Below are 57,671 nucleotides of genomic sequence, written 5' to 3'. Positions count from 1 at the left end.
CTTCCGCTTTCGAATACAAATGCTTTCTTTTAAAGGGGGCAAAGGTACCACTATTCCGGTAGTGCCCGCGTCTCCGGAAAGGCAGCATATGGTTCACGTCGAGCGGGAAACTGTCGTACTTCCTGTAGCGCTCCAGGTATCTGCCGGCATCGACAGGCTGCTCTTCCGGTATGACTTTCTTCGCCGGGAAGGAAAGATCACGGTATTGTCTTTAAGCGCATCGCAGAGATCATTTTTGTGTGTTTGCATTGTTCCTGGAATCAGAGAACAAAGCTCGTCTGATCAGTGACCGGAACCTTTACAAATGTTGAGAAAAACAGGAAGCTTTCCTCCGGGAACAACGCATTGTCGTCCGGTCTTTTCCCGAGCTGTTCGGTGTGGCGCTATGGCTGCAAACAATAAGCATATCCCGGATGCAGCATGCTTAGCTTCGCTGTTGCCGGAGACGGCTTCTCCGGGGCGGCGAATAGCCGGAAAGTCTTGTGCTACCTGTTTTCCGGGAGATTAGCTGTCTGCCGGACTGCTGTTGTGTTTTTTTGCTTTTCGACCGGAACCGGCCCAACCTTTACCCTTTCATAAAAGTCTTCTATAGCATTCCTTCGATATAGTACTGATGACCATTTCATCTGTCTCATTAACGGACATCATGCAATAGAAAGTTCTTTTTTCACTGGGGGCCGGTCCGGTTGCAGAACACCGCAACCGGACCTAAATTTCCGGCCCCGGAAGCGGAACAACGGAAGCAGGCGCTAGCAAAGGACATTGAGAGAAAACAGCAATCACAAAGGCGTACAATAAATCGGAAACAGTAGCTGAGCAGTAGTCCCGGGTGCCGGTTCTGGCACCTGTAAAGAAGATTAAAGACATTAAGACCGGATATTTATGGCAACAGAAATGGCGATGTACAGCATGTATCATGCTGACACATCAGGCCGTCACCTGCCCGCAGAGGGCAGCCGGCTGATCGATTTTAAAACACCCTGCACTCCGGGCATTGTCGGCATTGCCGGCCCCGGACAAACCGTATGGAAGCAGTTTGCCGCTGATAACAGCAGCAGCCGGTGCTTTACGATCTTCTTCATGCAGGGCAATAACCCGCTCTTTATTCCTCCTGTAGATATGCCCGGAGGATACCATGGCCATCTCTTCACCGATAAGCCCCGGTACAAGATCGTACCCGGAGCCGTACAGACCCAGCCGCTGGTATATGCCAGCCTTGAACGTCCCGAAGCGGTCTTCCGGCTGCTTAACGAACAGTATGGCGTAGTGCCCCAGGTCCAGTATTATGGTAACAGCTATGCATCGCTGCAGCTTGCCGGAACGCCGGAGCTGGAGTATGTTTATTATTACCTGGGCAAAATGCAGGCGGAGCAGGCTAAAGAAGAGCATGTCGCCTTGCTGGTACAGGACCTTGTGCGCATATTGCTCGATACGCTTAGCGGCCAGAGTCGCAGCAAGCCCCTGGATAAGCGGATGGTCCGTAATCATTCCGGTACTATCGAACGGGCGAAGAGCTACATTTTCGAACATTTCACAGAGGACATTTCCCTGGCCGACCTTTCCCGGCACTGTTACGCCAGCCCTTTTCATTTCAGCAGGATATTCAAGCAGTTCAGCGCCTGCGCGCCGCACCAGTATATCCAGGCGCTACGGCTAAAGCATGCGGAGCTGCTGCTGCGCACTACCGACCTGCCGATCGCGGAGATCAGCGTGCTTAGCGGCTTTCGCCGGACGGATTATTTTTCAGCGGCATTCAAGAAGCGGTATAAGACGGCGCCTTCAGGTTTTAAAAGGCTTCCTGTTTTCGCATAAGCATGGCGTAGCTTACTCTGCCGGGGCAGCAGCCAGGGGCAGGGTAAACTGGAAAACAGAGCCTTTGCCGGGTATGCTTGATACCGTAAGATGGCCGTGGTGGCGGTCGATAATTTCCTTGCTCAGGTACAGGCCCAGTCCCAGGCCCGGAATATCGTTGGTCCCTTCCGCCCGGTAAAAACGCGTAAAGATCTTCTTCTGCTGGTCTTCGTTCAGGCCGATGCCTTCGTCCCTTACGGCAAGAGCAGCCCGGCCCTCGCTGTCCTGCAGGCTTACATAAATCTTGTCGGCATGAGGTGAGTATTTGATCGCATTGGTGACCAGGTTGATGATCACCTGCTCGATACGCTGCCGGTCGGCATTGATCCAGACCGCATCGCCTTTGTCGTCATAGACAATGCGATGGCTCTGGACAGTATGGTGAAAGGTATCGAGGTTGTCGCGAAGCAATTGCCTCAGATCGAAGGTTTCGCAATGGAACCGTAGCTTACCGGCTTCTATTTTGGAAACATCCAGCAGGTCGGTGATCAGCACGTTCAGCTTCTCTACCTGGTTAATAAGCTTGTCGATGAAAAGCTTGCTTATTCCTTCCTGGTTGCTTCTGTTCAGGATCTGCAGGTAGCCTTTGATTGAAGTAAGGGGCGTTTTGAGCTCGTGGCTCGCCAGCGCAATGAATTCATCTTTTTTAGCGCTCACGCTTTTCAGTTCTTCGAAAAGCCGGGAGTTGTCGAGCGCGGCCGCAGCCTGTGAGGCAATGCTGCTGACAATATCTTCATGCTCTTCGCTGAAAATACCGGGTTGTGGATGGCCAAGGAATAAGCCACCGATCACTTCGCCGGATACCGAAACCACGGGTACGGCCAGGTAGCTGACAACAGGTAAATGTCCTTCAGGCTTTCCGAAATACGGAGGGTTGTGGCCGTAACGCGAGTCCTGGGTAATGTCGTCGGATCGCACGATACCTTCCCCGCTAAAGGTCGGATGAAATACCTCGGTGTTCCGGGGCATACCCAGCTTTTCAAAATCAGAACGGTTAGCGCCCGAAAGCGTATAAAGCATAAAAGACTCGCCTTGCTCGTTGACGGTATTGTAAAAGAACGCGCCGTAGGCAGCGCCGGTAATGTGGGTGGTGGCGTCGGTCACCCTCTGAAGCACGGCCTGTACATCCAGCTTTTCCGATATTGTACGCCCGATATCATAAAGCAGCTCCAGCCTGCGGGCCGTTTGTTCGATCATCTTCGTAGCATGCAGTCGCTCCGATACATCCCTGGCGATCTTGGAAGCCCCCGTGATCTTTCCCGAAGGATCTTTAATAGGAGATATGGTAAGCGAGATGGGAATCTCATAACCTTCTTTATGCAGGCGCATCGTCTGGAAGTGGTCGATCCTTTTACCGGCCCTGATGCTGCTGATGATCCGTTCTTCCTCATCCTGCAGCGCTTCGGGAATCAAAATGCTGATATGTTTGCCCAGCACTTCTTCCTCCCGGTAACCGAAGATCTTCTGGGCGCCCTTATTCCAGCTCATGATCATGCCGTTCAGGTCTTTACTGATGATCGCATCGTCGGAAGATTCAACAATAGCGGATAGCATGGCCTGCTTTTCTTCGCCGCTCTTTTGCCCGCTGACATCGATCAATGTAAAGCTGGCTGTCGCCTCTTCGTGTTCCGCTCCGGCAATGAGGGCGGGATAGACCTGAAGATGGCGGATCCGGCCATCCCTGCCCTTCACAATCAGCTCGGCAGGTCCCGGTTCCGGTTCTTTTAAGGCTTTCATGACCGGGCTGTTTTCGGGTGGCATCGTTTGCCCGCCGGGATAGAACAATTGCCAGGCATGGTGCCAGGTATCTTTCCCGGTACGCGGCTCATCTCCCCAAAGCCTGGCGGCAGCCTCATTATAAAAGGTCAGGATCCCCTTTTTATTACAGGTAAATATCGGTACAGGCAGGCCTTTCACCAGTTTGCCAAAATGGATATCGTTCTTTTCGGAAGCAGAAGCAGGACCGGAAGCAGTGTTAAAGCGCATAATTTAAGTTCGGTATCAGTTACAACAGCGGCAGATGGCATGCGCCATTTAAGCCGTTAAGGTATAACAATAATACCGGCAGCGATGTTCGGCAGTATAAAATCGCTGCAGAGCAGAAGGTAATACCGGTGGCTACCAGGGCCAGTAGCTGCAGATCAGGATCGCGGTAACAATACCCACCAGGTCGGCAAGCAGCATGGAGCCGATCGCGTAGCGGGTATTCTTAACCCCTACGGCGCCGAAATAAACGGCAATCACATAAAAAGTCGTGTCTGAGCTTCCCTGGAACACGCAGCTCAGCCGGCCGGCGAAGGAATCGGCGCCGAATACTTTCATTGTGTCCACCATCATACCCCGGGCGCCGCTGCCGCTCAGCGGCTTGATCAGGGCGGTGGGCAAAGCATCTACGATATCGATATTCAGGTGCAGCGCAGTAAATATATATTTCAGCCCACCGGTAACCAGGTCGAATACACCGCTGGTCCGCAGCATACTGATGGCCACCAGCATACCTACCAGGTAGGGAATGATCTTTACTGAAGTTTCAAAGCCGCCTTTGGCCCCTTCGACAAAGGCATCAAACACATTGATCTTTTTATACAGGGCTCCGAAGACGATCAGCAGGAAAATAAGCAGGATAAGACCATTGCTCAGTACGGCGGAAAAACCTTCCATCTGCTCCCGGTCCAGCCGGCTCAGGTACCAGATAAGGGCGGCAATAAGTGCCGAGATGCCACCGATCCATCCGATGATCACCGGCTGGAAGAGATTGATCTTCTGGCGCAACGCTACGATCGTCATCGCGGCCAGCGTGGCAACAAAGGTCGCGATCATGCAAGGCAGGAAGATATCGGTGGGGTTGGCCGCGCTCAGCCTGGCTCTTAAGGCTATGATGGAAACCGGTATCAGCGTAAGCCCTGCGGCATGCAGACAAAGGAACATGATCTGTGCATCGGTTGCCTTGCTCTTGTCGGGATTGAGCTCCTGCAGGCTTTCCATGGCTTTAATGCCGAAAGGAGTAGCGGCATTGTCCAGCCCCAGCAGGTTGGCCGAAAAGTTCAGCATCATATGTCCCATAGCAGGATGTCCTTTGGGAATGCCGGGAAAAAGCCGCGAGAAAAAAGGGCCTATGATACGTGACAGCAGCCGGATGCCACCTGCATTTTCGGCAATACGCATAAAGCCCATAAATAAGGCCATAATGCCAATGAGGCCGATACAGATCTCGACTGCTGATTTACAGGTGGCCAGGATACCATCGGCCGTTTGCTCCTTATAGGTAATATAGCTGCCGTTGTCCAGCTGCCGGATACGCACTTCGCCTTGTTTGTATTCCTGTTTACCATCAAGCTGCTGCAGCACCGTCCGGGGCACATGAGCACTGTCGTAAACCCGGGTCATCGTAGTATCGCCTGCCTTGCCGGTCACCATTTTGCTGTAGATCTGCTGGTGGTCGGACGAAAAGAACAGCTGTGCCGATGCTGCCAGCACGGCAAGGATAATGAACGCGCTCCATATTCTGCTTAAGGCCATAGTCGGGGATGCGGATAAACCGTGGCGAATTTAATCAAATCTTTATGCTTTTCTGCGCTTCCTCAAAGCCCCCTGCAATACGGCTTGCCGAAAGCAGCTATATTTGTGGCAAACAGGACAGGTCTATGGAACCGGATTATCGCTTTATCAGGATACGGGCCGGAGCTTCAGCAAAGCGGAAGAGAGCCGGATGTTCGGCAAGCCTTGCTTTAAAACAGGAGGGAAAGCCTTTATCTGCTTTTACCAGAAAAGCATGGTGTTCAAGCTGCCGCTTGCGGCACATCAGAAAGCAATGGCGCTGGACGGGGCCGTGCTGTTCGACCCTTCGGGAAAAGGCCGTGCAATGAAGGAATGGGTACAGCTGTCCTACGATCATCATCAATACTGGCCGGAGCTGGCGCAGGCGGCCTTCGATTATGCCGGTGGCAGCGCTTAACCCCGAGTCTGTTTGCCCTTTCGGTTCAGGAAAGTATAGCTTATGATTTACCTTTATCCAGGGTAAAGCCAAAAGAAGAGCCCACGCCTACTTTGCTGCGTACGGTAATAGTCTGGCCATGGGCTTCTATGATGTGCTTGACGATGGCCAGGCCCAGGCCTGTACCGCCGATCTCCCGGCTACGGCTGCGGTCGGCGCGGTAAAAACGCTCGAAGATGCGGGAAAGGTGGTGCTCGGCGATACCCGGCCCGTCGTCGGAAACTTCGATATAAATACGTCCGCCATCCATCTGGTAAAAGCCTGTCGTGATTGTTCCGCCTTCATTACCGTATTTCAGCGCATTCTCCACGAGGTTCACCACCACCTGCTTTACTTTCTGCTTATCGGCATATACGGTGATCGCGGCTTCAGTGCCTTTTTTTACCTGCATATCGATGCCACGGTCCCGTGCTTTCAGCATCATTTCCTCATACACATCCTTTACCAGCTCCTGGATCACGAAAGATTCCTGCACGATCGGTATTTTGCCCGATTCCAGCTTGCTGATCTGGTCGAGGTCATCGGCCAGCTGCACCAGGCGCTGTATCCCTTTCGTCGCATTGCTGAGGAATTTCCGGTTCACTGCCGGGTCGTCGATGGCGCCGTTCAATAAGGTATGCACATAGCCTTGTACGGTAAAGATAGGCGTGCGCAGCTCGTGAGCAAGGTTCATCAGGAACTCTTTACGGAATTGCTCGTTCTTCTGCAGTATCTCGATCTCATCTCTTTTTTCGATCGCCCAGCGTTCCACATCCTTCCGCACTTCATCGATGGACTTTTGCGGCAGGATATTCTGGTAAAAGAATTCTTCCCTTTTGGTCGCCTTGGTCTGGTAGATGAATTTATAGATCAGCTTTATTTTACGGTAAATAAAATACTGCAGGGTATAAAAATAAATGGTGTAGGCTACGATAAACGTAAGGGCGAAAGCAATGAGATCGATATACCAGGGCTGCCTTAAGAAGAGGGTGAACAACGTAATAAAAATGGCCAGTATCAACGCGGTGAAAAACGACAGGATCGCCGGCGAAGTATTTTTGGATTGTATTACGGGCAAGGCATTTCGGTTTGGAACAAAAGTAGCTGTAAATTAGGATTATTTTTAGAAGTTGGCATTAAATTTTTGTGTTCAAAATGTTTGTGGCATTATCTTTGTGTATAATTCATTTTCATTCTCTTCCATGTCCGCTTTCAGTCAGAATCCCCGTCCCTGGATCATCCGTGGCGTGTTCGTCGTGTTGGCTGTAATCCTTATAGCCCGGTTGTTCACACTTCAGATCCTGGACGATAAATACAGAGTAATGGCGGAGGGTCAGGCGATCTTTCGTAAGGTAGTCTACCCTGCCCGGGGCGCTATTGTTGACCGTAAAGGCAAGGCCCTGCTGATCAACAATGTCACTTATGATCTGGCCTTTATTCCCAATAAGATCAAAAACCTGGATACGGCACAATTCTGCGCGGTAATGGGTACCGACAAGGCTACTTTCCTGAAGACCATGAAAAAGCTGACGCTCCGCAACGGTTATCAGCGGCAGAGTATTTATGAAGCGGGTCTTTCCCAGGAAAAAAATGCCCGGCTCCAGGAAAACCTCTACCTGTTCGAAGGCTTCGAGCTGCTGGAACGTTCTACCCGTACCTATCCCCTGGGTATCGGCGCTCATATCTTCGGCTATCTGAACGAGGTAAGCGAAAATATGCTTACAAATTCCCGCTATGCATCCTATCGCCAGGGGGACTATGTAGGCCAGAGCGGCCTTGAAAGCCGCTATGAAGAAGTGTTGCGGGGCCAGCGTGGCGTGGAGTACATGGTACGCGATGTGCTGAACCGTCCCAGGGATTCGTATAAGAACGGAAGCCTGGATACGCCTTCAGTAGCAGGCAGGAGCCTGGAATTGTACCTGGATGCCGATCTGCAGGCTTATGGAGAAAAGCTGATGGCCGGCAAGATCGGCAGCGCAATCGCTATCGATCCCAGGACAGGTGGTATCCTCGCCCTGGTTTCTGCACCTTCCTATGATCCCAACCTGTTGTCCGGTTCCACCTTTGCCAAAGGCTATACCGAGCTGAGCAGGAGCTATACCCGTCCCTTATTTAACCGGGCCATTCTGGCGCAGTACCCGCCCGGCTCTACCTTTAAGCCTTTAACCGCGCTGATCGGCCTCGATGTGGGCGTGATCACTCCGTCTTTCGGCTATCCCTGCGGTGGCGGCTATTATGCCTGCGGCCGGCGCATCGGTTGCACCCACTCCGGCGGCGGCCATGCGGCCAACCTGCGCCTGGCGATGGCCAATTCCTGCAACGCCTATTTCTGCGATGTATTCCGCAAGACCGTCGATGCCAAGAAATGGGCCGGCGGAACGCACGAAGGCCTGCAGCGCTGGCACGACTATCTTTCGGCGATGGGGCTGGGCCATCCCCTGGGTATCGATATTCCCGGCGAAAAACCCGGCGGCATTCCCGATTCTTCCTACTTCAACCAGAAATATCATGGCAGCTGGAACTCCTGTACCATGGTGTTTGTGGGTATGGGCCAGGGCGAGGTGGACATGACACCGCTGCAGATGGCCAATGCCATGTGCCTCATCGCCAACCGGGGCTATTATTATATTCCCCACTTCGTGAAAAGCATTGGCGGCAATCCCCGCGACACGGTATTGAAGGACTACCTGGTGAAGCATACGCCCACGCATATTTCCGACAGCGCTTTTGAATCGGTGATCATGGGTATGGAAGATGTGGTGAGCCATGGTACCGGACGGGTAGCCATATTGCCCGGAGTTGAGGTTTGCGGCAAAACGGGAACCGTGGAAAACTACTGGATACTCAACGGGCAGAAGACCAAGCTCGATAACCATTCGGTATTCGTTTGCTTCGCACCGAAGAACGATCCAAAGATCGCTATCGCCGTGGTCGTGCAGAATTCGGGCTACGGGGCCACCTGGGCAGGGCCCATAGCCAGCCTGATGATGGAGAAATACCTGAAGGACTCGATCACGGCCCCAGCCCGCATCGCCCTGCAGGAAAAGATGTTCAAAGCGAATACCGTAAAAAGCTATATCCGTGTGATCGACTCCCTGCAACGGCAAAAAGACCTGCTTCGCGATATGCTGCGCACCGCCGACAAACGCACCCGGGATAGTGTGAAAAAGCAAAGGGATACGATGCTGGTACGGCAGATCATGAAAGACTATTACGACCTGAGTGCCAAACGCGGGCCGGGAACGGACGGCACCATCCGTTTTCAGAACTAGCAAATTTCCTTAAAACGAACGAACAACATGAGCTTAGGCCGCAAACCCCTGACTGCCCGCATTGACTGGCCGGTAATTTATCTCTACCTGGCCCTGGTGGCCATCGGCATAGCCGCCGTATATTCCGTTGAGTATACCAATTTCAGCGATCCCTTTTTTAATATGAGCAAGAGCCATATGAAGCAGATCACCTGGCTTTGTATTTCGCTTGTAGTGGGTATGATCATTGTGCTTACCGACAGTAAGTTCTTTCTTGCTGTTGCTTACCTTTCTTATCTTGTCGGCATATTGCTGCTGCTGGCTACGTTTGCGCTGGGCTCCGAGGTAAAAGGCTCGCACAGCTTTATCAAATTCGGATCGTTCAGCTTTCAGCCCGGTGAGCTATGCAAGATCTTTACAGCACTGGCGCTGGCACGTTTCCTGTCGACGCCCGAAACCAATTTCAAAACACTTAAAGACCGTCTTATTGCCACCGCCATAGTGCTGCTGCCCTGCGCGATCATCATCAAGCAGAATGAAACCGGCCTTGCCCTGGTGTATTTCTCTTTCTTCCTGGCTATGTACCGGGAGGGCCTGCCCAATGCGATCCTGCTGATCGGGTTTTCAGTAGCGGGCCTGCTCATCGGAACCTTGCTGATCGAGCGCCTGCCGCTGTTCATTATCATTACGGCAATACCCCTGCTCATCACCTGGTTGCTGCGCCGCCAGCTGAAACGTAACCGCATCCTCATCGTTGTGATCGCCGGCGCCTGGCTCATTGCCGTGCTGTTCAGCCAGGTCGTGGTGCCTTATGTGTTTAAAAACGTTTTCCAGGGATACCAGACCGAACGTATCTATTCGATGTTGGGCCAGGATGTGCCCCAGGAATACCAGAAGCCCGGCGTTACGCCCAAGAAGGACGCCGACTACAATGTACGGCAATCCAAGATCGCCATCGGCAGCGGTGGCCTGCTGGGCAAAGGCTTTGGTAACGGTACACAGACCAAGTATTCTTTCGTGCCCGAGCAGAACACCGATTTCGTCTTCTGCGGTATCGGCGAGCAGTTCGGCTTTGTGGGCAGTTCGGTATTGGTGCTGCTTTATGTGACCCTGCTGCTGCGCATCGTCTATATCGCCGAGCGGCAACGATCGATGTTCAGCAGGGTCTATGCCTACTGCGTGGCGTCGATCCTCTTCTTCCACCTGGCCATCAACCTCAGCATGACCATGGGGCTGGCGCCGGTAATCGGGATCACCTTGCCCATGCTGAGCTATGGCGGTACCTCGTTGCTTTCTTTCAGCATCCTGCTGTTTATCCTGCTAAGGCTTGATGCCGACCGCCAGGTGCTGATACGGTAAGCGCAAGTAGTGCTTTCAATACTTTTTTAGCGGTATCCTCCCCGGGGATACAGGGGAAATAAAAGGCCAGATATACCGGCAAGGTGTCATGGCTGTTCTGATGGCCCACGGCGGCGCGTTCGTTTTATTCTCTTAACAACTAAATGGCCGGACGGGTGTTAAGAGGAAAGATATGAGCCGGCAGATCTTCCATAAAACCGTAGCTGTTGATGGCGTCGATATTTTTTACCGCGAAGCCGGTGATCCCGGTCATCCGGCATTACTGCTGCTGCACGGCTTTCCCAGCTCTTCCTATATGTTTAAGGGTCTGATGACTGCCCTCTCCGACCGGTATCATCTTGTTGCGCCCGACTATCCCGGATTCGGCTTCAGCGCCTTTCCCGGTAAAAGTAGCTTCGCGTATAGCTTTAAAAATATATCAGCATACATCGGCCGGTTTACTGAAATAATAGGACTAAATGCTTTTACCATCTACCTGCATGATTACGGCTGCCCTATAGGCTTGCATCTATGCATCAACCATCCCCTGAAAATTGAAGCAGTCATTGTCCAGAACGGCAATGCCTACCGGGAAGGCATCGGCCCGCAGTGGGAGGATACGCTGGACTATTGGGCCCATCCGACCGAGGCGAAAAAGAAGAAAGTTGCCGCATTCCTGAGCAAAGAGGGTGTAGAGGCGCAATACACCGCAGGTGTGGCAGAGCAGCTGCTTTCGCGCATCGGTCCAGAAGCCTGGCTGCTCGACTGGGAGCGCATGCGCCGGCCCGGCAATATCGAAATGCAGTTTGCGCTGAACTACGACTACCGGCACAACCTCGACATGTTCCCGGTGTTCCAGCAGTACTTTTGCCAATACCAGCCACCTGCCCTGGTAATATGGGGTCGGTACGATCCCTTTTTCAGCGTAGCTGAAGCGTCCTGCTACCAAAGGGATTTACCCCACGCACAGGTACACATTCTTGAAGGCGCGCACATGTTATTGGAAACGCATTTTGACGAGGTGTTGACACTTATACAGCAGTTCCTCCTGACGGAGGTAATATAGCATCATCCTGCTATCAGCTGTTCTTTTCTTTGGGCTCCCGCAGGCCGGAAAGGTGCCGCGTTCCAACCTTGCTCTATACTTTGTCGTCCGGCCATCGTGCTGTATGGCATAAATCCATTACATTTGAAATGAGTTAAAGTACCGTCATTTTCAAAAGATATTCCTATGGGCAAAGTAGCAGAGATCAAAACCAAAGAGAACGATGCCAGCGTCGAGGCCTTTATTGCCGGCCTGCCCGAGGAACAGAAGCGCCAGGACTGCTATACGTTGCTGAAGCTGATGGAAAAGGCAACGAAAGAAAAGCCCAGGATGTGGGGCGCCTCCCTGATCGGCTTCGGTAACCTGAGGTACAAAAGCCCTACCTCCGGCCGCGAGGTGGATTGGTTCAGGATAGGCTTCTCACCGCGGAAGGCTAACCTTTCCCTATACCTTACCATGGATATCAAAGCACATGCAGAGGTGCTGCAAAAGCTGGGTAAGCACAAAACCGGTGCAGGCTGTCTCTACATCACCAAGCTGGCCGATGTGGATATGAAGGTGCTTGAAGGTATGATCAAAGCAGCGGCGCAGAAGAAGATAAGCTGATAACCTTTGCTGTTTCCTGCCCGCGATAGTACAGAATAGTAAAGCAATAGCCCCGGCACTGCGCCGGGGCTATCTCTATAAATGGCTAAACCGCTTACCTATTGCTTTACCGTTTTCAGGCTCTGGCGCAGGCTGGTCGTCTGGTTGAGTATATCCAGGAAGTAAACGCCTGGCTTCAGCGGACCGGCAATTTCCTGCAGGCCGGCGTTGAGCTCATTCAAGGTTCCGGACCTGTTATAAAGCACTCTGCCGCTGATATCCGTTACATACAAGATATAAGTATGGTTAAGATTACCTTTCAGCTGCAGGGTGCTGGTAAAGGGGTTGGGATTGGCGCTCACCGTTTCTATAACCGGTCCGCCGGTAACCGGAACTTCATGCCGGAAAGTGGTAGCCAGCCAGGGTACCAGCTTGAAGCGCATTTCATATCCTGATGGTGAAGCAAACATGGGATAGACCGCAAACAAATTGTTGTTCATATCATTCTGCTTGGAGAAGCACAGCGTCGGCGTACCGCTGTAATTGGTCGTATTGGCGACCACTTTATAGGCATTGGGCGGTGTGATATAAGAACCGTTGATCCGGCGCTCTACAGCCACATAGCCCGGCTGGGGTGTGGCGGTGAAATTGGTATACCATCCGTAATGGATGCTCTGCGCGTCGGCGCTGTAAGCGATGGTAGGGGTTTGCCCTTTAATATTCCCCGAGAGGTTCATCAGTACCGGCGCGCTGGCATTGTATTTGCTGATGCTCATAATGTCCCCGTTGGTTGCGGCATAGACATAAGACCATACATCGGAGCCCGGCGGATTGTCGTCGGGCGAATCAATATGCATCCAGTTAGAAGCGACAGGATTATGATTGAGCTGGTTGCCCAGGGCGGGATAGATACCCGTCTGTACATAATCGGTTGCTATAGACACAGTGCCTACCAGCAGGTCGTTGAACAGGCCGTGGATCACGCGGATATTGCCTGAAGCCGGGTCAACATAGGCAACGCGCACCTTCAGGTCGCCGTAATGGCTAAAGGCTACATCAGGAATAACGCCGTTGGAAGCAATTTGCAGCGTGCTGCCTGCCTGTAGAAAACCACCGCCCGTATTGAATACCTTAACGAAAATATCATTATTGCCGTCTTGCCAGGTAACTGCGGCGCCATACAGCTTGTGCACGTCGAGGCTGATGCGGGAGTAGATGGCGTTCGTGGTCAGCGGGTATGAAGCATACAGCGAAATCGTTCCGCCGGCGACATTCCAGGTCCAGAAGTCTACAAAATGTCCCGTATTGACCTTGTAATAGCTGGCCACAATAAACACTGTACTGTTTACTGTGATGAGCCCGACCTCGAGATCGCTTACGTCGGTATAAGGCTGGTAGCCCTGGCTGATCAGCACATCTGCAGTGGTATTTCTCCTGAAGGCAAAGCCTCCGGCGATCGGCTGTGTGCAGCTCCAGGAATACACATAGAGGTTATCGCCGTTAAGATTGCCGTAGGAATTGCAGGAAGTGTGGAAAGTACGGCTGACAGCGTTCATCGGCCCGGTGGGATAGGTAACCTCGGGAAAGGAGAACGATGGCGGGATAAAGGTTTGCGCCTGCGTGGCGAAGGTGCCCAGTAAAGCACAGCAGAGGCTCATAATGGTTTTTTTCATAGTTTATCTGTTTAATTGATTGGTGAATCGAACAGGATCTTTCCAAGGAAGAGATTGGAAAAGGGTTTGGTTTCATAAAGCAAAGTAAATATAGTTAATTTAATCTATAATTACAATATGACTGGAAAAATTTTCGGTACGAAGGCGCCGCGCGCTGCCAGGTTCAGAATCGTACATGGCGCGTTTACAGCTGGCCGGGGCATTAGCCGTAAACACGCCATGGCCACTAGCATGGCTGCCGGAAGAGTATTGCGTCTGAAGCTCAGATTTTCCCTTGTACCTGTTTCAAACGTATCCCTTTTGCGTCATACCGGAACAGCAAACCAGCGATAAGGTACAGACCTGCAAAGAAGCCGCCCACACCGAATATTTCTGCTACGGAGCTGCCGGGATACCGGTGCGCACCAACCAGGAAGGCAATGATAGCGAAACCTACCAGCCCGCCGGATGCGGCGTACATGGTACGTTCCATACCCTCCGCTTTAAGGCGGGAAAGAACACAGCCCGCAATGACCGCCAGCGCCACACCGGCATACATCAGGTTGGCGGCATTGGGTCCGCTGCCGATAAGACCTACTGCCAGGTTAGCCAAGATCATCAGGAAAGTCGTACACAAAGCCAGGCCGGCAGCGATACGGTACAGGATATTGGGGCCTTTTTGTATCAGGAATACCAATGCCAGTCCTGTTGTAAAGACCAGCACGCCCATTGCCAGGAAGTCGGCCGGGCGCCAGTTTACTTCCGCAGTAAATTGCATAGCGATCAAAGGCATCATTAATACGAGGCCGGTGGCCAGGGCTGCGGCCAGGACCGACCGGTATTCTTTCCCTTGCTTTTTCATGTTTATCGGTTTTAGTGAAGTAATGTTTGTTTATGCAAAAGTACTTTGTATTTCAAAGTAAACAAAAAAAATTACAGCTACTTTTAGATCAAGCGGAAAATCTGGGGGATTACAGGAAGTGTATGGGATGAGGTTATGAGGACATCAATTATTGCGAAAGGACAAGACAGCGTGGTCCGGTCACCAACCGCCTATACTCAAACCTTCCCGATCCCATAGGACCGGCAAGATTTGCAGATGATCCTATATCTATCCGCGTTACAGGGCTCCGTAGGAGCCGAACGTTTGTAGCATCTATGAACAAACATAAATTGCTCCGCAGGAGCAAAACCAGAGCAGCTAAGAAGAATATACATCCAACCGCCGGTCAGGTCGCTATGCGTCCCGACCCAGGTCATGCAGCTGCGGTACAAGCTGACCCATAAGTGGTGGCGTGTTCCATCCTTTGGGTTCTGAAGCGACACCCCGGATTTTCACCAGGACACACCTATATTGTATTCCCAACTTTTTACGCTTGATCCTAATTTCCAGCATGTTTTACCGGCCAAGGTAGCCGCAAAACAAAACGGCTGCCCCGGTGAACAGGGCAGCCATGTATACAACAATATAGTTCTTATTTTTTGTTCTTATTTTTTATCCTGGCGGGCAGCAACGGTGAGCTCGTAGTTGGAAGCATCGGATCCTTTCCAGTGCACTTCGCGGCCTTCCACCACACCTTTACCGGAACGCTTACCACCGGCAATAGCTTTATCTACATAGCGAATGATCTTGTTGTAATCGGTTTTGTCGGGAGAATCAGGAGGGCTGACAAATTCAGCTGTCGTTTCCCCTGGACCTTTACAGCTCATTTCGGTGTTGCCTTCAGCGTCGGTACGCTGATCGATCTTATCGAAGCCCTTTGCGCCTCCGTTCTTTTTGGTCAGGTGAAAATAGCCTTCGGCCTGTGCGGCAAATGAGCAGCCAAACAGCGCAATGGCCAACATAATTTTTTTCATAGATGATTTCCTTTAGGATGAAGATTTCAGAACCGAAGATAAACATTTACAAAACATCATGTTTCAGGCGCCGGCACCTGCTGGGTACCGTGAAAAACTACGGCGTGAAACAAATCGCCGGGATCGCTGTTGTATCTTTAGGCAACCTTATTCTTAAATTAATCCCAATAAAACTATTAGCCTATGCAAAAGATCATCCCTCATTTATGGTTCGATAAAGAAGCCAGGGAAGCTGCTGCATTGTACACCTCCGTATTTCCCGATTCGGAAGCCATCCACACTACCCTGCTGCGCAATACACCTTCGGGCGATTGCGACCTGGTAAGCTTCCGGCTGTGGCACCAGGAGTTTATGGCCATCAGCGCCGGACCTTTGTTCCCGATGAATCCATCGGTATCTTTTATCGTCAATTATGATCCGCTGCTGTTCCGCAGCTCCGCCCACCCGGAGCAGACTGCCCGCGAAAGCCTCGACCGGGCCTGGGAAAAATTGATGGAAGGCGGCAAAGCGCTGATGCCGCTGGATACCTATCCCTTCAGCAAGCATTATGGCTGGCTGCAGGACCGCTACGGCGTATCCTGGCAATTGATGCTGACCGATCCTTCAGGCGAGCCGCGGCCGCCCATTGTGCCCTCGCTTATGTTTACCGGCGCCAAAGTCGGCAAGGCCGAAGAAGCCCTGCAATTCTATACCTCCGTGTTCCGTCATGCGAAGCAGGGTAATATCCATCGCTACCCTGCAGGCATGCCACCCGACAAGGAAGGTACAGTCATGTATGCCGACTGCAAGTTGGAAGATAAATGGTTTGCGCTTATGGACAGTGCTCACGAACATGGTTTCGATTTTAACGAATCGATTTCCTTTATGATCACCTGCGCCGATCAGGAAGAGGTCGATTACTACTGGGAAAAGCTCTCTGCCGTGCCCGAAGCCGAGCAATGCGGCTGGATCAAAGATAAGTTCGGCCTTTCCTGGCAGATCACCTCCGCCGAAATGGAGACCCTGATGCGCGAAGGCACACAAGAGCAGATCGACCGTATCACACAGGCCTTCCTGCCCATGAAGAAGCTCGACATCGCACAGATCAAGGCCGCCGCAGGCAAGGGTTAAGACCTATCGCTCGCAGCGGGAGCACATGTGCTGATCATTCATCTTATCTATATATGCTTGCAAGCAGCGCCGCACACCCTGAGCATATCTGATCTTCTTTATTGCTCACGAAGGCCTAACATTAATAAAATCTGCCAATGACGCAAACTAATTATTGTTCCCAAACCAGTTGAAGGTTGTGTCATTGGCAGAATAATCATCCCCGAGTGTGGTACAAATACTTGTTCGTTCAAAAATTATTTTTAGATTTGCCTAAAATATAATTATCCCTTTGAATCATCCGGACAAATCGCTGCAGGATGTACATGGCAGTGTGGAAGTAGCACAAAACGGCTCCAGATGGCGCAGGCTGCTTTCGTTCTTTGGTCCCGCTTATCTGATCAGCGTGGGGTATATGGACCCCGGCAACTGGGCTACCGATATCGCGGGCGGCAGCCAGTTTGGTTATACTCTTATCTGGGTGCTGCTGATGAGTAATGTTATGGCGCTGCTGCTGCAGAGCCTCAGCGCGCGTCTCGGTATCGTATGGGGCAAGGACCTGGCGCAATGCAATCGCGAGACCTACCCCCGCGGCATGAACTTTATTCTTTACCTGCTGGCCGAGATCGCCATCGCTGCCTGCGATCTGGCAGAAGTGCTGGGCATGGCCATAGGCCTGCAACTGCTGTTTGGCCTGGACCTTATCTGGGGTGTGCTCATCAGCCTGCTCGATACTTTCCTGCTGCTGTGGCTGCAAAGGCTGGGCATGCGCAAGATGGAAATGTTCATCATCAGCATGATTGCCATTATCGGCATGTGCTTCCTGGTGGAAATGATCTTCGCCCGGCCCGATATCAAAGGCATTGCCTCCGGTTTTGTGCCGAAGATACCTAATCAGGCTGCTTTGTACATTGCGATCGGCATTATCGGCGCTACGGTGATGCCGCACAACCTGTACCTGCATTCGGCCCTGGTACAGACGCGCAAGATCAAAAGAGACGATGAATCCCTGCGCAAAGCGATCAGGTATAATTTCTGGGACAGTGCCATCGCGCTCAACCTGGCATTATTTGTGAATGCGGCGATCCTGATCCTGGCAGCCGCCGTATTCCATAAAGGCGGCCGCACCGACGTGGCAGAGCTGAAAGACGCGCACGAGCTTCTCGCCCCTATGCTGGGCTCCGAATGGGCGCCCCGCCTCTTCGCTGTTGCATTGATCGCTGCAGGGCAAAGTAGCACCGTAACTGGTACCCTAGCCGGGCAGATCGTCATGGAAGGCTACCTGAGGCTACGTATCAGCCCTACCCTGCGCCGCATGATCACCCGCCTGCTGGCCATCATACCTGCTGTCCTGGTGATCCTCATTTCCGGTGAAGAGCAAGTAGGGCAGCTGCTGATCTTCAGCCAGGTGCTGCTGAGCATGCAGCTGGCCTTTGCCGTGATCCCCCTGATCCATTTTGTGAGCGACCGGCGCAGAATGGGTAAATTTGCCATTAACCTGGGTGTCCGTACGGTATCCTGGATCGTGGCCGCAGTGATTGCCGTGCTTAACTTCAAGCTGGTCTATGATGAGGTCCGTTCCTGGATCCACGATAGCGGAAGCCTGCTGGCGGATATCCTCATCGTTGCCGGCTATATCGGCATGATGGTGCTGCTGGCCCTTACCCTGATCTATCCCCTTGTCTTGCGTCGCCGCAAGCATGCCATGGACGTACACACCCAGGTAAAACCGATAACGGATATGCCGGTACCCGATTTTAAAACCATTGCGCTGGCCCTGGATTATTCGCCTACCGATAACCAGGTGATCCGCTATGCGCTGAAGATGGCGGAGGCCGGCACCCGTTTTTTCCTGATCCATATTACCGAAAGCGCCTCCAGCACCATGATGGGACGCGAGGCCGACGACCTCGAGACCCGTCGCGACAAAGCCCGCATGGAGCTCTACCAGAAGGTGATCCACGATGCAGGCTATAGCTCCGATTATGTGCTGGGCCATAAAAAGAGGACCAGGGAGATCGCGCGTATTTGTGCGGAGCAGCAAGCAGACCTGCTGATCCTCGGCAGTCATGGGCACAGGGGCTTAAAAGACTTTATTTTCGGGGAAACCGTCAATAAGGTAAGACACCTGGTGAAAATACCGGTGCTCGTGGCTCAATAAATGCTGCCGTTCGTCGCGTATGCATTTCATGCGGAAGCTATTCACTTGAATCGCTTGTTCACTCCCTGCTTTTTCGCAGCCAAAGGGCTGCATCCGGGACAGTAAGTCGATATGCAGACAGACCCTACCAGCCTTAGGATAAATAGGGTTAGTGAGCCCCGGACTTCAGGTAATGTTTACCATCCCTGACATAGGCATCATAGTCGGATTGCACCTGCCGCGCATAGTCCTGAGCATAGTCCAGTACTTTCCCCGACCATTTCTTATGGTTTCCGGCAAACGCGATCAGCTCATCCGCGATCGAAGAACCTTGCCGGCCGCCGCTTCTCAGCTGGCCTGAGGCGGTAAGCTGCGCCATCGTACCGATGAGCGCTTCCAGTTCATCCAGCCGGCCTTTGCAGCGGTTAAGGTCCATGCGGTCCTGCGTGGGTTGCAGCGCTTTCAATACAAAATCGGTTTTGTCAAAACGCAGGACATGCAGCATTTTCGGAGTGACCTGCTGTATCCGGTCCTGAAGCGTGGTCACGCGGTAGGCCTGTGTAAGCCATGCCGGCTGCGCTACCGGTGTATAAGGCTGCAGCGAGGAGTGTCCCACCTGCTTCAGGTCCAGAAGGTGCTGCTTGCCGCCTGCTTTCAGCAACAGGATATACCGCCGAACGCCAAGACTGCCGGTACCGGCAATACGGGCAGCGACATCCTGCACTTTTACCTCCCGGTTGGGTAAGTGGGCACAAAACCATGCTTCCACTTTTGCGGCGACGACCTGCTTCTGCTGATCCGGTACTGCATAGACCTTTTTCTGATCGATCAGTACGCGGTCGCCCTTTACTTTGCTTTTAATAAAATCGGGCTCCTTACGTTGCTGTACCTGGGCCAGGAACTCCTTTAGCAGGCCGGTCGCCGTTTCCTTCTCGATAATGACCGGTTTTCCCTTTTTTAAGGTATCAAGATAGACATCCATAGCATAGCGGGCCAGCATGTCGGCCTTCTTCGGGGTATAGCCTACACTTCCGGCCCCTACATGTATGCTGGTGAGGAAGCGGGCGAGCTCCCAGCTGGCCGGTGCTTTCAGGGCTTCGTCAAAGTCGTTAAGGTCGAAATAGACGACATTATTATTGCCTTTGTAGCTGCCGAAGTTTTCAAGATGAAGGTCACCGCAGATCCAGGTATGCGTTTTGTCTTTCCAGCCGATATTACGGGAGAGGTCTTCGTAAAACAGGTGGCAGGTACCCCGGAAAAAGCGGAAAGGGCTTTCCATCATGGCCTGGTATTTCAGGCGCACAAATTCAGGGAGCCGGTCGCTGTTGAACTGCAGGATGCGTTTGAGTACGGAGGCCATAGTCGGAGTCATTAAAGAATGAGACGATAAATGACTCCCGGAAAGTTACGAAGCAATGAGCAAAAAAGATGATTTCTTCTCTTTTAGCTGTGCATGCTTTTATTTTCAAAGGCACAGCAAACCGGTATGCTGTCTAAGCTGAAAGCGGCCTTCGCCGTTCAGGTCGCTGTCGCATCCCCGACCGGCACTCATCTAAGTCTCACAACGGAGTAGTGTCGCAACGTTTTTTAATGTTCATGCTCGTTGCGATCGTCGTGCCGCTGCAAGCATTTTCATCTTAGTGCCTCAGGACCTGGCAGGAAAATAACTTCGGTCAGTCCTTGCGCGAATTGCAACAAAATCACGTGCATTATTTTTGTTCTCATTCCTCTGCGTCTTGTTGAGCAGCAGAACAAATAATGGATCAAGGAAACAAAGGCGATCGGGATTCTTCGCTCCGCAAGCTGTGCAAGCTTGGTTCAGGACGACAGTGTGGAACTTACAGACGAAGCAACGCCAGGCATAAACACACCATTGTCATACAGAGGTCTCCGAAGGAACCGAAGTATCTCTTTTTTTTCACAGAGGTGCCAGGTACAAAATAAATCTTGCTGCGCGCCCTGGTAAGCAAACATACTTTATTCCGGCGTAATGAGCTCCGTAACCCGGTACGAATATTCGAAGGTAAAGGAATCGGCCCCTACCTGCTCCACGTCAAAGGTCCATTCTTTGCCGGGCTGGCAGCGTTTCATCTCTTCCTTGAACGCGCAGATCACATCCATGATCTGCTGAGCCTGGTGATCGTTGATCGCAGTGCCCTTGTCGGAAAGGTGTCGTTTGATCTGATCGGTGTTCATTGCGGCTTTTCTTTTTATACAAACAGCCCGCTGAATTGTTGCCGCTTTCACCCGCCGGTTGGCATTCGCCGATATTTTTCCCACCTTTGCCCGCTGACGTACACTTTAATGATGAACCATGAAGCTATAGCTGTTTACGCCCGATTGAGGGATCAATACACCGGAGAGCACCAGGCGATCAGCCGCAGGCACCGTAACCTGGGCCTGATCCGCCTGCTGGTGGTCTTGCTCGTGCTTTGGTGCTTTTACACTTATTTCAGCGGCAGCAACCCGCTCTGGCTGGTACCGGGCTTGCTTGCGCTGGGCATATTCGTCTACCTTGTCCGGCTGCACCGCGCAATGGGACTGCAAAAGATAAGGCTGGCCACACTATTGCAGATCAACAAGGAGGAGCTGGCCTACCTGGAAGAAGGCGCGCTGCCTTTTACAGACGGGCAGACTTACCGCGATGAGCATCATGCTTATACTGCCGATCTGGATATTTTCGGACATCGTTCCCTCTACCAGCACCTTAACCGAACGGCTACCCAAATGGGGCAGGACCGCCTGGCTAAAGACCTGAAGGTAATGCTGCCGGAAGCGCTCATCAGGGACAGGCAGCAGGCAGTTGCCGAACTGGGTCCTTTGCTGGCGCAGCGCCAGGAGATCTATACGGCCGGCCGTATGGCCCACGACAGCCGGGAACGCTATGAGGGATTGCTGCAATGGACGGAAAGGGAAGAGCCGCCGGTCAATAAGCTGCTGCTGGTATCGGCCTATATCGTTCCTGCGGCATTGATTGTTGTATTGCTGCTTTATGCAGTTTTCCGGTTACCTCTTTACAGTGATATCGCTTTGCGCCTGTTCCCCGTCAACCTGTTCCTTTTTGCTTTATGTGCCGGGAGGATAAAGAAGGCCATTGCCGGAACGGAGCAGGTCAATGAGACCCTGAGCGCTTATGCCGCGATCTTCAGGCAGATCGAAAGCGCAGGCTGGCAAAGTCCCTACCTGAAACAGCTTCAGGAAAAACTGAAAGAAAAAGGTGTTGTCGCCAGCATGCAGCTGCAGCGGCTGGCCGCAATCTATAAAGGCATGGAAACGGTGCAGAACCCTTTTGCAGCAGTCATCACCAATGGGCTGTATCTTTATCATGTGCACCTGCTGCAGCGGCTGAGCCGATGGAAGAAAGCCTATGCCGGGCTGATCCCCCTTTGGCTGGAAGTGATCGGTGAGGTGGAGACCGGCAATAGCCTGGCCAACCTTTATTACAACAATCCTTCCTTTTGTTTCCCTGCGCTGAACCGGGAGGAGCAGATCTCGTTCCGCGCCTTAGGCCATCCGCTCATCCGCGAAGAGCGCCGGATATGCAATGACATTGCTTTTGACGAGCATCGCTTCGTGATCCTGACGGGTTCCAATATGTCGGGCAAAAGCACCTTCCTCCGTACCCTGGGCGTTAATATGGTGCTGGCAGGTATGGGCTCGCCTATATGTGCGCAGGCAGCGACGATCCAGCCGTTGCCGGTATTGGTATCCATGCGCCAGAGCGATTCCCTCGCCGATAGCGAGTCCTATTTCTTCGCCGAGGTGAAACGCCTGCGCGCGATCATGGACCGCCTGGAGCAGGAAGCCTGTTTCGTGCTGCTGGATGAGATCCTGCGTGGTACCAATTCGGATGATAAACGCAGCGGCACCATAGGTGTGATCCGGAAGATCATCGCGAAAAAGGCTATTGGCGCAATTGCGACGCACGACCTGGAGGTATGCCTTACTACAGCGGAATATCCGGCTGCGCTATGCAATAAGTGTTTTGAGGTCGAGATCATTGATAACGAATTGGTCTTCGATTATACCTTACGCGAAGGTATTTGTAAAAATAAAAGCGCTACTTTTTTGATGCAGAAGATGAAGATCATCGGGTAACGGATCTTTTTGTTTTTTGACAGATCGAAAAAAAATATTTGCTTATGGATCCCAAAGCAGCAAAGGGTTTAAAACGGCCCATTCAAACTATGCCGGAGGCAGTGAGCAAGGTACTGAAAGCGGCTGCGCTGATGGAGGCTTATAAAGCACGCCCTGCTTACCAGCAGAACGACTATCTCGGGTGGATTGCCAGGGCAAAGCTGGAGGCGACCAGAGAAAAGCGGCTCCGCCAGATGCTGGACGAGCTGCGCCAAGGTAATGTCTATATGAAGATGCGTTGGGACCCGGCTAGCAGCCGTAAACGCTGAGCCGGTTTTTCTCATTTTAATTTTCAATCCGCAGCCCTGCGGATTCCGTTTGTTGCCGGAATGGCGATTCATTTCCGCATTTGTCCGATATTTCTTTTCTTTGCTACCCTTTTTAGCAGAGTAGATTTATTGTTCCCAAAATGGTATTTAAGAATATAGATGAGGATCTGAAACCCTTATTGCAGCGTATTGCAGCCCGTAATGTACAGCGCAGCATGGTTCCCGGCGAGGATTATATACCCGTAACCGGTAAAATACTGGACGAAGAAGATATTTTGTATGGCGTGGATGCGACCCTTGATGGCTGGCTGACCACCGGCCGCTATGCGATCCAGTTTGAACGGGAATTTGCACGGTATTTCGGCAGCCGTTTTTCCCTCCTCGTCAATTCCGGCTCTTCAGCCAACCTGGTGGCTTTTTACGCGCTGACCTCCCCCAAGCTGGGCGAACGAGCCTTAAAGCCGGGCGATGAAGTCATTACCGTGGCAGCCGGTTTCCCTACTACCGTTAACCCTATGGTGCAGTTCGGCTGCATTCCCGTGTTTGTCGATGTAGATATCCCTACCTATAACATCAAGGCCGAAGCAATAGAGGCGGCCATCTCACCCAAAACAAAGGCGATCATGCTGGCGCATACGCTGGGCAATCCTTTTAACCTGGACATCGTGGTGGCGATAGCCCGCAAGTATCATCTCTGGGTGATCGAGGATGACTGCGACTCGCTGGGCGCTACTTACCGGGGACAAAAGACCGGCAGCTTCGGCGACCTGGCTACAGTGTCCTTTTACCCCGCCCATCATATTACGATGGGTGAAGGAGGCTCGGTGCTGGTCAACAATGCTTCGCTCAAAAAGATAGCGGAGAGCTTCCGCGACTGGGGCAGGGATTGCTGGTGCGAACCCGGTAAAGACAATACGTGTGGCAAGCGCTTCGATCAATGCCTGGGCGGACTGCCCTGCGGCTACGATCATAAATACACTTATTCCCATATCGGCTTCAACCTTAAGGTAACTGATATGCAGGCTGCTATCGGCCTCAGCCAGTTGCGCAAAGCGGATACCTTCGTCGCGCGCCGCCGGGAGAACTATCGCATGCTGTACCAAAAGCTGAAACCCTTTGAAGAGCATTTTATCCTACCCGAAGCCACGCCTGAAAGCGAACCCAGCTGGTTCGGCTTCATGCTGACGGTGAGAGACGGCAGCTCGGTCAACCGGAATGCCCTGGTTCGCTTCCTGGAAGATAACAAAGTGGGCACGCGACTGCTGTTTGCCGGTAACCTGACCCGCCAGCCGGCTTACCTGGATATCGAAAAACGCATTGCAGGCGCGCTGACCAATACGGATAAGATCATGAATGACAGCTTCTGGCTGGGCGTATGGCCCGGGCTGAAAGAGGAACATTATGACTACATTATATCGGTGATCGATCGCTACCTGAAGTTGTAGCATTGTAAGCAGATAAGCTGCCGGCCGGTCCTCACCGGCCGGCTTTTTTTGTATTAGCTTTAGCGATACTTTATTCGGGGAAACAATTACCTTAGCAAGGAAAACCTACCAAATGAAACCCATACCCAGCTTATACGAATGGGCCGGTGGCATGCCGGTATTCGAACAGCTTACCGACCGCTTCTATGCCAAGGTGCTACAGGATGCCTTACTGGAGCCTGTCTTCCGGCATATGTCACCGGAGCATCAGCTGCATGTCGCGCATTTCATCGCCGAAGTCTTTGGCGGTCCCAAAGAATACAGCGCAGAAGGCGGAAGCCATTTCAGGATGATCCAGCGGCACTTGTCCCGTCACCTGACCGAGCAGCAGCGGCAACGTTGGGTGAGCCTGCTGATGGAAACAGCCGACGAGCTAAAGCTGCCCGACGACCCGGAGTTCCGCTCTGCCTTCGTGGCTTATATCGAATGGGGTACGCGCATTGCCGTGCTTAACTCCAACGCCGACGACGTATTCCTTAATCCTGACGAACCTATGCCCGAATGGGGCTGGGGCGTGCCCGGCGGACCCTATCAGCCCGGATAAGCGCCTTTTTTTATCTTTGCTTCATATTCCCCCACCTATCCATCGCTATGAAAAACAAATACCGCTGGCTGCTGCTGCTGTTCCTGTCCGCATGCAATGGCTTCGATTCGCTGGTACCTTTCTCTGAACCGCAGCCGGCAGGCAAAAGGGCCATGGACGCGATCCCCCGAAAGCTGCAGGGGAAATACTTCAGCGAGCGGCAGCAAGCCTTTTTATGGATCGGCGAACATTCGGCTGCGCTGGTTATGGATTATGATGTAGTCACCACCCGGAAGGAGCTGGATACTGCTTACCGGCTGTCGGGCGACAGTCTTTTCAATTCTCTGGGAGAGCCGCCCCGGAAGGTTGCCGTGCAGGGCGATACAATCCGCTGGCATGAACATGAAACAGACTCCGTCTTTGATATCGCGAGAGGAGATGTATTGAAAAAAGATAAAGGATACTATTTCCTGAACCGGCGCCTGGCGGCCAACAGCTGGACCGTTACCCGCCTTTCGCTGAGCCACGGCAAGCTGCTGGTGGCGAATGTGGACGACCCGGCGTCGCTGGCCCGCCTGGAGACCCTGGCCGAAAAGCCCACCGATACGGTTCACCCGGTATATACGATCAGCCGGAAGCAGTTCCGCAACCTGCAGCAGGAAGGCGGCTTCAGGACGGTGGACAGTTTTTTCAAAACAAAACCCTGATCTATTCAGCTATGTCGAACACTCAACAACAACGTGTATATGCAGGGCTCGGCGCCGCTGTCGCCTGGTTTGCGCTGATCCTGCAATTTGTTTTGCTGATGCAGAACCGTAAGACTTCAGCAGGGGAAGCGATTGTCCGTTACTTCAGCTACTTTACGGTGCTCTCCAATATCCTGGTCGCGTTGTGCTATACTTTCTTTGTTGCAGGAATAAAGGGGTTCTTTGCCAAAGTAGGAACGCAAACGGCGATAGTGGTATATATCGTCATCGTAGGCCTGGTGTACAATACCGTTCTGCGCTTTCAGTGGCTGCCAAGCGGACTTGCCCGTATATCCGACGAGCTGTTTCACAGCGTTACTCCGGTGCTCTTTGTACTGTATTGGCTGCTCTATGTCGATAAGCGATCACTGCAATGGCGGGATATCCCCGCCTGGCTGTTGTTTCCCCTGGCCTATCTTGGTTATACGCTTCTTCATGGCAGCCTGACGGCTTTCTACCCCTACCCTTTCCTCGACGTGGGCCAGCTGGGTTATCCTTCGGCTCTGCTCAATTGTCTGTGGGTCACGATAGCCTTTATCCTGTTCTCCCTTTTATTTGTGGGGCTGGCCAAAGCCTGGCGCAAAAGACCGCCTGTAGCGGTTTGACCGCCTGTTTTGTTCCCTCCTGTACGATAAAGCGGGCCATTTAAACCGCAAGTATCGGGTTGCCCGCCCCGGCAAGCGGCAGTACTTTTGTACTACAAAATGCAACTATCATGAGCACACAGGAAATGATCAATTACGAGCGTATTGCGGAAGCGATACAGTATATCTCCGGGCACTTCAGGGAGCAGCCTGATCTGGACGAGATTGCGGAGCAGGTGCATATGAGCCCCTTTCATTTTCAAAGGATGTTCCGGGAGTGGGCCGGGGTCAGTCCGAAGAAGTTCCAGCAGTTCTTAAGCCTCGATTATGCCAAATCCATCATTAAAGACCCGCAGAACAACCTGGCCGATACAGCCATGGAAACCGGCCTGTCCGGCCCGGGCCGCCTGCACGATCTTTTCGTACAGCTGGAAGGAATGACGCCCGGGGAGTATAAGCATGGCGGCGCTGCGCTAACGATCAACTATAGCTTCGCCGAAAGCCCTTTTGGCAATATGATTGTGGCCTCTACGTCCAAAGGCATCTGCTATATGGCTTTTTCGGATGATGAGGTCCTGGCTTTGCAGGAGCTGAAACAACAATTTCCGCAGGCAACCTACCGCCAGATGACCGATCTGCACCAGCAGCAGGCGCTGTATATCTTTACCCAGGACTGGAGCCGCTTGCACGAGATCCGCCTGCACCTTAAGGGCACGCCCTTCCAGCTGAAAGTATGGGAAACCCTGCTGAAGATCCCTATGGGACAAGCTTCGAGCTATGGCCAGATCGCGCAGGCCATCGACAAGCCGGCAGCTTCGCGCGCGGTGGGTACAGCCGTAGGCGATAATCCCGTTGCCTTTCTCATCCCCTGCCATCGCGTGCTCCGCGCTTCCGGCAATATAGGCAGCTACCATTGGGGCAGTACCCGCAAAGCGGCCATGCTGGGCTGGGAAGCGGCTAAGATCTATGGCGGGACCGCCGAATAAACAAGACAACTACGTATTTTATGGAATCCATAATCAGGGCGCTCGACCAGACCGACTGGCATGCGCTGGCCGAAGGCATGCATGCAAAGGGTTATGCGCTGCTGCCGCAGCTGCTCGACAAAAACACCTGCCGGCAGCTGATAGCCGGATATGACCATGCTGATCTGTATCGCAAGATGATTGTGATGGAACGGTACCGCTTCGGGCTGGGTGAGTACAAATATTTTCGTTACCCGCTGCCGCCTTTGCTGCAGGCGATCCGGGAAAGGGTTTACCCGCAGCTCGCTCCTGTGGCTAATGCCTGGATGGCGGCGCTGAATAGCGATACCCGCTATCCGGAGACCCTGGAGGCCCTGCACCAGCGCTGCAGGGAACAGGGGCAGTCCCTGCCGGCCGTACTGATCCTTAAATATGGTGCAGGCGGGCACAATACGCTGCATCAGGATCTTTACGGCGATGTTTTCTTCCCGATACAGATGGTGCTCTTTCTCGATGCGCCGGGCAGCGACTATACCGGCGGCGAGTTTGTGCTGACCGAGCAGGTCCCCCGTGCGCAATCTAAAGCCATCGTATTACAGCCGCAGCAGGGCGATGCGCTGTTCTTCACCACCAGCTTCCGGCCGGTAAAGGGATCGCGGGGCTATTACCGGGCCAATATGAAGCATGGCGTAAGCGCCGTACACCAGGGCCGGCGACATACCCTGGGCATTATCTTTCATGATGCGGGGAGTTAGAGATTAGATGTTAGATATAAGAGCCAGGATGTAGGCAATTTTCCTGATACTTGATACTTGGTGCTTGGAATTTGATACTTGATACTTGATACCTGGTTCTTCATAGAGTTGTGAAATCATTTTAAAAGCTATATTTTGTCCGGTTAAAGTTCAGACCCTCCGACAACAGCTTTATCTTATGCCTGGAAACATCAGCCGGTTCTTGTTCCTTGCAGGTCTTTGGTATATGGCTCTGTCGCCTTTCCGGGCATCCTTTGCCCAGCAGATGAACTTTGTGAATGTAACCGGCAAGCTCGGACTGCCGGCGACCGAATGCTACAATGTTTTCCAGGATCGTAAGGGATATATATGGATCAGCACCGAGGCCGGGTTATGCCGTTACAATGGCAGCAGTCTCCAGGTTTTTGGTAAGAGCAATGGCCTGCCGGAACGAGGTATCTATGCTTATACGGAGGACAGGCACGGCGTACTCTGGCTGGTCACCTGCCGGAACAGGATATTGATGTATCAGGATGGTCAGCTTACAGAAGCGGCCGTCAGCAAACAGTACCAGAAGGTGTATCCCAGATCACTGACGTATAGTATCCAGGAATATGATGAAGGCCGGCTGATCCTGCAGAACTATAGCAATACCTATATCGTCGATGTGGCGAAGCAATCGCTGCAAAGAATATACAGGAAGGGAAAGCAGCATCAGTTCTTCTTTGAAAAACAAGAGGACCGGCTGATCCCTGTGAATGCTGATTATAGTTATAACCGAGAGCTGCGTCTTTCCGGCCTGGAGATGATTTTCATGAATGGCCGGAGAGCGGATACTACGAAAGTGTTCCTGAATCCTCCCGCTTACCGTCCCAATAAATTTCTTAGCTGCAGGAGCGGCGGTTACTTCTTCTGCTCGTTCGGAGAACGGCTCTTTCGCTTCTCCGCCGGGCTGGAAGTTCATATGATGCCGCAAAAAAGCAGCATCATCAGCTTATATCGCGATAAAAGCAACGGCATATGGGTAGGTATGAAGGAGAGTGGTGTCAATTATTATCCTTCGGGGAACGAGCCGGGGAAATACATCTCTCTGCTGAACGGCTTTTCTGTAAGCGGTATCTGTGAAGACCGGGAGGGCAATGTATGGCTGACTACGCTGGAGAAGGGGCTCTGGGTCTGCAAGAACAAGCGGCTGCTCAGCTTTGCAGGTATGAAAGGCCTGGACAGGCCGGCGAACATGCTCAAGACAGTTAACGGGGCCGTGCTCGCCAGCATAGACTATGGTACCGTGCGGGTCTTGAGCGGCTTTACCGAACGATCCTTTGATCTTCCTTTCAACCCATCGGATAAGATTGATGATATGATTAGCTCAGGAAAAGATCAGCTGCTTGTGTTGAAGGGGGCACTAACCTATATCAACGCCCGGTTTCAAAAATCGGGCCGGCCGGGAATTCAGATACCGTATATCGGCAACAGGGGCAAGCTCGTCCAGACTGACTCTTCGGAGTACTACCTGCTGGGCTTTTCCACCTTGCACAAGATACACCATGGCAAAGCCCGGCTCTTGTTTACTCTGCCGGATAAGGGAGGTGATCTGTGCCTGATCAGCAGGGACAGCCTGCTGCTGGGCTGCCGGAAGGGACTTTTCAGCTTTACACGGAACGACACCACACTCCATAAAATACCGGGTGTGGACAAGACCGTTACGCGCATCGTTAAAGCTTCGGATGGTGCCGTCTGGGTAGCGACCAAAGAAGAAGGACTGTATCAATTCGTTCAGAATAAGCTCAAGCCGATAGGCCGGGAGCTTGGCCTGAAGACGGATATTTTTTTCGATATCGCCGAAGACCGCCACGGAAACATATGGCTGGGCTCCAATGCCGGCATGATCCGGTTAGCGCTTCCGTTAAATAAACAGGCTGTAAAATACTTTAACACAACCAACGGCCTGCCGGCTAACGAGGTATTCAGGCTGGCTGCCGATAGCCAGTACATCTATGTTTCGACGGTTGAAGGTATCAGCAGGATGCCGCTTTCCGATACCGGTAATATTTACCCGCCGCCTGTTTACCTGAGTGCTTTTAAAGTGAATGGAAAGGACCTGGGAAAGCCTGCAGGCAAAAGAACGCTGGCTTACAACGAGAATAATATTGAGCTCAATTTCGATGTGCTTTCGTTTGACCTGGAAAGCCAGGCCGGGCTATGGTACCGGATCAACAAAGGTGCTTTTGTGACGCAGAAAGGCAATATCCTTAAGCTCGACAACCTGGAACAGGGCGACTACCGGCTTGAGGTTTATGGTGTAACGGCCGACGGCACAAAAAGTGCGCGTCCTGTGATCCTAAGCTTTATTGTTGCACCCGCTTTCTGGAAAACCTGGTGGTTCCTGCTGGCGGTTTCCTTGCTGCTGTCGACCCTGATCTATGTTCTGCTGGAAAAGAGAATAGCGCAGATCAAAAGGAAGGCCGAAGAAAAAAGCAAGCTGAGCAGGCTCATCAGCAGCTATAAGCTGTTTGCCCTGCAAGCCCAGATGAACCCTCATTTCATTTTCAATTCGATCAACAGCATTCAATACTTCATCCTGAAACAAAAAGAGCAGGATGCTTACCAATATTTGTCCCGGTTCAGCCGGCTTATCCGCAAGGTGCTTGAACATTCGGATAAGCTAAGCATTTCCCTCGGCCAGGAGATCAGCACCCTGAAAGACTATATAACGCTGGAGCAGTACCGTTTTGAAAATAAGTTCGACTATGAGCTCTACATCGACGCTGACATTAATACAGAGGAAGTTTCGCTGCCTCCCATGCTGATACAGCCTTATGTGGAAAATGCGATATGGCATGGCTTGCTAAGCTTACCTAAGGGCAGCAAAGGAAAATTGTGGCTTAGCTTCCTGCTGGAAGGCGCGTTGCTCAGGATCGTAATCCGCGACAACGGTATCGGGAGAGAGAAGGCTGCACAGAAAAAGAATCATACGCATACGCCTGTTGCCATGGAGCTGACGGCAAAACGCTTGCAGATCGTGCACCAGATATGGGGCGATGCTACTATCAGGGTCAATATTACCGATCTGTATGATGAAGCGCAAAGCCCGGCTGGTACCCAGGTTGAACTCTTCCTGCCCCTGAATATACAATTGCCGGAGGAGGAGATAGACGTTGGATACTAGATACTAGATGTAGATATAAGAGCCAGGATATAAGCAATTGTTAGTATCAAGCATATTGGGTACCTGGTTCTTAATACTTGATTCCTGATACTTTAACACCATGCTCTATCATCCTGATCTCGGTGCTACGGCTTATACACGCAGCAGGCAGCTGAAGCTGCTGATCGATGAGGGCAGCGTCCGTTTGGCGGGCAACCGGAAGCTGCACATTTATGGAACGCTATCCTGCGGCAGCGGAAAGCGGATGAAGCCCGGTAACAGGGTTTTCTTCCGGGATGATAAGGAAGCATTGGCTGCCGGCTACCGGCCCTGTGGACATTGTATGAAGGTCGCTTATGAGCAATGGAAACGACGGAAAGTCTAAGCCGGCTTTTCAGCAGGTTCGGCAAGGCTGCGCCAGAGGTAGAAGACCAGGTAGCTCTCCCAGCCGCTGAAGGCACGGAACAGGCGATCGGTGCCGGCGGTGTCTTTACGGTCGCGGATCAGCTGGTGGTTGACGAGCGCCTGCAGCAGGCCGACATCGCCGTAAGGTATGGCTTCCGGCACCCGAAGCGATTTCATCAAGGCATAATTGGCCGTCCAGATGCCGATGCCGCGCAAGGCCGTGAGCGCTTGTTGCTGCGCGGCAAATGAGGACAATTGCTCCAGGATGTTTTTGCTCATCGCACCTGCTGCAAACACTTTTGCCAACCCGGTAAGGTAGCTGGCTTTCATACCGGAAAATTGCATCGCCTTCAGCTCGTCGGGGGATACATTCGCCAACGTTTCCGGACCAGGAAAAATATAATAGTCCTGCTTTTGATAAGAGACCGCTGTGCCGTAAGCCTCGGTGAGCCTTCGTTTGAGGCGGTAAGCAAAGCTCAGGTTGATCTGCTGGCCGATGATGCTCCAGCAAAGGGCTTCAAACAGGTCGGGAATGCCCAGCAGCCGCAAGCCGGAATAGCGGCGGCGCATATAGGCCAGCTTCTTCTCTTTTTGCAGCAAGGTATAAAACGGTTTCAGGTCGCGGTCCAGGTCGAACCAGTCTTTGATGAACAGCGTTATAGCTTGTTCTATACTTGCGGTGCGCTTTCGGTTCAGCAGGCTTATTTCCAGGCCCGCATCAGTACCGGCAATACGGAACACTATTGCCTTGCCATCGATCTCAAGCGCTTTCCACACCGCGCCGTCGGTAAACCGATGCAGGCAGTCGTCGTAGCCCCGATCAAGATACCAGCGGCATTCGGTAAAGCTGAATAAAGAAGGTACGGGGATCAGGAAGGTGTCAGGCTTGCTCATGCGTGCAAAATTAGCGATCCAACCGTCTGTGCCCACCTGAAACTTGCGCTTTAATCCTTAAATTGCAAAAAAGCAGCCGCATAATGGCTGCAATCCGTATTACCATCGAAAAAAGATAGCATGGCCATTGGCTGGACACCCAAGCATACAGAAACGATACCTTTAGCCGGCCTTAGCCGGGAACATTTCCTTGCGCTGGCGTTGGAAACCGCACAGCGCCTGCACTGGCGTATCGATCATATCAGCGCCGCAGGCTTTATAGGATATACCAATCAGGGCATGTTTGCCTGGGATGCAGACGTAAAGCTGGTTATAGGAGAAGACAGCGCTACGCTGACCAGCGCCTCAGCCAATAATGAATTTTTCGATCTCGGCAGGAACAAGAAGATGGCCCGGAAGTACCTCAAAGCATTCGGGGAGATCGAACACCAATATTCGGTTGCCGAGCTGGATGAAAAGTATGTCGGCTACCAGGCGGCTTTCCCATCTCCGGAAGAAGACGCCCTATTGCTGCCGCCGCCTACGGCGAGGGAAAACTGGAACCTTTTCGTCAGCTTCTTCATTCCCCGTAAGGACTATTTCATCACACCGCTGCTGCTCGATCTCAACATGCTCATTTTCGTGCTCATGGCCTGTACCGGCATGAATATTATCAGCCCGGACAGCGATGTCCTGCTGCGTTGGGGTGCCAACTTCAAGCCCCTTACACTGGACGGACAATGGTGGCGGCTCATCAGCAATTGCTTCGTGCATATCGGCATTCTGCACTTGCTGCTCAATATGTACGCGCTGGCTTATATCGGTCTGCTGCTGGAGCCTTACCTGGGTAAGATAAAATTCCTGTTCGTTTACTTGCTGGCCGGTCTGGGCGCCAGCATGGTCAGCTTGTGGTGGCACGACCTTACGGTAAGCGCAGGCGCTTCAGGGGCGATCTTCGGCTTATATGGCGTTTTCATCGCCTTGCTCACCACCAGACTGGTGGCTAAAGAAACACGTATGCCGCTCCTGGCAAGCATCATGGTCTTTGTACTCTACAATCTCTTTAATGGGCTTAAGGGCGGTATCGATAATGCGGCGCATATCGGCGGGCTCATCACCGGTATTGTGCTGGGCTACCTGCTGTATCCTGTTTTAAGGCGGCCGGCAAGTACCGTGGCTAACGCGGTCGTTCTGGCGCTGGGTATCGCCCTGGTCGCCGGCAGTTCGGCTTTTGTTTATCTCCGTTTGCCTAATGATACGGGCACGTTCGATACTGCTATGAATACCTTCGGCGCGCTGGAAGAAGAGGCGCTCAGCATTTATCAATTACCGGATACAATGCCTACCGATTCGCTGCTGAGCGCCGTGCAGCATAAGGGTATCGATAACTGGAAGAAGAGCCAGGCGCTGATGGACCAACTGCAGCGGCTGCAGCTGCCCGATGTGCTCCAAAAGCGGGTCGCTGCCCTATCGGACTACAGCGATCTCCGGCTGCGTTCCTGCGAATTGCTGTACCAAAGCCTTCAGAAAAATACCGATCAGTATAATGCAGAGATAGAAGACTGCAACCGTAAGATCGAGGCGCTTATCGAAACCTTAAAAAAGGAAAAGTAATCGCTTCCTTCTCCTGCAATTTGCATCGTTATATTTGTAGCCAAACGGTTACGTAATTTCTGTATCTTTGGATCATGAGAAGAGATGTATTCCAGGCTATCGCCGATCCGAACCGGAGGGCGATCATAGACCTGCTGGCCCGGCAAAGCCTTACGCTGAACGAGGTATCCGATCATTTCGCGATCAGTCGTCCCGCGGTATCCCGGCATGTAAAGATATTGACCGAATGTGGCCTGGTCGTCATCCGGCAGCAGGGCCGCGAGCGGTATTGCACGGCAGATTTCAGCAAGCTGGGCCAGGTTTCTGATTGGATAGCGCAATACCAAGCCTTTTGGTCGGGCAAGCTGGATGCGCTGGGCCGTTTCCTGGAACAGAACGACGAAGCGGCAAGCCCGAAGAAAACCAGGCGGAAATAGGCAGGAAGGATATGAGATGGCTAACCTTTAAATACAAAAGCTATGAAAGCCAGACTGAATTGCATTACGATCCCGGTCGATGCCCTGGACCGTGCGCAACGTTTTTATGAAATGATCTTTGGCGAAAAGGCGTCCGAAACTTCCGGCGACCTGGTACTCTTCAGCATCGACAAATACATGAGCCTCGTATTGACCACCCGCAGCGACTTTGCCGGCTATGCAGATATTACGGGGCAGAAAAATGCGGCGCCGGGTACTGCCGAATGCATCATGAGCCTTTTCCTGGAAGACAAGGCGGCCGTAGACCGTCTTTTGGAAACCGCCCTGGCAGCCGGGGGTACTACTGCAGGGTCTGCATCGACTTATGGCTGGGGCTATGCCGGCTATTTCCGCGATCCCGACGGGCACCAGTGGGAATGTCTTTTTAATGAAGAAGTATGGCGCGATATGCAGCGGGGCTGATTGCCAATTATCCTTAAATTTGTAGGCATACGCCCCTAAGGCGTTTTCCTGTCCTTGAAAAGAAAGCCCATTTACGTAGAGATCGAAATGGAGTCCAGCCTGGAACGGCTCTGGCAATACACGCAAACGCCCGAGATCCATTCCCGCTGGGATCTTCGTTTTACCCGTATCGAATACCTGCCCAGGACCAGCGCGGAAGAACCGCAGCATTTTTTGTACGAAACGAAGATCGGCTTCGGCCTTAACGTTTCGGGCAAAGGCATGACCAGCGGCAGCCACAGCAAGGAAAGCGGTGAAAGCACTTCTGCATTAAAGTTCTGGTCCGATGAAAAAATCTCGCTTATCCGTACCGGTTCGGGCTACTGGAAATACATCCCGCACAGCGAAGGGGTCACTTTTCTTACCTGGTACGATTATGAAACACGGCAAGGCGTTATTGGCCGGCTCATCGATCGTTATCTTTTCCGCCCGATGATCGGCTGGGCTACAGCCTGGAGCTTCGATTCCCTGCGGCTGTGGCTTGACCGGGATATCGCACCTGGTGCGGCCCGCAGAGCTTACCTGGTGTTCCTGCTGGCCAACTTTACCATTGCCCTTTCCTGGCTATATCATGGCATCGTGCCCAAGCTGCTCTATATGGAGACCGGCGAGCTGGCAATGATGAAAGCTTCGGGCTTGCTGCCCGGCATGGAAACTGCGGCGGTATATGCCGTCGGTATCGGCGAGATCATCTTCGGCCTGCTCTTTCTCTTCATGGGGCGTAACCGGATGCTTCATTACCTGAACCTGGCCGGCCTGCTGGCGCTGGGCTGCGCCGCCTTCTTTGCCAAAGCGGGAATATACAAGGCGCCGTTCAACCCGGCCACCACAAGCTTCGGCATTATGGCGCTATCGCTGGCCGTACTGGCATTGCGCCCGCTCCTGCCCGATGCCGGCCGCTGCCTTCGTCAACCTCAAAAGAAAAAGCATGTCGATCTATAAGCAATATCTGGGTAAAGATTTCGACCGTCTGCACCCGATGATGCAGCAACGCTTCGGCATCAGCAGCGACAAGCCGGTGTACATGCTGGGCACCGGCGTGATGGAGCGTGTCCGCAACGCCGGCTGGCATACCCTACCCTTCCTGTACCTGGGCACCTTCCGCAATATCATGTTTCCCGAAACGGGTACGAACATACCGTTCACTATTGAGAATTATGCGTACCGCGATACCTTCGGCCGCGAGACGGTGAGCTGGAACCGTAAGTTCCATTTCGGAAAAAAGATCCGGCGCTTCGATGCAACAATGATCTATAACGAGGCGGAGCATCATTATCGATTATCTGGGCAGCAAGCAGCACCTGGCGGTCGATATTGACATCAGGGTAAACGAGGACCGCAGCATTACCATCCGCTCCGGTAACCAGCGGTTCTACGAAGGGCGCATTGCTTTCCGTTATCCTGATATGTTCTCGGGGAATGCCGAAGTGCAGGAGTCTTACGACGAGGCGCTGGACCGCTTCAACATACAGGTCACCGTCAGGAACAGGACCTTTGGTACCTTGTTCGGCTATAAAGGCCATTTCAAAGCGGCGTTCCGGCCATTGACCGGCGAGGTTCCTGCCGATGCCCGCCCTGCAAGGGAAGAGCTACGGCAATAGATCGTTTTGCTTGTCCTTTCGACAAGTTCAGGAACCGATAGAGGGTTGTTTTGCTAAGCCTGCCGAAGCAACCAGAATTCATTATTATATTCGTAAATCGAAGGCCCATGACCAGATCATCAACACCTTTTCAGCTGAGCCCTTTGCAAAGGCGTATAGAGATCGCCAGGCCCTGGCTCCTGCTGGCCGCATACGTGCTTTGCGCTTCTATGAAGCTCTGGTGGCTGGCCATTCCCCTGGCGCTGATTACCTGCCTGGCCGGCTTTGTACAGATGCATGATACCATTCATAATGCCCTGGGTGTTTCCAGGCGTACCAATGACCTACTGCTGAGCCTGAGCGGGCTGCTCCTGCTGAAGAGCGGCCATGCGCTCAAGGTCACGCACCTGAGGCATCACGGGCAATGTCTCAGCGATAACGATCCTGAAGGTGCACCGGCACGCTGGACCTTGAAGCAAGTCTTCCTCAACGGACCTTATCATATATTCGCTTTAAGGATCGCATCGTTGAAGATGGCGCCGAATACGCGCAGGATACAGCTGCTGGAGTCGGCCGTTACTTTGCTGCTGCTGGCCGGGTTTATCTTGCTTTATGTTTTTACCGGTTCCCTGGCAGGCCTGGTATACTGGGGCGTGGCCTTTGTGCTCAGCTGCCTCATGCCGCTATGGGCCTCCTATATCCCGCACAAGATGGCAGCGCGGCATCCTGCCCGTATGGCGGGTGTACGCATGGCCCGTATCTGGACACCTATCGTTTCCTCATTTGCCTTCCATCATCTGCATCATACCTTTCCCAAAGTGCCCACCGCGCTGTTGCCCGAAGCGGCAAAGCTGCATCCCGAGCTGGATGACGAGGACCACCACCATCATCACTGATACACGTTGCTTTTACAAAACGGCAACATAGTAGAATTGGAATTCAAGGGGATTTGCGCTAATCTTGCAACATGAGTCAATCTTACTGGCGGCGCTGGTACTGGGCTGTGCTGCTGTGGCTGCTGGTGCTGATCTTATTGTTCACCTGGTTTACCCTTGCCTGGTCATGAGTAGTCTGGACTGGGTCATTATGCTCAGCACACTGTTGCTGACCATCGTCTTTGGCGTATGGAAAGGCCGCGGGCAGATCAGCTCCGATACCTATCTCCGTGCAGGCCGGCAAATGCCCTGGCATGTCGTGCTGCTGGGGATCATGGCTACCCAGGCCAGCGCGATCACTTTCCTTTCAGGGCCGGGTCAGGCGTATGGCGACGGCATGCGCTTTGTGCAGTACTACTTCGGCCTGCCGCTGGCCATGATCGTGATCAGCATGGTCTTTGTGCCCATCTTCCAGCGGCTCAATGTCTTTACCGCCTACGAATACCTGGATAAGCGTTTCGACCGTCAGACCCGCTTGTTTACCGGCGTGCTGTTCCTGTTTTCCAGGGGCGTGTCCACCGGGATCAGCGTGTATGCGCCGGCCATCATTCTTTCCACGATCTTTCACTGGAACATTTACCTCACCAACCTGCTGGTGGGCGGCCTGCTTATCATCTATACCTATACCGGCGGCGCGAAAGCCATAGCCCATACCCAAAAGATACAGTTCGGCATCATCCTGCTGTCGATGGCTGTAGCCGGTTACCTGGTGGTGGCTTCCCTGCCCGAGCATATCCGTTTCGGCGATGCGCTTTACCTGGCCGGCAAATCGGGCAAGCTGAATGTGATCACCACTACTTTTAACCTCAACGACAAGTATAACCTGTGGTCGGGCCTTATCGGCGGCTTCTTTCTTGCCCTCTCCTACTTCGGTACCGACCAGAGCCAGGTAGGACGCTACCTCACTGCCAAAGACATGCGGGAAAGCAGGCTGGGTCTGTTGCTCAACGGTATGGTGAAGATACCGATGCAGTTTCTGATCCTGCTGATCGGCGCGCTGCTTTTCTCCTTTTATACCATTTATAAAGCGCCCTTGTTCTTTAATGAATCCGCTGTGGAAAAAGTAGCGGCTATTGTTCCTGAGGCCTATCAGCCCTTGTATATAGAGAACCAGCAAGCGGCAAAAAGCAATCAGCAAACGGCCCTGAAGCTGATCGCGCTGCGACAATCGCCTTCCTACGATAAGGCGACGGAGGCCAATCTGCTGCAACGGCTGAAAGAGGGGCAACATAAGGTAGAGCAGCAGAGAGATACGCTGAGCAAACTGATCAGGAAACACCAGGCGGCGATTGCCGAACCGGAAAGCGACAGCAATTATATCTTCCTGCACTTTGTACGGCATTACCTGCCTGCCGGTATGGTGGGGCTGTTGTTTGCCGTGATCTTCCTGGCCAGCTGGGGCTCTATTTCGGCAGCGATCAATTCGCTGGCGTCTTCCACTCTCGTCGATTTTCACCAGGTCTTCCGGGCACAGCCCCTAAGCGGCCGGGAGCAAGTACGTTACGGGCGTATCTATACGCTGGTGTGGGGATTGTTCAGCATTGCTGTGGCCATGTTCGCCACCAAGATGGGTTCGCTTATTGAAGCGGTAAACGAGCTGGGCAGCCTGTTTTATGGCGCGATACTCGGCATTTTCCTCACGGCTTTCTTCCTGAAACAGGTAAAAGGCAAAGCCGTCTTTTACGCTTCCATTACTGCAGAAATACTGGTGCTGCTGATCTACATTTTCAAGCTGGTCGCTTTCCTCTGGCTCAATGTGATCGGCGCCTTGCTGGTAATGCTGTTGTCGCTGCCGCTACAGACCTTGCTCGACCGTCAGCAGCAAAAACAAACTCTATAATTTTATTAGCCCCTTACAAAAGGATTGGTCTTCTTTTCCTGCCCGATACTGGTCTCAGGACCGTGACCGGAATAAACTACTGTATTATCGGGTAAAGTATAGAGCTGCTCTTTGATGCTCTTCATCAGCGTCTCATGGTTGCCGCCGGGCAGGTCGGAGCGGCCTACACTGCCATTGAACAGCACATCGCCGCCGATGAGCCAGCCACTTTCGGCGGAATAGAAGATAATGCTGCCCGGTGAATGTCCGGGCGCGAGGCGGACCTCCAGCTCGTCTTCGCCCAGGCGCAGCCTTTCCTGTTCGGAGATGAAGAAGTCGGCTACGGGAAGCGTGGGCATATGAAAGCCGAACATGGTTGCCGATCCCCTTACATTAGCCAGCACCGGCTGTTCCAGCGTATGCATACCAAAAGGGATATTATACTTGGCCTTTACCGCATCGATACCCAGCACGTGATCGATATGGGCATGTGTATTGAGGATCTGTTTCGGTTGCAGGCCGTGCTGTTCGATGAAGGAGAAAAGCACGCGCTCCTCGTCGGCGCCATACATACCAGGGTCGATGATCCAGCATTCCTTGTGCTCATTGAACAGCACATAAGTATTTTCCTGGAAAGGGTTGAAGATAAAGGCAGCGACCTGGAGCATAAGCAGGATATGGTTTTTCTGAAAAGGATGAATAAGATGGCGAAAATAAGACTAAAATATTTCCTGATTTTGCGTGATGGAATTTGGAAAATAAAAACCGGGTTCTTACCTTTGCGCTCCGTTCAACGAACGAGTAACGGTCGATTTCGTAGCTCAGTTGGTAGAGCAATACACTTTTAATGTATGGGCCCTGGGTTCGAGTCCCAGCGGAATCACGAAAGCCACTTTAAGGAGTGGCTTTTTTTGTTTAAATACGTTTGATTTCAATCAGAATCAGCGTTTTCTCCAAAAAAGCATAACAAAGAGGTACAAACGTAAACAAGGCAAAAGGGTACCGATACGGGTACCGAAATTATTTGTTTATTTTGGTACCCTCGATTAACCCGAAGGTTGTGTGTGTGTAGGGTTTTAGGTTCGAGCGATCATTCGTCCACCTAAAAAATGTGTTATGAAGGTTAATGAAAAGCTTTCGATGCTGCTCTTGTTAGAGCGATCAAAAACGTCAAAAGACGGTAAAGTGCCGATAACTGTACGTTTAACCGTAGACAGTAAACGGGCTGAAATGTCCCTGGGCCATAAGGTCAATCCCGATATGTGGAACCAGGAAGCGGGCATAGCCACTGGCGGGGGTAGCGAAGCCCAGCAGATCAACAGTACTATAGACCGGGTAAAAGCCAAGCTAAGGCAGCATTATGATCTACTTGCTGCCAAACATGATTATGTTTCCGCTGAAATGGTAAAGGCTTCTTATCAAGATAAAAGGAAGCCTGAAGCGAGCAAGACGCTTTTGCAGACCGTCGATTTCATGATTGAAAGGATGGAAAAAAAGGTAGAAAAGGAAAAACTGGCCAAAGGCACTTTAAGCCGCTGGCGTACTACCAGGAGCAAAATTTCCGATTTCCTGAAATTTGAATACAGACTCAATGACATTGCTTTAGATCAGATCGTGTATGCCTTTGCAGAAGATTTCCTGGATTTTATGACCCTTGAACAAGGGCTGGAAGACAACACGGCCATGAAGTATATTAAGAACAGCAAGCAGGTTCTGAAAACGGCTGTAGAAAGAAACTGGCTTTTAAAAAGTCCGATCAGTGGTTATAAATGTTCTTACTTCAATCCTGAACGCGATATATTAGACGAACAGGAAATTATGTTGTTATATAAAAAATACTTGCCTGTTGAGCGACTGGCAGAGATCAGGGACTGTTACCTTTTCATGGTTTTTACTGGTTATGCCTATAAAGATGCACAGCTTTTACGACCCGAAAACGTGACCAAATTTTTTGATGGCGAAGACTGGATTATGAAGAACAGGGAAAAGACATGGTGCCGGGAAAACGTGCCGCTTTTGCCCATTGCTAAGGAAATCATAGAAAGGTATCGCAACCATCCGCTTTGCCAATTAAACGGCACTTTACTGCCCATTAAAAGCAATCAGAAGTTCAATGCTTATCTTAAAGAGATAACTGAAATCTGCAATATTAAAAAGAACCTGACAACCCACACGGCTCGCCATACATTCGCTACTACTATAACACTTGCTAACGGCGTACCATTGGAAACCGTGAGCGCCTTATTGGGCCATAAGTCTATCAGGACAACACAGATTTATGCTAAGATCGTAGCACGCAAAATTAGCCAGGATATGTTGGCACTTAAACAGAAACTTTCTACGACCATGAATCCGGATAAACCTTTGCTGGAAATTCCATCCTCTCTTTTCGAGTGCCGGGTTGCATAACAAAAAGTATAAAAGGAACGGCCCGCCGTTCCTTTTTTTTGATCAAGCTTCGCTGACGTCAAAGCTGGCTTAAGTAAATATCTTTCCGTTACACGATCGGATACGGAAAAATGCAATAGCTGCACCTGAAAAAACAGAATTTATCTTGTATAACACCGTCGCCTATAAAAGCACATATTCATCTCACATAGCTAGAATTTAGCCCTGTACCCATCACAATAATCCTTTTTAATATTTTTGGTTTGACTTGATCCTGTACAGGAAAAATAGTGGAAAAGATTCGTGAACGAAAAACAGGCAAGATGTACAACAACTCAGAAAGAAAGTCCGGGCTTTGCAAAGATCAGCTGATCACTGTAGAAGACTTGGCGCAGTTCAAGGCCGAACTGCTGGAAGCATTGGAACCGCTGTTAAGGAGCAGCAAAACATTTAATGACAAGAAATGGCTAAAATCCTACGAGGTGCGGAAAATACTGGGAATTTCCGCAGGTAAGCTTCTTACTCTGCGTACCAACGGTACGCTCCCATTTGCTCGAATTGGTGGGGTGATCTATTACGATCAGCAGGACATTAACCAGATGTTCGAAAACCGGAAATTAAAGCAATGATATGGCCAGTAAATACCCTGAACGCTGCAATGTCAGGGCCGGTACAGGCCAGGATATTCCTCCGCCCAAAGCTTATGTCAGAATATACTTTTTACAACAGCAAATGAGCTGCCAGCAAGCAGACCTTTTTTATAAGCGGCATCAGGATGCTGGCTGGCTGAACCGTATGGGCAAGCCACATAGAAGCTGGAAGACGCTGGCCTGCGATTGGATTTGGGAGTATAAACAGACACTAAAATCGAAGGCTTGAAATTATTTATCTGAACGACAACTAGGCAAGGCTAAAACCCAGGTTGAGAAGGTACGTATTATTCAAACTTATTGAAACTTGTATAAGAAAATATGTAGAATCAGGAGGCTTCATAATTCAATTTGGTTAGATTTGTAATATGCGAAACGGACAACTTTCAAACAATAGCATCATATATTTTGTGACATGGAAAAAACAAAAACGTCATGTAGAATTTTTTTATGACCTAAATGTTTTTGTTGAAAGCTATCCAAGATATGTGCTCTCGAAAATCAGCCAGGAACTCGCTTCCGGCATTGCTGTTTTTGAGGATGAAGATGTGCGTATTGAAGAAAGGGAAATTGTAACGGCTCCCAAGCCAGATTTTGCACCTATGTTCTTTTGGGATCTCAGGTATGACAAAATAGATTGGGCCGGAAGTTCCACTACTGTAATCCAACGAATTTTAGAACGTGGGATGCCAGAACACTGGAATGAGCTAAAACGGTTCTATGGTGAGGAAACGATTATTATAGCCCTAAAAGAAAAGATTACTTATTTGCCGGACGAATGTATAGATGAAGCCTCCTTATTTTTTAATTTAAAAAAGGAGGAAATGTTATGCTACAGACGCAAACAGTCACAACCGAAACTCTGGCGCTGATCAAACAACTAATGGTCGATCCACGGCTAAATAATTTCACCCTGGTTGGCGGAACGGCTCTCGCCCTTATTTTAGGGCATCGGAAGTCAATAGACATTGACCTATTTGCAACAAATACTTTTGATTCGCTTCAAGTAACAGCCGCGTTAGAGCAGGGATACGGCGCAGAATTCATTAAGAGCACAGAAGGGAGTATACAGTGCTTTATTGATGGCGTAAAGACTGACCTGATTTCCCACCCGTATCCTAAGATAAAACCCGATGAGTATACTGAAGCTATCCGGCTCGCTTCCCTCCCGGATATTGCAGCGATGAAATTGCATGCCATAGTTAATAATGGTAGTAGGATAAAAGATTTCATAGATGTTCATTTCTTGCTGGAAAAGATGCCTTTGTCTGAAATGTATAATGCCTATGAAGAGAAGTATTATCCCAATGCTAGTCGTAATATAGCCAGCTTAGGGCTCAGAGATCATAGCCGGGTTGATATGAAAGAACCTGTCATGTACCTTAAAGAAAATTTGAAATGGTATGAAATTCAAATCAGATTACTTCAGGCGATTGAGGAACCTAACCGACTTTTCGTTTCTGGCAGAAAACAAATGCGTCAAAGAGAAGAAGCTCCCGGGTCGAGAAAGAAAGGAAGAAGGTTATAGAGTTTTTCAAAGTCGATTCCGCTGGGCAGCCGGCGGAATTTACGCTTATATAAATAATGAATTGAACTTTTAAAACCACACCAATAAAAAGGGCAGCAAATTTAGGGTACCCAAGCCAGCGCACACACCTACCAAAAAAAATGGAATGAACGGTTCCCCCCTAAAGGGGCCCCCCATTAAATCCATTTTTTTTGGCTTTCGCTTTTGGGTACCCTGTCCCAGTGCTTTCTTTTTTTCGGTTTTTGGTTTTGAAAAAACGCTTTTGTTTCCAGCTTGTGAAAGAAAAACGTGATATATCCCTCCCCCCCCAAAAAAATATACCTAGTTTGATCTTGTGAAGCGTGTTATATAACTTATTCACTACAACATTAACCTTCACCTTTCCAGACGAGAAATCAGAATAGGTTCTATTTCCCCAAGACTAAATCCACTTTAGTTTTCCAACTTTCAAATTGTGTATGATTAATTGGTGTCAGATAATTTAAGTTTACCTGATCATTCATGCTGTTCCTTAACCTTGTTCTTTTGGCATTTGATATTGACGATATATAATCAAATATTTTTTGAAGTTTGTCTTCAATATCTATTTCTGAGCATTTGAAAATGTATGTTGCCCTACCTTTCAATGTACTTTCCCAAATAAGAAATATCGAAGACTTACTTTTAAAAGTGAATATAAAAGTATCTTGTTCGAGAATGTTGTTACCAGAACTTATAATTTCAATAGCTGGAATTATTTTAAAATTGTCATCGTGCAATTCACAAAGATATTCGATACTTTCACTAATACTTCTGCTTTGTGCCAATTTACGAAGTAGCACATTGGGAACAGATTCGAGATGCTTCAAAACAGATTGAACTTTTGTAACTTTATCAGAATGGTAGTTCTCTATAAATTCCTTCTTGATCTTTAATATTCTCACTACTTCATTCAGCTTTTCTATATTTTGAATCTTGGTAATGTTGTTTTTTTTGATAGTCACTTTAAGTGGCTCCAGTCCTAAATTCTGAATATGTTTAGCTATATATTTATAAGATTTTCTGCTTTCTTTTACAATAAAAGGATTCGATAAATTACCTCCGTATCTGACACGGACTTGATAATCATCAAAGACTAAATCTTTCCATTGTATCTCAAAATTAATTTCAGTTATTCCATTGATATTTTGTACATAGGCTTTATGATTACTATACTTGTTCCAATCAGAAGATTTGGTTTGGCTACGAAGCTCAGACTTTATCAATCGCAACATCTCTTCAGATAGAGTAACTTTTCCTCTTGACTTTATACGATATCCTTTACTGCTAAGAAATCTAATTATAGACATTTCGAGCAGCCCATATTTACGGGCAACTTCATTCAAATATATTGGCTCTGTTACTGGCTTTGCAACAGCCTTATGTTGTTCTTTTGGTTTATCAGTTATTTTTGGGTGATAAGCCTTTTTTAATTCCTCATACATTTCATTCGTAATCCGAGATGTAGGCTTATTACTATCTACATTAAAGCCTTTACTGACAAGAAAATCGCATAATACAGATTTAGAAATATTGAATTGTTTTGCCGCAGCTAAAAGACGAGGTGGTTTTAGAGAGTTAATCTTTTTATTTAGATCATTTAATAAAAAGCTGGCATCTACTTGAGGAAATTTCCTTGATAGATGGCTATAATAAAACTGAATTACCTTTTGCTTCTGCGGGTGGGTATTTAAAAAGCGTAGCAACTCATTATATACAGACCTGTAGTTATGGGCTGTAACTTTATCTGAAAGGGCTTTGCATAGCTCGCTGACATTATTATCCGTAACTTCAATAAGAAAAAACTTTTTAGGGAGTATTTGTTCAAGAAGCTGCATGCCAAAATCTATATTATGTTCACTATTTTAATTTTATAGACAAGATAAAAATAGTATCTTTTTAGAAAAAACGTATGGATATTTTAAGTGAAAATACACTGAGTAAATTAAGGGCTGCTCTCGGCCCACCAAAAGATTTAAAACCTCGGAGAAGTAAAGGAAGGAACAATGTGAGGACAATACAAAAAAACAAGCCGGAACTATTATTTTGAATGCATCCTGTATCGTTCAATATATTGTAAAGATTGTAGAAACTGAGTCTGGTGAAAACGATTGGGACATTAAGTATTGCGCCATAAAGTGAGGATAAACAAAGAGGTGGTCATTGATACGCCTCTACTGTTATATGTCACTCTTAGCATCCAACCCTCTGTCTTCTCTTTATCGGTTTTGTAAATACAGTAGAGAATATAAATTCTGTGGTTCACCCGATGCTCCGTGAACGGCTAGATGTCCGGTTGTATCACAACAGCTTAAACGGAAGCCCTTTTGCTCGAAACTCGTGGGCTTTGCTTTTTTAATTTACTTCGGAAGAATGTGCTTTTTTTGCCTGGAAAAATCGCAGGTTTTTCTCTTTGCGGGATAAAAACTTATTATGCATTTTTGCCCCCAATCAAACCAAGTATCAGTTATTCTGATAATTTGCTTTTGTAAGCTCTTGGTGAAAGGTTTAATTTTGTTGGAGAAACTGAACTTCAGTTTTCTGCCAAATGAAATATTAAATAGCGTTTAGCTATACGAAGCTGTACTTTAAATGTCGAAAATTTGAGCACGCAGCCGAGTAACAAGCTAAACGTCCACGATAGCATCGTGGGCGTTTAAGCGTTGCTTGTGTGCGGGGCCTTCGACAGCCTAAAGTACAAGTGATGTGGACAGCGCCCACGATGCTTTTTTGTGCCAAATCGTAACCAAATTAATTGCTTTCTAATTAAAAGTATTTGTTTAACGTCTCAAAGTCTTTCTGTGTCTGTGAGCAAAAAGCTGGCTAGTCTTAGCCGGGTTATTTTACAATCGCACATCGTAATTAGGAATAAGTTGGGTTTAAAATCAAGGTTTTTACCAGTAATTTTTTCAGGCTTTTTATATTCAATTCAAACTAAAATGAAAAAAAATCTATCCTTACTATTATTCTAAATCAATGCATAAATGAAGCTCTTAGAAAAAGGAATCTTAGAATACTTCTTTATAGTTACCAAGTCGATGAGCAAATATCTATTTATAGCATGATTTTTTTACAGTCATTTTTACTTGCTTTAACATAAAATTGCATTTAGCATCTTCAATCAAAACGATAATCTACCTATCATTATGAAGTCAAAACACTTTGCGATACTGCTAAGTATCGTAACTCTGCTGCTCGGCAATAGATTATATAGTCACGCCCAGGAAAAAACACCGCTCGCAGGTACTACACCCGACAGCAAAATGATGGGAGCTGGTACCGCTGGGGGTGGCGGAATGAGCAGCCTGTATGCCCCTAATCTTTACGATGGCAGCGCCAACATCAACATTCCTATTTATAGCTATAGCAATGAAGCCGGCAACTTCGGCATCTCTTTGGGTTATAATACCAAGGGAGTTAAAGTTGATGAAATTTCATCAAGTGTTGGCTTGCATTTTGGATTAAATGCAGAGCTTTCGATATCGCGCCAGGTGAAAGGCCTGCCTGACGAGTTGTCGATCAGCCATTACGACACCATATGGGCCAACGCCGCAACTAAGTATAACCGTTTCCGAGGCCGCCTGGTTTCTTCCTTCGACCAGGGTGCCGATGTGAACGATCCGATGATCTACCGTGACCGGGAAAGCGACGAGTTTGTCGTGAGTACCGGCAGCCTTTCCTTCAGCTTCAATATCGGTACCGGCCGGCAGATCTATACCAATCCTAACCGGGCCTTCAAGGTGGCCATCCAATCGCAGGGCCAGGATTATGCCACCGCAGTGCAGAATGCCGGCGGTGCTATTCCCGATCCTCGAAAGCTTGAATTCCTTATTACAGATTTACAAGGCAATCAGTATCACTTTATTCCTGGGGACTATACCAATATTCAACTCCTTGCTGAAATGGATGGTTATACAATACAGGGCGATCTAGGAAATTATAACACCATCACTCGATGGGTAGTAGATCGTGTTACCCTAGCTGATGGTAGACAAATTATCTATTCTTATTACAATAAGAGCAGTGCAGGTTTTACAGCTTATTGGTCATATTCATACCGTACTGCTAGTAACCAACCTTCAGGAGCAGGTCAGGTCGATCAAGGATTCTACTCTTCGTATATCCGAAAAATTCAATATCCCAATGGGGTAACCGCTGATTTTTTCTATGACACTACAGGTTTTCGTTGTGACTACCGGGGAGGGCTAGCTCTCAGGGAGATTGGCATTCGTTCGGGCGATAATTGTACCCGCTACCAGTTTGACCAAAGCTATACGGTTGTCAAAACAGGGGGGAATACTGCAGGCGAGCTTTCATACGGCAGTCCGTGTATCAACATTTCTTATGTGTCCTCTGACCGATCTCATCGGTTACGTCTTGACGGTATCAGGATGCTTAGTTGCGACGGCACGGTCAACGAACCGCTCTATACCTTCAGCTACGATCCTACAGAGCTGCCCCTGCGTTTCAGTGGCAGCCAGGATTACTTCGGCTATTACAATGGCCGTTCCCCTGTTCCTTATGGTAGTGGCAGTACAGCCGACACCAATATCTCAATACCTAAAGTGGGCAGCATGACCTTCGGCGCCAACCGGGCCGAAGACATTAGTAAAATGAAGGCCGGCGTGCTTACAGCGATCCGCAATGCTTATGGCGGCACTATAAATTTTGTATACGGCGCGCATCAGCTCGTCACGCCGACAGCCCTGAGCAGTCTCCTGCCTACGGACAATTATTTCCTGGGCAAAGATGCCAATGATGGTCTTTGCCTGACCAGCATCATTGAAACGGACGAGTTTCACCAGGGCAACAATCGTACGACCAGCTTTAATTATATCGAAGGACAACGCTTTCTCACCGGCGGCTATTTTCACTATCCCCAGCGTATACAGGAAGTGAACAATCCCGGTACCTATCCCGGCGGCGGCTTCTTAACCAATACTTACATGAGCCCGCATCACCTGGTGGCAGGCTCCAATCATGGTTACTCTTTCGTTAGCACTACTGTCACTGTTGACGGCAGCACAGTATCGCGCCGGGATATCCGCTTCAGCAATTTTACAGATGCTTTATCCTCTTCTAAATACGTGCGTGTCGGTGGCGGTAAGCATTTTTTTGAGTTTCCCTATGCCGACAAGCAATACCTGCGGGAATGGGAAATGGGCTTGCCATTAGAGACGAAAGATTATGACAAATATGGCAATTTGATAGAACGCTCGGTGAATGAATATGCTTTCAGCATGGATTCCACTACCGCAGCAGACCGCGGCGTACAAAATGCGAAGTATTCCTTTGTTCAAGACAACTCTGTACCCGCACATACAGCCCCTACAGCTGGGTTCAATTTTTCCATCAGCCGGGTACCGGTTACCGATCCCTACAAGCCCTTTAACGGAGAGGCGCAGCTGATCCGCTCCACCAGCTACAAATACCTGGACAATACCAATTACACCACCGATGTAGCCAGCTTCCAATACGATGATCACAAAAACCTGAAGGCCACCATCACCACCAACAGCAATGATGAGGAGATCTGGCAATTCAATCTTTATAATTATGACCTGACGGCAGCCGTGATCAGCGGCGGCAGTGCTACCCTCTTTGAGCCGATGAAGGGACAAGAACGGTTGATGGCGGCCCAGCGCTGGAAACGTACGGCCAGCGGCGCTATGCCGCAGAACGGTGTATTGCTGGACGCTTATTTTACGGGCTTTGGTATACGAACCTTAGGCAGTCCGGCCAATACCCAGGTTTTTGTACGTAATATGTACCAGTACCGCAGCCTGGAGCCGGTTACTTATACCCAGTATCTCTCCGGCGCCTACAATACAGATGGCAAGAAGGCCTATGCGGCCTATAACAGCCAGGATGATGTACCGTATTTCACCCGTATCAGCGAAGTGACCCGCTTCGATGTGCGCGGCAATCCCCTGGAGACTTGGTTGCCCGAAGGCCAGCAATACAAGGCCATGATCTGGGACAGCATCAGCGGGCAGAAGATTGCCGAGGCCATAAATAGCCGCTATACCGATATCGCCTACAGCAGCTTCGAGACCAATGCCTATAATACCAATTTTACCTACACGGCCAAGAGCCTGGCCGCCGGCGGTGTGACCGGCGGTTCCTGCCTGTCGCTGTGGAATAACGTAACCAATGTCTCCAACCAGATGACCGGCACACAGAACCTGCAGCAAGGCAAAGAATACGTGCTCTCCTTCTGGGTAAGGGGTACCGTTCCGATGGTAACGGCCGGGGGCGTTGTCCAGACTTTGCCGGCGCCTGTAGCCACCGTGAACAACAGCTGGCGGCAATACATCATTCGTTTTACCCCGCAAACCAGCGGTACGATCGTCAGCTTCTCGGGCACGGCTGCCAACAGCTACCTGGATGAAGTACGCCTGTACCCGGCCGCTGCGCGGATGACCAGCCAGACCTATGCACCGCTCTTCGGCCTCAGCTCGGAGACCGACGTCAACGGCCGCTTCGCTACGTACAGCTATGATGCCCTGGGCCGGCAGACCCTGGTACGCGACCAGGAAGGCCAGATCCGCAGCAAGACCCAGTACACCGTAAAAGGCGCAGAATAAAACCCATCACTCACCCTTTATCCTTTATTTTATGCAATCCTTTTTGCATCGCTATATCCAAGTTCTTCTTCCGCTGCTCTGCATCGCAGCAGCCCCCGGCAGCTATGCCCAAACGGTGAACAAACCGCAGCTGAGCCAGTCTGCCCCCGCCGGCACGCAGACCAATACCGTTCCGGTGCCGCCGGCCATCAACGTCAATACTTCTGGGCTGTTCAACTACCAGCGCAGCTTCGTACCCAAAGTACCCATCGCAGACCCCGCACAACTAACGACCAGCAGTGCGCCTGCCGATGTACAGGTCAGCACCAAGTACCTGGACGGCTTCGCCAGAAACATGCAGACCGTAACGCATAACTTTACCCCCGGCAAAAGCCTGGTGAGCCCGGCCGACAGCCGCTTCCGGGTGACCCCTGTGGGCTACCTGCCCTACAGCGCCGCCGGCTTCGGCTTCCGGGCGGGCGCTTTTACGGAGCAACAAAACTATTACAATAACCTTTATCCCGGCGAAGGTACGAGCGCCTATAGCTATACCGAAAATACCTCTAATGCCGGCAAGCGTTCGGAGACGAGCTATGCCCCCGGCAAAAGCCAGGTGGGGCAGCTGCGGGGTATCGAAAAGCAAAGGATCACTAATGGCGCCAGCGAAGTGCGGCGCTGGAGCCTGGATGCTGCCGGGCTACCGGTGAGCAGCGGCTACTACAGCGCCGGCCGGCTCTTTGGTGAGCTGACCCGCATTCCCGGTGAAACCAGCAACAGTATTGTTCCCTATTCCAAGACATTTAAGGACCGCGAAGGCCGCGTGGTGCTGCAGCAGGCTACCGATACCATTGGCGTGGTCAATACAGCGCCCTATACCCTGGGCGGCATCCTGAACAAGACCTATTATATCTATGATGCTATGGGCCGGCTCCGTTATATCCTTCCTCCGGCCATAGCCGATGCGGCCCACAACAACGGCAGCATCAGCCAAACAGTGCTGGATCAATATTGCTTCCAATACCGCTACGACAACAAAGGCCGCAAGGTAGAGCAGAAAGTACCCGGAAAAGGCTGGGAGTATTTTGTGTATGATAAACGGAACCGCCTGGTATTTTACCAGGATAGCAGCCTGAGAAGCGCCGGAGGGTGGTGGTCTTTTACTTTTTATGATGTCATGGATCGCCCAATCGTGACTGGTAAAGGCCAGGCTACCAATGCAACACGGCAGCAGCTTGTCGCTGTGATGGAAGACAACTCAACTTATCCCACTAATAGCTGGCTGTACTATGCCAAAAACTATAACCTCTACCATGTTTATCCCACCGCCTTAGATTACTGCGAGATCTGGAGCTACAACTACTACGACGATTATAGGGAAGTCGATCCCAACGGTGATCTCTGGAATACCTGGAGCAGCTATAAGCTGCAAAACGGTGAACTACAGTATCCCAACAGCGGCGCGGAAACCCCGCAGCGCACACTTAAAAACCTAAATGCCGTTACCGGAAGCCTAGTTAGGGTATTGCCCTCGCCTGAGGCCAAAGCTTCAGGAAATATTGCCGCATGGCGCAGGACCGCACTCTTTTATGATGATAAAGGCCGTCTGATATACACCGCTGGCCAGGATGCTGATGAAAGTGGGAATTTAATTCATACTGCTTACACTAATAATCAATACAATTTTAGTGGCCAGGTGCTTGTTGCCAAACAGGTGTCAATCAATGATAAGAGCGCCGATGGCTACGCCCAACACACAGAGCTGAACAAAAATGAATACGAAGCCACCACCGGTCGTCTGGGCAAGACCTGGCGCAAAGTGGATGGCGCCGCCTCCTGGCTTCTTACCGGCAGCTATACTTACGACGAGCTGGGCAGGGTATGGCGCAAGGTACTGGGTAACAACGGCGAGACCCAGGACTATAGCTACAACATCCGCGAACAGTTGACGGGCATTAATGGCATCTATGCCGAGACGGGTAATAAACAGGGCCAGAACCTGACTTTCGGCGAATCGCTGAAATACGATTACGGCTTCGACAAGCCCCGTTATGACAATAAGATCGCCGGTATGGTATGGCGGGGCAGTAATGGTGACGCCTCTGTCTATTATGATGCGCGCATGCATGCCTACGGTTACGACTACGACCTGGCCGGCAGGCTCAAAAGCGCTGATTATTACCTCCAGAGCCTGACTCCCTGGAGCAAGACCCAGCTAGACTTCAGCGTGTCCAATCTCTATTACGACCGTAACGGTAATATCCTGTCGATGAAGCAGCGCGGCGTAAAGCCTGGTATCGGCCCTGTGGACATGGATATTCTGAGCTACAGCTATACTAACGGCAACCAGCTGAACGCCGTCAGCGACCAGGGCATCGCCGACTATGGCGCCGGCGACTTCCAGGACGGCCATCCCGGCGGTAACGATTACGACTACGATGGTAACGGCAACCTGAAAGTAGATGCCAATAAAGGTATCGACAAAGTCACTTACAACCACTTGAATAAACCCTCGGAAATACGTTTGACCAATGGCAAAAAGATAGAATACAGCTATGATGCAGGTGGTAATAAAGTGCAGGAGCTTGTGATCGATCCCGGAAAACCAACGAAGCGCACTGACTACATTGGCAACTTCATCTACAAGAACGACACCCTGCAGTACGTCCTTACCGCCGAAGGCCGCACCGTATTCGACTATAGCAGCACGACACCCATAAAAGAAGAGTATTTTGTCAAAGATCACCTGGGCAATGTGCGCAGCACTATCGACATCATTACCTACGAGATACGCCAGTACCTGGCCACCTACGAAGTGGCCAGCGCCAACCTGGAAGGGATGCTGTTTGAGAAAGTAGGCGAGATACGGGACAATAAGCCCGCCAGCACCGACCCGGGCGACAATAAGGCAGGGCGGCTCAATGGCGCTGAGGCCGGGCGTGAAGTGGGCACCTCCCTGCTGGTGAAAGTAATGGCCGGCGACAGGGTGGACATGAACGTCAACAACTACTATGAAAGCTTTGAAGGCAACACTACCGAACCGGTGACCGCCGAACAAATGATGGGAAGTATTATCAGTACCCTGACTAATGGTGTGGGCGGCCTTCCCGGCGAGAGTCACAATACCAAATTAGTTAATGAGCTTTTTACCCAGGAGAATTTCTACGCCCTTGAAGACCTGATTCAAACCCAGGGTATTGACCCGCAAAGACCACAGGCTTATCTTACCTATGCCCTCTTTGACGAGAACATGAAGCTGGTGAGCGAATTTGCCGGTGCCTACCAGGTGAACGGTAACGGTACCTGGGGCTCTATCGGCAGCAATGGCGCGATGGTGATCCCTGCCAACGGTTATTTAGCCGTATATTTGAACAGCCGCTGGCGCGATCTGCAGTGTATCCCCTGCAGCAATATGTTCTTTGATAAGCTGAAGGTGGAAGTCAGCAAGGGTAACCTGCTGGAAGAAAACCACTATTACCCGCATGGCCTGCCAGTACAGCCGCTGAGTAGTGTGTCTACCGATTTTAGGGAGAATCGCCGCAAATACCAAAGCAATGAATATATCAAGGACCTTGGGCTGAACTGGATGGACTTCCAGGCCCGGCAATACGACCCGCAGACCGGTCGGTTCCTGGCTGTCGACCCATTGGCCGATGCCAGCGGGCAACAGGTATGGAGCCCCTATGCAGCCATGGGCAATGCGCCTGAGAGCATCATTGACCCGAACGGGACGCAAGTCAAACCCAGTATTTCCTACGGGGCTACTCAAAATAAAGCTACTATCCGCGCTTTGGATGCCATTGGTGGTAGTGGATGGTGGACGGGCTTCGTGGAATTACCTTTAACAAGTCAAATGGAGTTGGGCTTGTGGGAAGGTAATTGGGGGGCACCTAAAGCCGCTCAGAACGAATACTACTATGGTGTCGAGGCAGGAATGATGTGGGCTTGGATGACTGGTCAACGTTATGAACCACAGGGTACAGTTGAAATTGGACCAATTTCAGTTTCTTCCGTTGAAAGCTCGACGGGGACTTTAAATGACTATGATGATCCTGAGCCTGATCCTCAGCAGAAAAATAGCAGTTCCAGCCAAACAAACATCGGACGAGAAATAACGCTTGCACCTATAGATCAACTTTATGATACATATCCATTAGATGCAAAAGGTGAGCCGATCAATCTATATCCTAATGATTATGAAAACGAATGCGCAATTAGGTGGTCATATACGTTAAAAAAGAATGGAACTGATATTTCAGGTGCTTCTCAATTTGATAAGCTCACAACTGATGGAGGAAAATATATCCGGGGGGCTGACAACGCAGCAAAGTGGTTTGCAAAGGCGTTTGGTCCACCCGTTAAAGGTAGTATTAAAAGTAAATATGGACCAATGGTATTAACCCCCGATGAATTCAATAAGAGTTACCGACATCAAAAGGGCGTAATTTATAGTGAATTTTCTTATGGCGCAAGTGGTACTGGGCACATTGATTTTTATAATGGGCATTATTTAGCAACACCTGGAACGATAAGATATTTATATGACGATAGGGTTAAAATCTGGTTTTGGCCTTTAAAATAACTTAACAATGAAAAAGCTAGTAATATTATATTTGGGAGTGTTTGCTATGTTGCAAATAGGTTGCGTGAACAACAAAAAAATTACATCAGAAGAACAAATGGTCTTAAATAAAGTGATATCTGATATTATGGTAAGCGAGAACCTAAAGGAAATAATAGTATCTAACAAATACAAGAAATGGAATATTGGTGTAGATGTTGACTTTGATGTACCCGGTTACGCCTTACCTACAACAAGAAAAGAAAGAGAGGAGAGACTTAAGAGCGAAATAATAGATCCTTATAAAATATGGTATGTGTTTGCTTATCCTATTACTGATAGCTTATTTACAAAGGAGGATAAAGAGTATATTTCCAGGCAGATGAAAGATACTACAGTAAAAAATTTCCCCTGTGAGTTAAAAAATATAAAACTTGTCGAGCCAAAAGACGGTGAGGTCCATGGATATTATTTTTGCAGACCAGCATTCAATAAAAACCACAAATATGCTATAATAAGAAAGTATGAAAATTACAGCATATCAGATGACGGGACTCTTTTTGGAGAAACACAAACACTGTATTATGGATTTGACAGTAAAAGAGGGTGGATAAAGATATTTGCTGGAGGAAAATGGCAATAATACAATAAAACGGTTAACTGTTGAGTGCAATTTGTTTAACGTATTGTCACCAAATACTGCAATCATTGATTTCTTAAAAGAGAATGGCCTAAGTTTATTGTACACTATGCACAAATAGAAGGATTTTTCTTTTTCACAACGTCTCGCTAGACCTCATTGTTCAAGGTATTTGTTCGATGAAAAACGTAGAAAGAATTCGACCTTATAGTACTCAAATTTTCTATAATTGGATTCATACCCATATAAAAATTTGTCATTAGCCGATATTGAAGGCGAGATTTGGAAGCCTGTACCAGGCTTTGAGGGATACTATGCTGTTTCTTCAGTGGGGCGAATCAAATCGCTACAGCGGACGCGGGTGATGCATCATGGAGGTATTCAACCTATTGCGGCAAAAATCTTGCGACAAAAGTGCTCTGTAGTAAGAAATAAAACAGTAAATGAAGACCTCAAAACGCTATTAACCTCTCTTAATCTCGATGGCGTTAAATACTGCTTTTCTGTTGGACGGTTGGTCTATCATGCCTTTATTGCGCCCATTGAACTAAAGGATAGGAAGATTCTAATCAGCTATAAAGACGGTGATGGGTTAAACCTGCATTTTCAAAATCTTATTGCTACCAATATCGGTGAATTGCGTAACAAATCCTATGAAAATGGACGTTTTAAAAGTCCTTTCCGCAAACCAGTCAGCCAGTTTGACTCAAAGGGTAATCTTATTGCCCAGTATGCGAGTAGTTATGAAGCGGGGAGAAAAAATGGCTTCAATGAAAGAGCTATTGCTGACGCCGCAAGCGGCCACAGCATTTTATACAAGGGTTTCGTATGGCAGCAGGGCAAAAGCAAAAAACTGAAAAAAAGCCTCCTCTCTCCCCAACCAGGATCAATAATTAATGCTTCCCTGAAATTGACAAAGAAGGAGCAAAAGTCTATAGGAGCAGTCGCGAATCTGTCTTTAAAAAGTATGGATGGTGAGTTATGGAAGGATATTCCAGGCTATGAAGGATTATACCGGGTTTCAAACTTCGGAAGGGTAAAAGCGCTGGCCAAAGTATCAGTGGGTGCATTAAAAAAATGGTATCCTGAAGTTATAAAGAAACTAACGCCGGCCAATAAGAAAACGACTCCAGAAGACTCCAGATCGACTTTATGCGTTACCTTATCCAAAGCGAATAAAAAAAAGTCCCATTTTGTCGCTAGATATGTATACTTACTTTTTGTTGAAGCTTTTGACCTAAAAGACCGTTCAATGCGTATTTACTATAAAGATGGCAATCAGTACAACCTACATTACAATAACCTACTGCTTAAACGCAAGCTGGTCGACTAATGATAAACACAAATAAGACTCCAATGAATAATTCTATAAACGAGCTTTTTTAGAAAAGGAATGTATTGGAAAGCCTTGTTTTTAAGGAATTTTTATCAAAATACTTTCGAATGTGAGGTTAAGGTTGTACCTTTATTTTAAATAAGTTCTTATCAAAACGCTACAAATAATAACAAACTGTAAGGGTAACGTTAAGGGTACCAATTGGTATTTTTATCTCTAACCAACTCTTTCACAGTGGTTTTCGAAATGATTTACGATCCCAGCGGAATCACAGAAATCAACTGAAAAGCGCACATAGGTGCGCTTTTTCTGTTTAAAACGCTTTTCATCAACGTTTTCTCCAAATAAGCAGTTCAAAGAAATTCAACGATTATGGTGACCCTTTCGGTTACCATGCTAGTTACCTAAATTGGGTAACCGATTTCTATTAAAGCTTGTGTGGCGTGAGTTTTAAGGACTTCAAGTGTCGTTCC

General features: G+C 50.0%; 45 protein-coding genes, 1 tRNA gene and 1 pseudogene (1 of these 47 running past the window's edge). 34 read left to right on the top strand and 13 right to left on the bottom strand.

The genetic code is table 11. The features are described from left to right. Window positions 1-19, bottom strand: the 5' portion of a protein-coding gene (locus DZC79_RS20010) for a DUF4268 domain-containing protein (protein ID WP_198666966.1). The gene continues 443 nt to the left of window position 1, outside the view; only the first 19 of its 462 coding nucleotides appear in the window; its start codon is at window positions 17-19; its stop codon lies beyond the left edge, outside the window. Window positions 20-93: 74 nt separating this feature from the next. Next, on the bottom strand, window positions 94-249 hold the full coding sequence (locus DZC79_RS21390; RefSeq protein ID WP_157977297.1) for a hypothetical protein: 156 nt from the start codon (window positions 247-249) through the stop codon (window positions 94-96). A gap of 633 nt (window positions 250-882) precedes the next feature. Here DZC79_RS21390 and DZC79_RS20005 point away from each other — a divergent pair. Further along, window positions 883-1,812 (top strand): AraC family transcriptional regulator, encoded by a 930-nt coding sequence (locus tag DZC79_RS20005; RefSeq protein ID WP_118953399.1) that lies wholly within the window; start codon window positions 883-885, stop codon window positions 1,810-1,812. A 12-nt stretch (window positions 1,813-1,824) separates the two neighbouring features. Here DZC79_RS20005 and DZC79_RS20000 read toward each other — a convergent pair whose 3' ends face one another. After that, the gene (locus tag DZC79_RS20000; protein WP_118953398.1) at window positions 1,825-3,837 is read right to left on the bottom strand and encodes a PAS domain-containing sensor histidine kinase; all 2,013 of its coding nucleotides are present in this window, start codon (window positions 3,835-3,837) and stop codon (window positions 1,825-1,827) included. 132 nt (window positions 3,838-3,969) lie between these two features. After that, window positions 3,970-5,370, bottom strand: a complete 1,401-nt coding sequence (locus DZC79_RS19995; RefSeq protein ID WP_118953397.1) for a nucleoside recognition domain-containing protein — start codon at window positions 5,368-5,370, stop codon at window positions 3,970-3,972. Between the two features lie 103 nt (window positions 5,371-5,473). Between DZC79_RS19995 and DZC79_RS19990 the strand changes: the two genes are divergently transcribed. After that, window positions 5,474-5,806: a hypothetical protein gene (locus DZC79_RS19990; RefSeq protein WP_118953396.1), complete on the top strand. Its 333-nt coding sequence runs from the start codon at window positions 5,474-5,476 to the stop codon at window positions 5,804-5,806. 40 nt (window positions 5,807-5,846) lie between these two features. Here the strand turns inward: DZC79_RS19990 and DZC79_RS19985 are convergent, their stop codons facing one another. Beyond that, complete coding sequence (locus DZC79_RS19985) at window positions 5,847-6,902, bottom strand: sensor histidine kinase (RefSeq protein ID WP_118953395.1); 1,056 nt, start codon at window positions 6,900-6,902, stop codon at window positions 5,847-5,849. 124 nt (window positions 6,903-7,026) lie between these two features. On the opposite strand from DZC79_RS19985, the gene mrdA reads away from it, so the two are divergent. From mrdA to DZC79_RS19965, 4 genes are all read left to right on the top strand, one after another. Then, window positions 7,027-9,096, top strand: a complete 2,070-nt coding sequence (gene mrdA / locus DZC79_RS19980) for a penicillin-binding protein 2 (RefSeq protein ID WP_118953394.1) — start codon at window positions 7,027-7,029, stop codon at window positions 9,094-9,096. Window positions 9,097-9,123: 27 nt separating this feature from the next. Then, a complete protein-coding gene (gene rodA / locus DZC79_RS19975) occupies window positions 9,124-10,434 on the top strand; it encodes a rod shape-determining protein RodA (protein ID WP_118953393.1) in 1,311 nt (436 codons plus the stop codon). A 172-nt stretch (window positions 10,435-10,606) separates the two neighbouring features. Then, window positions 10,607-11,479 (top strand): alpha/beta fold hydrolase, encoded by an 873-nt coding sequence (locus DZC79_RS19970; protein WP_118953392.1) that lies wholly within the window; start codon window positions 10,607-10,609, stop codon window positions 11,477-11,479. A 165-nt stretch (window positions 11,480-11,644) separates the two neighbouring features. Beyond that, the gene (locus DZC79_RS19965; RefSeq protein WP_118953391.1) at window positions 11,645-12,064 is read left to right on the top strand and encodes a DUF1801 domain-containing protein; all 420 of its coding nucleotides are present in this window, start codon (window positions 11,645-11,647) and stop codon (window positions 12,062-12,064) included. Window positions 12,065-12,162: 98 nt separating this feature from the next. Here the strand turns inward: DZC79_RS19965 and DZC79_RS19960 are convergent, their stop codons facing one another. The 3 genes from DZC79_RS19960 to DZC79_RS19950 all read right to left on the bottom strand — a co-directional run bounded on the left by DZC79_RS19960 (window position 12,163) and on the right by DZC79_RS19950 (window position 15,552). Next, entirely contained in the window at window positions 12,163-13,716 is a 1,554-nt protein-coding gene (locus DZC79_RS19960) for a T9SS type A sorting domain-containing protein (RefSeq protein WP_118953390.1), read from the bottom strand. 262 nt (window positions 13,717-13,978) lie between these two features. Further along, window positions 13,979-14,557, bottom strand: coding sequence for a hypothetical protein (locus DZC79_RS19955; RefSeq protein ID WP_118953389.1), 579 nt, complete (start codon window positions 14,555-14,557; stop codon window positions 13,979-13,981). 626 nt (window positions 14,558-15,183) lie between these two features. Beyond that, window positions 15,184-15,552 carry a hypothetical protein gene (locus DZC79_RS19950; protein WP_118953388.1) on the bottom strand — a complete coding sequence of 123 codons (369 nt, stop codon included), beginning with the start codon at window positions 15,550-15,552 and terminating at the stop codon, window positions 15,184-15,186. Between the two features lie 183 nt (window positions 15,553-15,735). Between DZC79_RS19950 and DZC79_RS19945 the strand changes: the two genes are divergently transcribed. Both DZC79_RS19945 and DZC79_RS19940 read left to right on the top strand, forming a co-directional pair. Next, a complete protein-coding gene (locus tag DZC79_RS19945) occupies window positions 15,736-16,662 on the top strand; it encodes a VOC family protein (protein WP_118953387.1) in 927 nt (308 codons plus the stop codon). Window positions 16,663-16,933: 271 nt separating this feature from the next. Next, window positions 16,934-18,802, top strand: a complete 1,869-nt coding sequence (locus DZC79_RS19940; RefSeq protein ID WP_118953386.1) for an Nramp family divalent metal transporter — start codon at window positions 16,934-16,936, stop codon at window positions 18,800-18,802. Between the two features lie 148 nt (window positions 18,803-18,950). Here the strand turns inward: DZC79_RS19940 and DZC79_RS19935 are convergent, their stop codons facing one another. Both DZC79_RS19935 and DZC79_RS19930 read right to left on the bottom strand, forming a co-directional pair. Continuing rightward, window positions 18,951-20,141 carry a DUF2252 domain-containing protein gene (locus tag DZC79_RS19935; RefSeq protein ID WP_157977296.1) on the bottom strand — a complete coding sequence of 397 codons (1,191 nt, stop codon included), beginning with the start codon at window positions 20,139-20,141 and terminating at the stop codon, window positions 18,951-18,953. Window positions 20,142-20,758: 617 nt separating this feature from the next. Beyond that, entirely contained in the window at window positions 20,759-20,977 is a 219-nt protein-coding gene (locus DZC79_RS19930; protein ID WP_118953384.1) for a hypothetical protein, read from the bottom strand. 108 nt (window positions 20,978-21,085) lie between these two features. On the opposite strand from DZC79_RS19930, the gene DZC79_RS19925 reads away from it, so the two are divergent. From DZC79_RS19925 to DZC79_RS19880, 10 genes are all read left to right on the top strand, one after another. Next, window positions 21,086-22,879, top strand: a complete 1,794-nt coding sequence (locus DZC79_RS19925) for a MutS-related protein (protein ID WP_118953383.1) — start codon at window positions 21,086-21,088, stop codon at window positions 22,877-22,879. 44 nt (window positions 22,880-22,923) lie between these two features. Beyond that, the gene (locus tag DZC79_RS19920) at window positions 22,924-23,187 is read left to right on the top strand and encodes a YdeI/OmpD-associated family protein (RefSeq protein ID WP_118953382.1); all 264 of its coding nucleotides are present in this window, start codon (window positions 22,924-22,926) and stop codon (window positions 23,185-23,187) included. A gap of 140 nt (window positions 23,188-23,327) precedes the next feature. Further along, window positions 23,328-24,632, top strand: coding sequence for a lipopolysaccharide biosynthesis protein RfbH (rfbH, locus tag DZC79_RS19915; protein ID WP_118953381.1), 1,305 nt, complete (start codon window positions 23,328-23,330; stop codon window positions 24,630-24,632). Between the two features lie 112 nt (window positions 24,633-24,744). After that, on the top strand, window positions 24,745-25,215 hold the full coding sequence (locus DZC79_RS19910; protein ID WP_118953380.1) for a group II truncated hemoglobin: 471 nt from the start codon (window positions 24,745-24,747) through the stop codon (window positions 25,213-25,215). A 47-nt stretch (window positions 25,216-25,262) separates the two neighbouring features. Beyond that, window positions 25,263-25,901, top strand: coding sequence for a hypothetical protein (locus tag DZC79_RS19905; protein ID WP_118953379.1), 639 nt, complete (start codon window positions 25,263-25,265; stop codon window positions 25,899-25,901). Between the two features lie 11 nt (window positions 25,902-25,912). Continuing rightward, entirely contained in the window at window positions 25,913-26,545 is a 633-nt protein-coding gene (locus DZC79_RS19900; protein WP_118953378.1) for a Pr6Pr family membrane protein, read from the top strand. Between the two features lie 110 nt (window positions 26,546-26,655). Further along, window positions 26,656-27,510, top strand: coding sequence for a methylated-DNA--[protein]-cysteine S-methyltransferase (locus tag DZC79_RS19895; protein ID WP_118953377.1), 855 nt, complete (start codon window positions 26,656-26,658; stop codon window positions 27,508-27,510). Between the two features lie 20 nt (window positions 27,511-27,530). Then, on the top strand, window positions 27,531-28,244 hold the full coding sequence (locus tag DZC79_RS19890; protein ID WP_118953376.1) for a 2OG-Fe(II) oxygenase: 714 nt from the start codon (window positions 27,531-27,533) through the stop codon (window positions 28,242-28,244). Window positions 28,245-28,422: 178 nt separating this feature from the next. Beyond that, window positions 28,423-31,392 carry a sensor histidine kinase gene (locus DZC79_RS19885; protein ID WP_118953375.1) on the top strand — a complete coding sequence of 990 codons (2,970 nt, stop codon included), beginning with the start codon at window positions 28,423-28,425 and terminating at the stop codon, window positions 31,390-31,392. Between the two features lie 100 nt (window positions 31,393-31,492). Continuing rightward, entirely contained in the window at window positions 31,493-31,756 is a 264-nt protein-coding gene (locus DZC79_RS19880) for an Ada metal-binding domain-containing protein (protein WP_118953374.1), read from the top strand. Here DZC79_RS19880 and DZC79_RS19875 read toward each other — a convergent pair. Further along, entirely contained in the window at window positions 31,753-32,670 is a 918-nt protein-coding gene (locus DZC79_RS19875; RefSeq protein ID WP_118953373.1) for a DNA-3-methyladenine glycosylase family protein, read from the bottom strand. The two genes, DZC79_RS19880 and DZC79_RS19875, sit on opposite strands and share 4 nt — an antisense overlap. Window positions 32,671-32,790: 120 nt before the next feature. Here DZC79_RS19875 and DZC79_RS19870 point away from each other — a divergent pair, with 120 nt between their 5' ends. The 7 genes and pseudogenes from DZC79_RS19870 to DZC79_RS19840 all read left to right on the top strand — a co-directional run bounded on the left by DZC79_RS19870 (window position 32,791) and on the right by DZC79_RS19840 (window position 39,535). Further along, window positions 32,791-34,263: a rhomboid family intramembrane serine protease gene (locus DZC79_RS19870; RefSeq protein WP_118953372.1), complete on the top strand. Its 1,473-nt coding sequence runs from the start codon at window positions 32,791-32,793 to the stop codon at window positions 34,261-34,263. 74 nt (window positions 34,264-34,337) lie between these two features. Then, window positions 34,338-34,679 (top strand): ArsR/SmtB family transcription factor, encoded by a 342-nt coding sequence (locus DZC79_RS19865; protein WP_118953371.1) that lies wholly within the window; start codon window positions 34,338-34,340, stop codon window positions 34,677-34,679. Between the two features lie 42 nt (window positions 34,680-34,721). Further along, window positions 34,722-35,141: a VOC family protein gene (locus DZC79_RS19860; RefSeq protein ID WP_118953370.1), complete on the top strand. Its 420-nt coding sequence runs from the start codon at window positions 34,722-34,724 to the stop codon at window positions 35,139-35,141. Between the two features lie 54 nt (window positions 35,142-35,195). Then, window positions 35,196-36,122: a DoxX-like family protein gene (locus DZC79_RS19855; protein WP_118953369.1), complete on the top strand. Its 927-nt coding sequence runs from the start codon at window positions 35,196-35,198 to the stop codon at window positions 36,120-36,122. Then, a pseudogene (locus DZC79_RS21710) lies at window positions 36,070-36,781 on the top strand (DUF4166 domain-containing protein). Before DZC79_RS19855 ends, DZC79_RS21710 begins: the two are co-directional and overlap by 53 nt. Window positions 36,782-36,888: 107 nt before the next feature. Beyond that, window positions 36,889-37,656: a fatty acid desaturase gene (locus tag DZC79_RS19845; protein WP_118953368.1), complete on the top strand. Its 768-nt coding sequence runs from the start codon at window positions 36,889-36,891 to the stop codon at window positions 37,654-37,656. 166 nt (window positions 37,657-37,822) lie between these two features. Next, on the top strand, window positions 37,823-39,535 hold the full coding sequence (locus DZC79_RS19840) for a sodium:solute symporter (protein ID WP_118953367.1): 1,713 nt from the start codon (window positions 37,823-37,825) through the stop codon (window positions 39,533-39,535). Between the two features lie 5 nt (window positions 39,536-39,540). Here DZC79_RS19840 and DZC79_RS19835 read toward each other — a convergent pair whose 3' ends face one another. Continuing rightward, on the bottom strand, window positions 39,541-40,182 hold the full coding sequence (locus DZC79_RS19835) for an MBL fold metallo-hydrolase (RefSeq protein ID WP_118953366.1): 642 nt from the start codon (window positions 40,180-40,182) through the stop codon (window positions 39,541-39,543). A gap of 142 nt (window positions 40,183-40,324) precedes the next feature. Here DZC79_RS19835 and DZC79_RS19830 point away from each other — a divergent pair. From DZC79_RS19830 to DZC79_RS19805, 5 genes are all read left to right on the top strand, one after another. Next, window positions 40,325-40,397 (top strand) — tRNA-Lys (locus DZC79_RS19830). Window positions 40,398-40,630: 233 nt separating this feature from the next. After that, entirely contained in the window at window positions 40,631-41,923 is a 1,293-nt protein-coding gene (locus DZC79_RS19825; protein ID WP_118953365.1) for a site-specific integrase, read from the top strand. A 269-nt stretch (window positions 41,924-42,192) separates the two neighbouring features. Then, the gene (locus DZC79_RS19820) at window positions 42,193-42,531 is read left to right on the top strand and encodes a helix-turn-helix domain-containing protein (protein WP_232831888.1); all 339 of its coding nucleotides are present in this window, start codon (window positions 42,193-42,195) and stop codon (window positions 42,529-42,531) included. Window positions 42,532-42,920: 389 nt separating this feature from the next. Beyond that, a complete protein-coding gene (locus DZC79_RS21545) occupies window positions 42,921-43,424 on the top strand; it encodes a DUF6922 domain-containing protein (protein WP_198666964.1) in 504 nt (167 codons plus the stop codon). Beyond that, window positions 43,382-44,080 carry a nucleotidyl transferase AbiEii/AbiGii toxin family protein gene (locus DZC79_RS19805; protein WP_118953363.1) on the top strand — a complete coding sequence of 233 codons (699 nt, stop codon included), beginning with the start codon at window positions 43,382-43,384 and terminating at the stop codon, window positions 44,078-44,080. The genes DZC79_RS21545 and DZC79_RS19805 overlap by 43 nt, the downstream gene beginning before the upstream one ends. A 407-nt stretch (window positions 44,081-44,487) precedes the next feature. Here DZC79_RS19805 and DZC79_RS19800 read toward each other — a convergent pair whose 3' ends face one another. Then, window positions 44,488-45,936 (bottom strand): hypothetical protein, encoded by a 1,449-nt coding sequence (locus tag DZC79_RS19800; protein ID WP_118953362.1) that lies wholly within the window; start codon window positions 45,934-45,936, stop codon window positions 44,488-44,490. Between the two features lie 1,308 nt (window positions 45,937-47,244). On the opposite strand from DZC79_RS19800, the gene DZC79_RS19795 reads away from it, so the two are divergent. The 4 genes from DZC79_RS19795 (at window position 47,245) to DZC79_RS19780 (ending at window position 57,195) form a co-directional block, all read left to right on the top strand. Further along, on the top strand, window positions 47,245-50,685 hold the full coding sequence (locus DZC79_RS19795) for a hypothetical protein (RefSeq protein ID WP_157977295.1): 3,441 nt from the start codon (window positions 47,245-47,247) through the stop codon (window positions 50,683-50,685). Between the two features lie 31 nt (window positions 50,686-50,716). Then, window positions 50,717-55,243, top strand: coding sequence for a T6SS effector amidase Tae4 family protein (locus DZC79_RS19790; protein ID WP_118953360.1), 4,527 nt, complete (start codon window positions 50,717-50,719; stop codon window positions 55,241-55,243). Between the two features lie 7 nt (window positions 55,244-55,250). Continuing rightward, complete coding sequence (locus DZC79_RS19785; RefSeq protein WP_118953359.1) at window positions 55,251-55,865, top strand: hypothetical protein; 615 nt, start codon at window positions 55,251-55,253, stop codon at window positions 55,863-55,865. A gap of 250 nt (window positions 55,866-56,115) precedes the next feature. Beyond that, window positions 56,116-57,195: an NUMOD4 domain-containing protein gene (locus tag DZC79_RS19780; RefSeq protein WP_198666963.1), complete on the top strand. Its 1,080-nt coding sequence runs from the start codon at window positions 56,116-56,118 to the stop codon at window positions 57,193-57,195. Window positions 57,196-57,671: the final 476 nt, after the last annotated feature.

Origin of the sequence: Taibaiella helva (genome assembly GCF_003545695.1) — a bacterium.
In the GTDB taxonomy this organism is placed as follows: Bacteria; Bacteroidota; Bacteroidia; order Chitinophagales; family Chitinophagaceae; genus Taibaiella; species Taibaiella helva.
This window is presented reverse-complemented; position numbering and strand designations above follow the sequence as displayed.

Bases quoted from the DNA above. Each gene is read 5' to 3' on its own strand.
- DZC79_RS19945 (WP_118953387.1), top strand. From the start codon at position 15,736: ATGCAAAAGATCATCCCTCATTTATGGTTCGATAAAGAAGCCAGGGAA.
- DZC79_RS21545 (WP_198666964.1), top strand. From the start codon at position 42,921: ATGCGAAACGGACAACTTTCAAACAATAGCATCATATATTTTGTGACA.
- DZC79_RS19785 (WP_118953359.1), top strand. From the start codon at position 55,251: ATGAAAAAGCTAGTAATATTATATTTGGGAGTGTTTGCTATGTTGCAA.
- DZC79_RS19870 (WP_118953372.1), top strand. From the start codon at position 32,791: ATGGCCATTGGCTGGACACCCAAGCATACAGAAACGATACCTTTAGCC.
- mrdA (WP_118953394.1), top strand. From the start codon at position 7,027: ATGTCCGCTTTCAGTCAGAATCCCCGTCCCTGGATCATCCGTGGCGTG.
- DZC79_RS19925 (WP_118953383.1), top strand. From the start codon at position 21,086: ATGATGAACCATGAAGCTATAGCTGTTTACGCCCGATTGAGGGATCAA.
- DZC79_RS19865 (WP_118953371.1), top strand. From the start codon at position 34,338: ATGAGAAGAGATGTATTCCAGGCTATCGCCGATCCGAACCGGAGGGCG.
- DZC79_RS19930 (WP_118953384.1), bottom strand. From the start codon at position 20,977: ATGAACACCGATCAGATCAAACGACACCTTTCCGACAAGGGCACTGCG.
- rodA (WP_118953393.1), top strand. From the start codon at position 9,124: ATGAGCTTAGGCCGCAAACCCCTGACTGCCCGCATTGACTGGCCGGTA.
- DZC79_RS19895 (WP_118953377.1), top strand. From the start codon at position 26,656: ATGAGCACACAGGAAATGATCAATTACGAGCGTATTGCGGAAGCGATA.
- DZC79_RS19860 (WP_118953370.1), top strand. From the start codon at position 34,722: ATGAAAGCCAGACTGAATTGCATTACGATCCCGGTCGATGCCCTGGAC.
- DZC79_RS19790 (WP_118953360.1), top strand. From the start codon at position 50,717: ATGCAATCCTTTTTGCATCGCTATATCCAAGTTCTTCTTCCGCTGCTC.
- DZC79_RS19805 (WP_118953363.1), top strand. From the start codon at position 43,382: ATGCTACAGACGCAAACAGTCACAACCGAAACTCTGGCGCTGATCAAA.
- DZC79_RS19955 (WP_118953389.1), bottom strand. From the start codon at position 14,557: ATGAAAAAGCAAGGGAAAGAATACCGGTCGGTCCTGGCCGCAGCCCTG.
- DZC79_RS19935 (WP_157977296.1), bottom strand. From the start codon at position 20,141: ATGGCCTCCGTACTCAAACGCATCCTGCAGTTCAACAGCGACCGGCTC.
- DZC79_RS19965 (WP_118953391.1), top strand. From the start codon at position 11,645: ATGGGCAAAGTAGCAGAGATCAAAACCAAAGAGAACGATGCCAGCGTC.
- DZC79_RS19890 (WP_118953376.1), top strand. From the start codon at position 27,531: ATGGAATCCATAATCAGGGCGCTCGACCAGACCGACTGGCATGCGCTG.
- DZC79_RS19840 (WP_118953367.1), top strand. From the start codon at position 37,823: ATGAGTAGTCTGGACTGGGTCATTATGCTCAGCACACTGTTGCTGACC.
- DZC79_RS19835 (WP_118953366.1), bottom strand. From the start codon at position 40,182: ATGCTCCAGGTCGCTGCCTTTATCTTCAACCCTTTCCAGGAAAATACT.
- DZC79_RS19960 (WP_118953390.1), bottom strand. From the start codon at position 13,716: ATGAAAAAAACCATTATGAGCCTCTGCTGTGCTTTACTGGGCACCTTC.
- DZC79_RS19875 (WP_118953373.1), bottom strand. From the start codon at position 32,670: ATGAGCAAGCCTGACACCTTCCTGATCCCCGTACCTTCTTTATTCAGC.
- DZC79_RS19910 (WP_118953380.1), top strand. From the start codon at position 24,745: ATGAAACCCATACCCAGCTTATACGAATGGGCCGGTGGCATGCCGGTA.
- DZC79_RS19970 (WP_118953392.1), top strand. From the start codon at position 10,607: ATGAGCCGGCAGATCTTCCATAAAACCGTAGCTGTTGATGGCGTCGAT.
- DZC79_RS19845 (WP_118953368.1), top strand. From the start codon at position 36,889: ATGACCAGATCATCAACACCTTTTCAGCTGAGCCCTTTGCAAAGGCGT.
- DZC79_RS19800 (WP_118953362.1), bottom strand. From the start codon at position 45,936: ATGCAGCTTCTTGAACAAATACTCCCTAAAAAGTTTTTTCTTATTGAA.
- DZC79_RS20005 (WP_118953399.1), top strand. From the start codon at position 883: ATGGCAACAGAAATGGCGATGTACAGCATGTATCATGCTGACACATCA.
- DZC79_RS19920 (WP_118953382.1), top strand. From the start codon at position 22,924: ATGGATCCCAAAGCAGCAAAGGGTTTAAAACGGCCCATTCAAACTATG.
- DZC79_RS20000 (WP_118953398.1), bottom strand. From the start codon at position 3,837: ATGCGCTTTAACACTGCTTCCGGTCCTGCTTCTGCTTCCGAAAAGAAC.
- DZC79_RS19880 (WP_118953374.1), top strand. From the start codon at position 31,493: ATGCTCTATCATCCTGATCTCGGTGCTACGGCTTATACACGCAGCAGG.
- rfbH (WP_118953381.1), top strand. From the start codon at position 23,328: ATGGTATTTAAGAATATAGATGAGGATCTGAAACCCTTATTGCAGCGT.
- DZC79_RS19885 (WP_118953375.1), top strand. From the start codon at position 28,423: ATGCCTGGAAACATCAGCCGGTTCTTGTTCCTTGCAGGTCTTTGGTAT.
- DZC79_RS19905 (WP_118953379.1), top strand. From the start codon at position 25,263: ATGAAAAACAAATACCGCTGGCTGCTGCTGCTGTTCCTGTCCGCATGC.
- DZC79_RS19900 (WP_118953378.1), top strand. From the start codon at position 25,913: ATGTCGAACACTCAACAACAACGTGTATATGCAGGGCTCGGCGCCGCT.
- DZC79_RS19795 (WP_157977295.1), top strand. From the start codon at position 47,245: ATGAAGTCAAAACACTTTGCGATACTGCTAAGTATCGTAACTCTGCTG.
- DZC79_RS19950 (WP_118953388.1), bottom strand. From the start codon at position 15,552: ATGAAAAAAATTATGTTGGCCATTGCGCTGTTTGGCTGCTCATTTGCC.
- DZC79_RS19995 (WP_118953397.1), bottom strand. From the start codon at position 5,370: ATGGCCTTAAGCAGAATATGGAGCGCGTTCATTATCCTTGCCGTGCTG.
- DZC79_RS21390 (WP_157977297.1), bottom strand. From the start codon at position 249: ATGCAAACACACAAAAATGATCTCTGCGATGCGCTTAAAGACAATACC.
- DZC79_RS19825 (WP_118953365.1), top strand. From the start codon at position 40,631: ATGAAGGTTAATGAAAAGCTTTCGATGCTGCTCTTGTTAGAGCGATCA.